The following is a 55,216-nucleotide window of genomic DNA, read 5'->3' as shown; positions in this document are numbered from 1 at the left end:
GTGACCACGTTGGCCAGGAGCTGCTTGTAGACGTCGTACCACACGTCGTCCTTACCGAGCCTGAACTCGGCGATGTTTCCCAGATACTTCTCGACCTGTGTCGCACGAGACATGCGTGCATCGTCTCCGCTCGCAGCCGCCTCACGCATCCAACCAGCCGTGATCGCTGCGGGAGCACCATCACGCAACTGGGTCTCGCCGATCTTCCACTGGTCGGTCGACCAACCACTGGACTTCTTTGGACCGTCGAACGGGGTCCGGTCTACCGCCACGTCTTCACGTACAGCGAGGATGTAGACGCGCTCCCGGCTCTGCGGGCCACCACCTTGCCAAGGCGCGATCGAGTGCGGCGAGAAGACCGTGGGCTCGTCGTTCACCACGTACTTGAGCCCCTTCAGGGAGTCGACGATGGTCTTGAACGTCGTCTCTCGGTGCTCGGGGCCGATCAGGTTCTTGACATTCTCCAGGAAGACGACCTTTGGTCGTCGCGCCGCGACGATCATGAGGATGTTGTAGAACAACGTACCGCGCATCGAGTCCAGGACGCCGAGCTGGCGCCCCGACTTGCTGAAGGCCTGGCACGGGAAGCCCGCCGCCAGGACGTCGAAATTCTCAGGGATATTCTTGAGCACGATCTCACCGGCTTCGGCCCGGCGGACGAGTTCGGAGATCGTGTGCGCCGCATCGACCGGAACATCCTCGTTGATGTCGTCGGTCACGTGAACGTCCTGATGCTCGCCCGTGAGCCACGCCTTCTTGTAGACGTCTTGCGCGAAGGAGTCCTTCTCGGCTACGTAGACGCATCTCCCACCCAAGCCTGCGAGCGCCGCATGGAAGCCGCCGATGCCAGCGAAAAGGTCGATGAAGGTGAACTGGTCGGACACGAGACTCCTGGGGGCGGACGAGCGAGCCTGTGTTCGCCGTCGTAGCTGGTTTGTAGCTTGGGCGAGGCTATCAGCTGGCGTTCGTTTCGAACAGCCATGCTAGCTCCCTCGTTGTGCCGTCAACGCCGAACCGTGGAACCGCACGATCGCTGCTCGGGCGCGGCCGGCCAGCGTCCGCGACCGAAGTCCGCTCCACCAGCTACTCGAACCAGTCGCTCTTCCGACGCCGGCCCGTCGGCAGGCGGGACAACGAAGCGGCACGCTCGCGTCCACAAGGTCTGCCGTCGACGCGGACGGCTCGTGCGCGCGCCACCGATGCGCACGCGTCGCACCTCCGGACGTGCGACGCGGTGAGGTCGCTGAGGGCGCCAGCCCTGACTTGTCAGGTCATCAGCTCTTCAAGCAGGCGCTGAGTCTCCGGGTCTACCGAGTGGAGGATGGTTCCCTTCATCCCCCGCGTGAGAAGGACCTTGTAGACGTTCCGCACGAGCGTGTCGAACTGATCGTCACTGACTTCCTTGCGTGACCGGAACGCCGGGTCTCTGTTCTCGTCGCGGCGGGCGACCCATCGGTCGGTCCGCCAGACGAGGTCGGGCCCGAGGATGACGCCGTTCCAGTCGTACTCGAAGCCCTGCGCCGTGTACACGCAACCCACCTGACCGAAGCCGCCTGGGCTGGTCGCCCACAGGTACGAGGGCGGCGCGTCGCCGACGGCACGCTCTCCCTTGACGTTCCACGGTCGGGACCATCCGCCGACTGTGACATCGGGGACGAGGGCGTCGTCGGCCAGCGGGTCGCTCCACCGCCATGCGTACCCGGCCGTCATCCGCGCACCGAAACCCTCGTGGAGGTAGTGCTCCAGGGCTACCTCAAGCTCGCGCGGCGACCCGGCGGTGCGTAGCTCGAAACGGTCGTCCCCCTGCCACGGCACCGGCCCACCCTCGGCAAGCCCGAGCAGGCGGAGCACCCACTCGATGTAGGCCTCACTCCCTCCCGCACGGAACTGGTCATGGAGGCTCACACGCCTGACCTGGATTCCTTGCGCTTCTGCGGCTGCGGTGATGGTCTCGACCGTGCCGCTCTCGCCCGGACGCACCACCTGGTGCTCGTCGAGCAGGAAGACGGGCACCCGGGCAGCGTCCAAGAGCTCGTCGACCTGCGGACGTGCACGCTCACGGATCGCCTTCGGCGTGTACCGGTTGACCGACTTCTCGCGGATGCGGTGCGCCTCGTCCAGGACGAGCACGTCGAGGTCGTTCTTCTCGGCGGACATGAAGCTGTTGAAGTACATGAAGAGCTTCTGCGTCGCCGAGGAGCCTTTGCCGGCAACCTTGCGCATGGTGCGCGTGAAGCTCTGTGACCCGGTGGCATGAAGGACGGTACGGCCTTCTCGGGCGAGCTCGCCGAGCAGCGACAACGCGATCACGCTCTTGCCCGACCCCGGACCACCAGAGACGACCACGGCGGTCTTCGTGTTCTCCTTGGACGCCTTCCGCACCGCGCTCTGCACCAGCTCGAACGCGATCCTCTGATTGTCAAGGAGCACGAACTGCTCGCGGTTCCGCACCTCCTCGGCGGCGACCGCGAGCAGCTGCTTGGACGGCCGGACCGCCGAGCGAAGGAGTCTGTCTGCCGATTCCGCCCCGCTCTCGGCGGCCAGGTTGGCGCGGAGGTAGTCGAGCCACCGCCCTCGGGAGCTCGACGTGAAGAGCGGGGCCGTCGCCGTCGCCGTCGCATCGACAAGGTCGGCGACGTCCGCGTGGTGCGCGTTGTGCAGGTACGCGACCCCACGGATCGTCTCCCGCTCGTCGTGCAGTGTGGCGGTGAAGTCGCGGATGAAGTCGACGTAGCCGGACACCTGGACGCTCGGGTGCAGGTGTTCCCGCCGTGGGGATCCGTCGACGTGGACGAGGTTCTCGGACTCGTCGTGTGTCCGCGCTCGCGACCACTGCTTGAGCTCGACGACGACAAACGAGTCGCCACCGCGCTTCGGGTGTACTCCAGCGAGTACGACGTCTGCGCGCCGAGAGGTGTACGGCAGGCGGTACTCGAGGAGAATCTCGACAGCTCCGAGGCCCGCGTCCATGAGATCCCTGGCGATCACCGGCAAGGAACGCGTCCACGAGCGCTTCTCGCTCGGTCCCGGCACTCCGAGCCCCTGGTTCACGAAGAACTCCTCCAGGTGCTTCTCCACCAACGAGATGTCCGACGAGGCCAACTCGGCGAGCGCGCGAGCGGAGTACCTGACCGTTCCTGACACGAATGCTCCTGGGCAGCACGAAGTTTCGTGCGGCGGGGAGCGTGTCCAGGAGCGGAAGCTCGTCGATACCGCTTGACGGACGGAATGCTACGGCCTGGGACGGGCAGGGTGCGGCAGTTCCTACTTGCGGTGCGCACGCGGCCACCCCACGGGCGATCGCCTGCGCTAGCTATCAAGGTTGCAGAGGGCATTCAGGAATTCACCCGTGTCCACCGGAACGACGTACCGCCAGGTCGTCGATGCTGAGGCCATGACGAATTCTGCCGCGCGGGACGGCCGGGCGATGTCGCCCACTCCCCCCATCGATGGCGCCCCTGCGGCACGCGGTCGTGGCCGGCTGTCAGCATCTGAAGGCCGTCGTCGTGCGGCCGGGCTGACAGCGGCTGGCGCAGCCGCCGCGCTGGTGCTGACGGGCCTCACAGCGATCGGCCCGGCGGCGGCAGCTCCCACGGCCGACTGTGTGGCACCGTTCCCGGTGGCCGACTTGGTGAGCGGCGCGCCGGTCAACGGGCTGACGGTGAGCAAGGGCACCACGCCGCAGGCGTTCACGGGCGAGGTGCTCGGTGTCCTGTCGGACGGCATCGCCCCCGGGCTGGACATGATCGTCGCCGAGCTCCATTCCCCCGCGATCGACGCGGCGGGCGGCATCTGGCAGGGCATGTCGGGCTCGCCCGTGTACGCGGAGGACGGGCGGCTGATCGGCGCGGTCGCGTACGGCCTCGCCTTCGGCAGCTCTCCCGTCGCCGGCATCACGCCGTACGAGGACATGCAGGGCTACCTCGGCGCCGCGACGGCGGCACCCGAGGTGGCGGTGGGCACCCGCATGGCGACGCGGATCGCGGCCGAGACGGACGTGACGCGGTCCGAGGCCTCCCAGGGCCTGCGGCAGCTGCCGATGCCGATGGGCGTCGGCGGCATCGACCTGGCCCGTGCCCGTTCGGCGGTCAAGACCGCCGGCGGCAGCGAGCTGGTGACGGCCGACTCCTACCGCATCGGCCGGTCGAGCGGCGTGGCGGCCGCCGGGATCGACACCGTCGTCGCCGGGGGCAACGTGGCGGCGGTGCTGTCGCACGGCGACATCACGTTCGCCGGCATCGGCACCGCGACGTCCGTGTGCGGCGACCGGGTGGTCGCCTTCGGGCACCCGATGTCGTTCACCGGCAAGACGCGTCTGGGGCTGGCGGCCGCCGACGCCGTCTACGTCCAGGAGGACCCGCTGGGCGTGCCGTTCAAGGTCGCGAACCTCGGCGACCTCGGCGGGACCATCACCGACGACCGCCTCGCCGGCATCGCCGGAACGTTCGGCGCGTCCCCCACGCCGGCGCCGGTCAGGTCGAAGGTGTCCTACGAGGGCAGGTCGCGCACCGGCACGACGCAGGTGCTGCACCCGTCCGCCTTCGCCGACGTCACCCTCCTCGCCGCCCTGGCGAACCACGACCGCGTGGTGGACGGGGTCATCGGCGGGTCGGAGACCCAGCGCTGGACGATCACCGGCGTCCGCGCCGGGACCCCCTTCACGCTGCGGTACGCCGACCGGTACCAGGCGTTCGACGACGTCGGCTCCACGGGCGCGTTCGACCTCGCGAACGTCGTGGCCACTCTCTCGTCCCTGTCGAACGTCCGGCTCACCGGTGTGACCGACGACGTCCAGGTCAGCGACAGCGGCCAGCGGCACCGCGTCGTAAAGATCCAGCAGCGCACGGGCGGTCGGTGGATCGACGTCACCGACAAGACCGCGAAGGTCCGCGCCGGCAAGACCCTGGTGCTGCGGACCCAGATCCTCGGCTCGGACGGGCACACCCGGACGGTGTTCCGCGAGGAGCTCACCATCCCGCAGCGCCTCAAGGGCCAGACCGGCATGGTCACCGTGGTCGGTGGCAACTACCTCCAGGACGAGTTCTACAGCCCGACCACGTTCGCCTCCATCCAGCGGCTCATGCAGAGCAACCCGCGCAACGACGAGATCCAGATGAGCCTCGTCATCGGCGGCGGCAAGACCGTCTTCGAGCGGACCCGGACCTCCGACGTCCTCACCCGCGTCGTCAACGGGCAGAAGCAGCTGCGAGTCCGCGTGACCTCCTGAGGACCGAAAGAGGCCCGGGGCCGCGGCGAACCGCGACTCCGGGCCTCTGACAGGCGATCTCGCCCGACCGACGTCCGCCGATCAAAAGTTGATCATGCAGGGAAAGGTCGCAGGACCGCTGAAGCTCCGCGGTTTCTGCCCTCGTCACGAGCGGCCGTGCAACTCGCGTGCCGCTCAGAACGGGGGCGCGGACACGCTCGTGACATGTCCCGTCGAGCGTACGACACAGCCCGTCACAGCATCCTTGCGGTACGCGACCGGCGAGTCCATGGCGGACCGGTCTTCGCGTCCGCGCTGGATGACGGCCAAGACCGACCGGGCGACGAACAGGCGGATCGTGTCGTTGCGGCTGCGTAAGCGTCTGGGCCCGGTCCAGCTGGCCGCGCTGACCAGGGTCGCGCCCTCGACTGCGCACCGCGTCCTGGTCCGGTGCCGAATCAACCGGCTCTCGCACGTCGACCGGGCCACCGGAGAGCCGGCGCGCCGCTATGAGCACGACCACCCCGGCGCGATGCTGCACGTGGACGTCAAGAGGCTCGCCAACATCCCCGACGGCGGCGGGTGGCGGTTCGTCGGCCGGGCCCAGGGCAGACGCCCCCGGGCGGCGACGCCCCGCAAGCCCAAGAATGCCTACAGCCATCCGAAGATGGGGCACACGTTCGTGCACACCGTGATCGACGACCACTCCCGGTTCACCTACGCCGAGGTCCATGACGACGAGACCGCCGCCACTGCGACCGGGCCGTGACCTGGTTCGCCGCACGCGGCATCACCACCCAACGAGTCTTGTCGGACAACGGCTCGCCCTACCGCTCACACCTGTGGCGCGAGACCTGCGCCGAACTCGAGATCACAACACACCCGGACCCGCCCCTACCGGCCCCAGACGAACGGCAAGATCGAACGCTTCCACCGCACCCTCGCCGACGGCTGGGCCTACGCCCGCCGCTACACCTCAGAGACCGAACGACGCACTGCCCTGGCAGCACGGATCCGAGTACAACCACCACCGCCCCCACACCGCCTGTGGGAACAAGCCACCGATCACCCGATTCACCAACCTGTCCGGTCAGTACAGCTAGAACCCACCTCAACAGCAGGGGGTCAAGGTTCGCTCGACGCTTGACACGCTGGGTGAAACCATTCGTCGGACGACCTTCCGTTCAAACCGTCGGCTACGGTGGGGAACCATGACTGAGCCCTCCGCCTACGACGCGCATGTCTGGGACGACTCGAAAACCGGGCCGTCGAGGCCCACGCGCAAGGACGCCGACGTCATGGAACGCGCCTCGGGCAACGCCGCCCGCAAGATCGCGAGCACGACCGGTGAGGCAGTAGCGCGTGTTCCGCGCCTGAAGAACAGTTTCAACGTCGTCGCGAAGGCGGGCGGACAGGTCATCGCAAAGGTTCCGGAAAGCAACACCAGACAGGGCGGCCTCTCGATGGGCGAGTCCGTCCGCGCTGTCGGTACTACGGCCGCCCGGCAAAATCGCGCTGACCTCTCCCCAGCCGCGATAGGGCTGTTCAATATAGCCCCAGGGATGAAGAGATCCGCAACCTTTGACGCACCCGCGCCCCGACTCTGGCGAGGTCGCAAATGACTACTCCATCGAGCGGAGGCACGCTGGCACGGCCAGGCGTCGAGTCCATCAGCATCGTCCCAGGGGTAAGCATCCTGGGTGTCCTCGGTCACCTCAACTACGAACCATGGTTCGCGCTGGCCGAGTACGTCGACAACGCAATCCAGAGCGCGGAGACGTCGCACCCGCAGATTGTGCAACTCGAGCCCGCGTACCGATTGAACGTGGACATCTCTTACGAGCGCCATGACGGCGGCCGGATCGTGATCGTCGACAACGCTGGCGGCATCGCCTACGAAGACTTCCCGCGGGCGTTCAAGGCGGCGGAGGTGCCGCCGGATCGCAGCGGCCTGTCCGAGTTCGGCATGGGCATGAAAAGTGCATCGATCTGGTTTGCCCGGAACTGGCGAGTTGTAACCACAAGCATCGGGGACCACACCGAGTACTCGATCGAGTTCGACATGGACACCGTACTGCGGGACCGGGTCGACAACTTGCAGGTGACCACCTCGGCGGTGGATGCGGACCTCCATTACACGCGAATCGAGTTGTGGAACCTCAACCAGTTCTTGCCTGGCCGGACCTTGGGCAAGGTACGGGATCATCTTCGGGAGATCTATCGTGGTTTTTTGAAGGACGACCGGGTCGTCCTGACCGTCGCGGGCCAGGCCATGGAGTACGAAGAGCCATCGATACTCAAAGCGTCGGACGTTCGATCGGAGTCCAACGAAGCGATCTCAAAGGAACCACAGGATTGGCGCAAGCAGGTCGACTTCGTGTTCGGCGACGACATCCGGGTAAAGGGGTGGGCGGCGATCCGAGCTGAGGGCCGAACAAGCGGCAATGGACTGTCACTCTTCCGTCGCGGCAGGGTCATCGTTGGGAGTGGCGAATCTCCCTACCGACCGGCGCGCATTTACGGCGCCGGGAACTCGTATCGATCCCAACGACTGTTTGGCGAACTCGAGATCACGGGCCTACCCGTTAGCCACACCAAGGACGGATTCCAATGGCATGGCCGAGAGGAGGACTTCGAGGAGAAACTCCGCGAGTCGCTCGACGCGGAACCCTTGCCGCTATTGAAGCAGGCCGAGCACTTCCGTGCACGGCAGGCCTCGAAGCAAGAGCAGAAGCGGATCCGAGATGCCACCAAAAACACCGCCGATGTGGTCGAGCGGGAGTTGCCGTCGGCGCTGCCCGACGTCATCGAGGGAGTCCCGCATGAGGCGCGACCAGACGGTCCTCTGGATTCGAGGAACCCTGTTCCCGACATCGAGCGAGAGTTCTCCTTCACCCATCAGAGTCGCATCTGGACACTGAAATTGGTGGCTTCATCAAGACCCGGTGAGACCCGCTGGCTCGTCAGGCACGTTGAAGTGGATGCGCCCACAGGGACCGTCACGGCCCAAATCGCTCTGAACACGGCTCATCCCTTCCTCAGGCAGTTCGCACTTGGAAGCACAGATGCAATCGAGGCCGTCTTCCGTATGGCCGTGGCGATGGTTGTCTCGGAGAGCATCCTCAATTCGGCAGGAGACGGCGAAGTCGCAGGTACCTTCATGCGACAAGTCGAGGCGCTACTGAGTGACGCGCTCTCAAAACGCCTAAGGAGCGACACATGAACGACGCAACTTTGTCACCGCAAGCGACACCGGTTAGGGAAAGCGCTCCCATCGTCGGTGACACGTTCACGGGCTTCGTAGAAGTAGTCGTGCGGCCTGAAGCTCGGGCGGCAGTCAGATCGAGTGCGGTCGACGTACTCCGTGGCGCGGTCTCCGCCGGGCCCGGGTCGACAGGCCTGGTCGTCGGCAGGGTGCAGTCCGGAAAGACACTATCCTACGAGAGCGTGATATCCCTTGCGAGGGACAACGACTTTGCGGTTGTTGTCGTGATCAGTGGCATTTCGAACCCCCTCCTCGCGCAAGGGCAGCGGCGTCTCACGAAGGATCTCACGGCAGCTTCCCCGGCAGGTTGGACGTTCTTGGCCCCGGCCGACAACCTCCAGGGTCCGGACCACGTCGAGCGCGAACTGACACGAGTTAAAGCGAACTGGCTCGATCCTGCTACTCCGCAGGCGTACAGGGAGACCGCTGTGGTCGTCGTGCTCAAGAACTACAACCGCATCCGCGATCTAGCTGACGCTATGGGCCGCGTCGACCTCGCTCGAGTGCGGGTGCTGGTCATCGACGACGAGGCCGATCAGGCGAGCCTGAACACCCTGGTGCGCCGAGGACGGGAGTCGTCTACCTACGCGAATCTGAAGGCACTCCGCTCGGCCTTGCCCAACCACTACTACCTCCAGTACACAGCGACCCCGCAGGCACCCCTGCTGATCGCGATCGACGACGCGCTCTCGCCCGACTATGTCCACGTGCTCGAGCCGGGCGACGGTTACACGGGCGGCGAGGTCTATTTCGATGAGAAGTCGGCGTCTCAATTGGTACAGGTCATCGACGCGGCGGATCTGCAAGCAGCGGCGAACCCGAGCGGCCCGCCGCCCGCCGGTCTGCGCAACGCACTCCAACTCTTTCTGATCGGCGCCGCCCATGTGGTTGCAGGAGGACACCCCGAGGCGCGCTCGATGCTCGTTCACCCATCGAGGGGTACGGCCGATCAAGGAACGTTCGCTACCTGGATCCGCGACATGAAGGCCACTTGGCACGACCGAATTCAGAATGCGGCGGAGGTCGATCCCATCAACCTACGCGACGAGTTTCGACTGGCATGGACGGAACTGAACTCGACTTTCCCCGGCCTCATTGACTTCGATAGGTGCTGGGGCGCTCTCGGCTTCGTCTTGAACAACGTCGATGTCACCGAAATCAACACTCGGGTAGGCCAGACGCCTGTCATCCACTGGATGCCGACGAAGTTCTACATTCTGATCGGAGGCCAGGCTATCGATCGCGGGTTCACCGTTGAAGGCCTTACGGTTACTTACATGCCTCGCGGCGTGGGCATGTCGATGGCAGACACCATCCAACAACGCGCCCGCTTCTTCGGCTACAAAGCCCAGTACCTTGGACTCTGTCGCGTCTTCCTTGAGCCTGATGTTCGCGATGCGTTTGTCAAATATGTTCACCACGAGCACGACATTATCAATTCGCTGCGCGCAATCCAAGATGGATCCGACACCTTGAAGCGGTGGCGCCGCAGGTTCTATCTCGATCCGAGCATGCGGCCGACCAGGGCTTCTGTGATCGATATTCCGATGGCTCGGGTGTCGTTGGGTGACAAGTGGATCACAGACCGGAACCCGGTTCGAGACGATGCATTGCCCCTCCGGGAGGCAATGGAGGAAGCCGACAGGATCCTGGCCGGTGTCAGTTGGACTGATGATCCGCATGGACATCGGCGTGGACACACCTCTCCGCGCGTCGCACTGGAACTTTTCGAATCCGTCACTGCCCCATCGCTCTTGGCGGAGGAGAACGCCCAGGCGCTCGCACTGGCGCTGGCGCGCCTCGCGGACGACCCTGCCAACGAGCACACCATCGCGGTCTACCGGATGCGACGGGATCAACGAGGCCGTCGTACTGAAACGTCCACCGGTGGAGTCCAGATCTTCCAGGGCCGTTCGGGCGGCTACCCGGGCGACCGCAACATCGGGGACGACCACCCTGGCATCACAGTGCAGTTGCACGCCGTGGAGGTGGAGTCTCGTGACCAGCAGTCGCTCGGCAAGTTCTTGGTGACGGCATGGCATGTACCAAGTACGGCTGCCGCTGGATGGATCATTCAGGTTGGTGGGTGATGACGGGTCACGTTGGAACTTCGGTCTTGGACGCGTTGCGCCGCGGTGCATCCCGAGCAAGTTCCGAGAACCTGCCTTCGCGAACATTGGCCGTGCTGCCAACCCATAGCGCCGTCGATGCGCTCGCTGGAGCCGATGCCGATGGCGTGTACACATTGGCCATCGTTGCCAGGGCAACGCAGCCGACTCCCGCTCCCATTCGGATGGCCGTTCTTAGTGTCGAATACGGAGCCATCTACCTGCTGGATGAGGGCGACGTAGGACGGGAGGTCCGTGTAACCGTCTTGCGGTGCAACTCGATGGATCACGAGATTCGAGAGCTCTTCGGTTCGTTCTGCGAGTCGGTTCTCGCGGTGCTGCCGGCTAGTCCGACCGAGAAGGATGTGGCAGTTGAGTTGAACAGATGGCTCGGCCTCTTCTGGCGGCTGCAAGCCCCGCCCCGCACGGATGTCGTCGGGCTCATCGGTGAGTTGACGTTTCTTCGTGTTGCACCAAAGCGCAGCCCATGGATCCATGGTTGGCATGGAGATCCGAGTAGCACCATCGATTTTGTTTTGACCAAGCCCCACGTAGAGGTGGAAGTCAAGGCCACGCAGTCCGCGACACGGAAGCACACTATTTCATACGGCCAGGCTTTCGGCGCAGGCAACCGCTTCTTCGCGTCTGTTATTGTTGACTTGCGCGACAGCGGTGGAACGATTGCTGACTTTGCCCGCGAGATCGCCGATCGACTTGCGCCGGAGAATGTCCAGCGGTTGTGGCACCTTGTCGCGTCCGGGTGCGGTTCGGCCTATGCAGGCATGATGAGCGAAAGGTTCGTCTGGAAGACCAGCATAGACAGCCTGCGCTTCTACCGCCAGGAAGAGATTCCTCGCCCCGAATTGACCCATCCACTGCCCATAGGCGTGTCTGGCTTGAGATTCACCTCGGACTTCACGAACTCACCCTCGATCTCAGTTGACGAGTTTTTCGAAATCTCAATCGCCCCGCACTAATGACTCGGTGGCCGACTGCGGCACCATCAGCACGCCGACGTGCTTTCCGGTCGCCAGGCCGATCAGCGTGCCGAACGTCGGCATCCCGAGCAGCAGGTCGGTGCGTCCACCAAGCATCTGGTAGCGGCCGCGAGGGCGCAGCGCCCGGTGCACCCGCCACGGCGTCCGGCTCGCGACGAGGTCCACGACGCCGTCGAAGCGGTCACGATGGGTGGCCCAGTCCTCGTCCACGTACGCGATCGTGCGGTCCGCGCCGGGCCGGCGCAGGTGCTCGGCCCTGTCCCCGCGGTCGACGGCGGTCACCTCGGCGCCCCGGTGCCGTGCGAGCCCGATCAGGAAGGCGCCACCGGCGCCCGCACGTGCCGTTGATGAGCACGCTGTCACCCGGGTGTATGCCGCTTGTGGCCCGCGGGGCGATGCAGCCGGACTGCGGGACAGCGGGCCGCCTCGGCGAACGACAGGGCCGGCGGCTTGCGGACAAGGTTCGCCGGCGACGTCGCCACGAGCTCGGCCAGGCCGCCCCGTACCCGGACAGTTCGCCGAAGACCTCGTCGTCGTCCGCAAAGCCGGTCACGTCGCTGCCGGTCGCCACGACGACGCCGGCGACGTCTGACCCGGGGATCGGATTCCTGGGCCGCCGCAGCCCCGCCACCCGGGAGTAGAACGGACGGCCCACCAGGTTCTCGCGGTCGGCGCCGTTCAGGGAGCAGGCGTGGATCTCGAGAAGCACCTGGTCGTCCGACGGCGTCGGGTCAGGCAGCTCCCCACTCGCACGACGTCGGGCGGCCCGTAGACGTCCTGGATCACCGCGAGCACAGGATCTCCGCTCCTCGCGCCACGTGGACGGACCGGCCTCGAGGTCGGCCGCCTGCGCGATCACGGGCATCAGCTCGGTGGTCGTCACACCGTAGGCCACGTCATCGCCGCTGACGGAGCTCCCCAAGGTCACTCCGACGACGTCACCGTCGGTGGACAGCACCGGCCCCCCGGAGTTGCCGGGGCGGATCGTCGCGGCCAGGGCGTAGATGTCCCGCTCGGCGCCACCGGGACCGTCGGCGGCGGGGATCTGCGCGGGACCCCAAGGGCACGCCATCTCAGGTGCTCGGAGACCGTGGGAACCTGGTGCCGCGCGGCAGGGCGATGTCGCTCGCGAGCGGGCTCTCGTCGCTCAGCTTGTGATGCGCCAGGGCGCTCGTGAAGACGGAGGTGCGGCCAGCTTGAGCGCGGTCGCGCCAGCCAACGATGCCACCACGGGGATCGAGCTCACCAGGCGTGATGTACATGCCCTGGCCGACACGCACCATTCCCCGACCGGGGCCATGCCCTGGACCACTCTGCGGGATGCACGTGCCGGCGCGCCGGTGAAGACTCGTTCGCGGCGGTCAGCGGAGGTTCTCGGCTATCCAGTCCTCGCTGAGGTCACCTGACTTCGTCACGTCAACGCTGACATCGGCTTTGAGGGAGTTCCCCTGAACTGAGCCGTGAGCAATGGTCGTCTTGCCTGCCGCATCGACACGGTCAATCACAGGCAGCAGGTCGCTGGAGGTGACGGGTGACAACGCTCCGCAGCGTTTCCCGTCGATACGGACCTCGACGACTCGTTGGCCCGTGCGCGACCCCGGCTTCTCGATCCCGTGCAGCGTGACCCACACGCCCGTACGGGCGCCCCGTACGTACGGTGCGACGACGTCGACGTGATGCTCCTTGCCAGTCACCTGGACCCTTCGCGAACCGGGCGGCAGCTCGACGATGTCGCCCTCGGGCCTCGCATTGGCGGGCACGATCTCCTCGGGATCGCCCAACGCGATCGTTACCCGAGCACGCCATGTCCCGTCGCGATTGGTCGCCCATACGCGTGCCGGCGTAACCGCTCCGAATCCCCTCGTCAACAAGCTGTCCAGGACGGGCCGGTAACGCAAGGCTTCCTCGCGGGGGAGATACCCGACTTGGATCTCATCGACGTCGACACGCACAGCGTTGGCATCATGCTTGTTGCCACGCTCAGGGACCAGCACCGCTTCGCAGAGGTACTCCTGCCCAGGCACTAGCGAGTTCTTCTTGTACAGCTTTCGAAACGAGTCCCGGCGGAACGCCTCGCCGACTACCTCGAAGCCCGGGGTACGTGTTCCCCAGAGCTCGAACGCTCTGAGGGTAAGCACCCCGTCGCCCGACGCGGGAGTCGGAGCCGCCGTCGGTGCATGCGGAGCGCCCGCAGGCGGACCTGAGGCCTGACTTTCTTGTTCTCGCCTACGGCGTGAGGACTTGCTAGCGAGCCAGAACAGGATCACCGCGAGAACAATCAGCACGATGACGAACTCCATGCTGCCCGAGGCTATCGCCACCGACACCCTGTCGCAGACTCTGCCCGGGTGATCTGTGCTGCGCGGGACAACCCAAGCGTCGACCGCCTCGGGTCACGTCTGCGAGGAGCCCAGTATCGGTACGAGCGTGTCCAGGAGTGCGCGCATCGGCGGGATCGAGCCCCGTCCAGCACCTCTTGCCACGACACGGCCGACAATCAGAACTGGCCGCGCCTCGATTCCACGACGGACCTGGCCCTGCTTCAGAGGTCGGCACCGAGAGACAGCAGTAGGGGCATCGCAATCGCCACGGCGCTAGCCAGGATCAAGATCACGACGATCGTGCCCAAGAACCACCAGATGCTCCGCCTTCGGGTCTGGGCCGTGGGAGTCATCGCCATGGCCGCAGCGTAGCGGTCAACGCATTCTGAAATCCCGACCTAGCCGAGCCAAGCATGCCTGCCCGTGCTAGGTCCGCACTGTCGGAATCGCGACCGCCAGCCGCTCGCGAAGCTCGTCGAGATCCACGCGGATGAGCCGCCCCACCCGATACCCGGTCACCGTGCCGTCGGCGTTGTGCCGGCGGACGGTCTTGACCGACACGCTGAGCTCGTCGGCCGCGACGGCGAGGGCGACGAGCCGCCTTCGCCCCGGTCGGCCGTTCCTGAACGTGTGCGGCTCCCGTGACCCCACTCCTCCCTCGGCGGCACTGTCGTGCCTCCGACACGACACAGGTGTGCCGCAGTCCCCAGCAGGTCAGGACCGCTACGGCGATGGGCGCGGCTCCTGGGTGGGCTCCATCGCCGCAAGACGACTGCGGTCCTCGCGGTCGCGTCGAACCGCTGAACGTGTCGCGCTGAATGCCGGCCATGCCCAAACCAGCGTCCAGGCGACGCATGTCCATACGACGCCCCACGGAGCGATGTCGCCCGAGGAGACCAGGGCGTCGATCTCGGTCATCATCGACATCTCGTCCTCGGGGTCGTACAGCACGGAGAACGGTTCGTCGTACGGGGCAGGGGCCGGGAACCACCGCCCCTCGGTGAGGCCGTTCCGATCGAAGTCGACGTCCACGATCTCAACCCTCCGAGGACCGCCCGGGAACTCGACCACCGCCACGAAGTCGTCGGCACAGCGCCCCCGGCACCGGTACACCTCAGCGCTGCTGGCCAGAGCCCGCTCGCCCTCGGCGACAAGGCGCGCCGCACGCTCGGCACGATCAGCCACCCACGTGACGAAGGAGACCGAGACAATGCTCAGAACAACCCCCAGGAGGGCGGCAACCAGTGCGAGATACCCCCGACCGGTGTATCCGTCGATCGTGCGACGCGGCTCCCCCATGGGCCCTCCTCATCGACGTGCGGTGCGTAGCGCGCAAACACTACTGCCGCGGTGACTCGAACCCCTACAGCGCGGTGGCGCTTATCCGCGCGGCGAGGTCGATGCCCCGCGCCATGGTCGCCCTCTGCTGGCGCAGCACGACGTTGCCCACTCCCCGCGCACAATCGCCGTGTGCGTCTGGTTGAGGAACCCGCGCGCGTCGGTCTTCGTGAGGAACGTCAGCGGCTGCCCGCCCTCCGTGCGCGCCGAGTTCACCTTGCCGTCGGGGTCCGTGTAGCGGGCCCGCCACCGCTTCGACGGCAGCTGGCGCAGCCGGCCCCATGCTTCGCGACGCTGTGCCGTCACCCTCTTCTCAGCCATCTCGACCTCCCTGGTTTCGTGCCCGCTGCGTGCCACTCCGAGTGGCACGCAGGGGGCACGCCTGTCCATAGGTGTGCGCGGACCTCCAGACAGAAAGAGGCCCGGAGCCGCGGCGAACCGCGACTCCGGGCCTCTGACAGGCGATCTCGCCCGACCGACGTCCGCCGATCAGAAGTTGATCATGTGCCCCACGATGCCGTGGATGGCCTCCTGCACGGACTCGGACAGCGTGGGGTGCGTGTGCACGTTCCGCGCGACCTCGTCGGCGGTGAGGTCCCACTTCTGCGCGAGGGTGAGCTCGGGCAGCATCTCGGAGACGTCGGGGCCGATCATGTGGGCGCCCAGCAGCTCGTTGTACTTGGCGTCGGCGACGATCTTGACGAACCCGGTCGGATCGCCGAGGCCGTGGGCCTTGCCGTTCGCCATGAACGGGAAGGAGGCGACCTTGACGTCGTAGCCCTCGTCCTTGGCCTGCTGCTCGGTGAGGCCGAACGACGCGACCTGCGGGGAGCAGAACGTGGCGCGCGGCATCATGCGGTAGTCGCCGAGGGTCTGGGTCTCGGCGCCCGCGATGGTCTCGGCGGCGACGACGCCCTGCGCCTCGGCGACGTGCGCCAGCATGAGCTTGGCGGTGACGTCACCGATGGCGAAGATGTGCGGCACGTTGGTGCGCATGTGGTCGTCGATGGCGATGGCGCCGCGCTCGGTGAGCTGCACGCCGGTGTTCTCGAGGCCGAAGTTCTCGACGTTCGGCGCGAAGCCGACGGCGGACAGGACCTTGTCGACGACGAGCTCGCCCGGCTTGTCGTCCTTGACGCCCTTGTAGGAGACGGTGACGGACGAGCCGTCGTCCTTGATCGTCTGCACGGCGGTGGACGTCAGGATCTTGACGCCCATCTTCTTGTACTGCTTGGCGATCTCCTTGGAGACGTCCGCGTCCTCGTTCGGCAGCGCACGGTCGAGGAACTCGATGATCGTGACGTCCACGCCGTAGTTCTTGAGGACGTAGCCGAACTCCATGCCGATGGCGCCGGCGCCGACGATGGCGATCGACTTCGGCAGCTCGCGGGTCATGATCTGCTTCTCGTAGGTCACGACGTTCTCGCTGAGCTCGACACCCGGCAGCAGGCGCACGCGCGAGCCGGTGGCGATGATGGCGTTGTCGAACGTCACCGTCTCGGTGCCGCCCTTGTTCAGCGTCACCTCGATCGTGTTCGCGTCGCGGAACGTGCCGCGGCCGTCGTACTCGGTGACCTTGTTCTTCTTCATGAGGAAGTGGACGCCCTTGACCCGGCCGTCCGCCACCTCGCGGGACCGGTCGAACGCCTTGCCGAAGTCGAACGTCACGTCACCCGACATGCCGAAGAAGTCGGCCTGGTGCGTGAAGATGTGCGACAGCTCCGCGTTGCGCAGGAGGGCCTTGGAGGGGATGCAGCCCACGTTGAGGCACACACCACCCCAGTACTTCTCCTCGATGATCGCGACGGACTTGCCGAGCTGGGCCGCACGGATCGCGGCGACATAGCCGCCGGGGCCAGCCCCGAGGAGGACGACGTCGTAGTGGGAAGCCATGGGCCCAGCCTATTAGGGCGCGGGCACCCCTGCGGCGTGACGTCCGTCGCACCTCCTGCGGGGCCGCCCTCACGCGACGAGCAGCACGAGCCCGACGACGACCATGACGGCCGCCGTCGCCGCGTGCACGCCGTAGGCCGTCACCCGCGGTCCCCCGGCCCGCACCACGGTGACCGCGTCGGCGGCCGCCATGCCCGCTGCGGCGATCATGACCGCCCCGAGCAGCGACGGCGTGCCCCCGACGAGGACGACGAGCAGCAGGAGCCCGGCGCCGACGTCGCGGTTGCCCTTGACCCGCGACCACGCCTGGACGGCGCGGTCCTGCACCGGCAGGCCGGGGATGCCGAAGCCGACGGCCCTGGCGGGCGCCCAGAGGAAGCTCGCGCCCATGACGACGACGGCGAGCGCGATCAGCCCGGCGAGCACGGTCGCGACGGTGGTGATCACGGGAGGACCACCACCCGGCCGCGCACGCCGCCCTTGGCCAGCAGCCGGTAGGCGTCGACGACCTCGGTGAGCGGCATGGCCGCGTGGATCCGGGCGGGCAGGGTGCCTGCGGCGACACGGGCGAGCAGCCGCGCGAGCAACGGCCCGTCCGGGCGGCTGCCGGCCGAGCCGACCTCGACGCCACGCTCGGCGCGCGGCTCGCGTCCGGGCTGCGTGCCGACGAGCCGCCCGCCGTCGCGGACGAGGGAGAGCGCCTCGCCCTCCATGGCCGCGGTGTCGACGACGACGTCCCAGCCCGGCGTCGTCGCCGTGGCGTGGTCGACGCCGAGCCCGCGCACGAAGGCCTCGTCTCTGGCCCGCGCCAGCCCGGTCACCTGCCAGCCCTGTTCCCGGGCGAGCACCGCGACGGCAGCCCCCACGACGCCGGCGGCCCCGGTCACCAGCAGCCGCCGCCCCTCCTCGGGAGCGGCCCCGACGATCTCCGCCACCTGGGCGGCGGTGGTCAGGCCCAGAGGCGCGCTCGCCGCCACGTTGGCGCACAGGCCGTCGGGCAGGACAGCGACGTCGGACGCGTCGACGACCAGCCGGTCGGCGTGCGAGCCACGCTCGGGGTCGGCCCCATCCACGAAGCCGGCCACGCGGGTGCCGACGGCCAGCGCGACGTCGTCGCCGGTGGCCTCGACGATGCCCGAGAAGTCCCGGCCGAGGGCGACGTGCACGCCCGGCCGGACGGGCGCGGGGAGCCGGCCGCTCGCGACGTCGAGGTCCAGGGGGTTGATCGCCGCGGCGGCCACGGCGATCCGCACCTGGCCGGGTCCGGGCTCGGCGACGGGCACGTCGACGAGCTCGAGGGACTCCGGCCCTCCCGGCACGCGGACGACGACCTGGCGGGACGTCTGGTGGTTCATGGTGGGTGCTCCTTCAGCGTCGGATCTAGCGTCGGATCTTGCGGTGGCGGTGGAACACCCCCACCATCGACGAAGGACTCCCCATCAGGAAGAAGGCATCTGAAAGTGCGTAACCCACCCCGGAGGGACGAGGGCCGATGCCGACCATGACCGCGGCGCAGCAGCGCGACGAGGCGCGGAGGGAGTACGACGCGTTCCTCGCCGCCTGCCCGAGCCGCCAGCTCCTCGCCCGGATCTCCGACAAGTGGGTCGCCCTCGTGGTCGCCGCCCTCAGCGGCGAGGGTCCCGGCGCCGACCCCGGGTCCGGGCCGCGCCCGATGCGCTACTCCGAGCTCGCGCGGCGGATCTCCGGCGTGAGCCAGAAGATGCTCACCCAGACCCTGCGCTCGCTCGAGCGCGACGGGCTGCTGACCAGGACCGTGACCGCCACGGTTCCCGCGACGGTGACCTACGAGCTGACCGACCTCGGGCTCTCGCTGCAGTGCATGATGCGGGACATCAAGGCGTGGCCAGAGGGGCACATGGACGCGGTCCTCGCCCGTCGCGAGGAGCACGACCGGCGGCAGGCGAGCGAGGCTCCCTGAGGTACCGGACCGACGCTACCGGCCGAAGTTACCGGGCCGAAGTTACCGGACCGCGTCGACGCCGAGGTTCGCGAGCGCGTCGGCGCGCTCGTTGCCGGGGTCCCCGGCGTGCCCCTTGACCCACACCCAGCGCACGTCGTGCTTGGTGACCTCGGCGTCGAGCGCCTGCCACAGGTCGACGTTCTTCACGGGCTTCTTGGCGGCCGTGGTCCAGGCGTTGCGCTTCCAGCCCTTGATCCAGGTCTGCATGCCGTTCATCACGTACGACGAGTCGACGTGGATGACGACGGTGCTCGGCCGCTTGAGGGCACGCAGCCCCTCGACGACGGCGGTGAGCTCCATGCGGTTGTTCGTGGTGAGCGGGTCCCCGCCGTAGAGCTCCTTGGTGTGCTCGCCCGAGCGCATCAACGCGCCCCAGCCGCCGAGGCCGGGGTTGCCCTTGCAGGCACCGTCGGTCCACATCTCGACCAGGGGCTTGTCGTTCTCGTCAGGCACTCGCACACCCTACGTTCCGTGGCGGTGTCGGAGGCCGCGCGTAGCGTCGCTCCGACATCTCACCACCGCGAGACCACGGCGAAGGAGACGCGCATGAGGTTCGGGTTCGTCGGGAGCTTCGGCACCCCGCAGCAGATGGTCGACCTCGCGCGCGAAGGCGAGGAGCACGGCTGGGACGGCTTCTTCTCCTGGGACGGGATGAGCATGGGCGACTGGGGCGGTGACGCGCTCACCACCTGGGACCCGTTCGCGATCCTCGCCGGGGCGGCGGCCGTGACGGAGCGGATCACGCTCGGTGCGATGGTGTTCGCGGTCCCCCGGCACCGGGCGTGGGAGCTCGCGCAGCGCGCGCTCACGGTGGACCACCTCTCCGGCGGCCGCCTCGTGCTGCCGGCAGGCGTCGGCGTGCTGGACGACCGGGGCTTCACCTCGGTGCCCGGTCAGGTGACGGACCTGCGGGGACGAGCACGCGCGCTCGACGAGACGCTCGACTGGCTGCGGACGTCGTGGTCGGGCGAGACGTTCGAGGCCGACGGCGAGCACGTGCGCACCGGCCCGTTCCGGTTCGCCGCTCCCCCGGTGCGCGGCCACATCCCCGTGTGGCCCGTGGGCGTGTGGGACGCGCAGCGCCCGCCGCTGAAGAACCTGCGCCGCACGCTGGCCTGGGACGGGATCGTCGTGCAGGTGCGCGGCACCACCCCGGAGGAGGCCGAGGCCGGCCCGGACGCGGTCCGCGAGCTCACCGCCTGGATCGCCGAGCAGCGCGGGCCCGACGCCGGCGCGTTCGACGTCGTCGCCTCCGGCCTGCTCCCGTCCGACCCCGCCGAGGCACGCGACCTGGCCCGCGCCTTCGCGGACGCCGGTGCGACCTGGTTCATCGACTCGTGGTGGGACCCGGAGCATGCGACCCCGGAGCGGCTGCTCGACCGCGTCCGGCAGGGCCCGCCCGCCGTCTGACCGCCGGTCGCGACCCGGGCGGCGCGGCCCGGGCAGACAGGGGTCGGACACGGCTCAGAACGCGTCGGCGTACGCCTCGTCCTCGTGCCGGGCGCGGGCGGCCTCGATGTCCGGCACATGCTCCTCGGCCCAGGCACGGACCGCAAGCAAGGGCACCAGGAGCGATCGCCCTAGCGGCGTCAGGTCGTACTCGACGCGCGGCGGGTTCTCACCGTGGTCGAGCCTGCTGATCAGCCCGTCGGCCTCGAGGGAGCGCAGGGTCTCGGTCAGGACCTTCGGGGTGATGCCCTGGATGTGTGCCTTCAGCTCGGTGAACCGGCGCGGCCCGTCGGCGAGCGCGTTGACGACGAACACGGTCCAGCGGGCGCCGATGCGGTGCAGCACGGTCCGGCTCGGACACGTCGCCGCCATGACGTTGTACGCCTTGCCCACGGGTGCTCCCAGTTCCGTTGAAGATACCGGTATCAAATCCATACCGTCGTTCCTGATCCTACGAGAGGGAGTGACGACGATGGAACGGATCCTGGTCATCGGTGGCGCACGGGCGCTGGGGGCGGCGGTCGCACGGCGTGCGGCGAAGGAGGGGTACGACGTGTTGGTCGGAGCGCGCGACCTGGCCGTCGCCGAGGTGGTGGCTGCCGAGGTCGGCGGGACGGCGGTGCGCATCGACCTGGCGGACGAGACGACACTGCCGACGCGGCCGGCCGGTTCACGGACGGCATCGACCACATCGTGACGACCGGCTCGGCGCCCCACGACGTGCGCGCCGTCGAGCTGGACCACGACCGGCTGGTCACGGCGTTCACGGCGAAGGTCATCGGGCCGATGCTGGTCGCCAAGCACTTCGCGCCGGTGCTCCGGCCGGGCGGCTCGATCGTGCTGTTCTCCGGGGTGATCGGCTGGCGGCCCGGTCCCGGCTCGCTCGTCAAGGGGACGACCAACGGCGCGGTCGAGTTCCTGGCCCGGCACCTCGCGGCCGACCTCGCGCCGGTGCGGGTCAACGCCATCTCCCCCGGCGTCGTGGACTCGGGGGCCTGGGACCGGCTGGGCGCCGGCAAGGCCGCGCTGCTGAGCAAGAGCGCGGCGGGCACCCTGGTCGGCCGCCACGGCGAGCCCGACGACGTCGTCGACGCGGTGCTGTGGCTGCTGCGTGCCGGCTTCGTCTCCGGCGAGACGATCCACCTCGAGGGCGGCGCCCGCCACCGGGCGAGCTGACCGCAACGACATCGTGCGTGCTGACTTGATTCTCAAACGGCCTGTTTGAGGATCAAGTCAGCACGCACGTTGCAGTCAGCAGGGTCAGCCCACCGGGCGCGCGGGCTCGATCGGCACGTTCGGGAGGTGCTTGGCGGGCAGCGTCCTGGGGCGCCAGGACGCGCGCTCCGCCTCGAACGCGGCGATCTCGTCCGCGTGCTGCAGCGTGAGGCCGATGTCGTCCAGGCCCTCCATGAGGCGCCAGCGGGTGTAGTCGTCGATCTGGAACGGCACCGTGACGTCGTCGGCGTGCGCGGTGCGCGCCTCGAGGTCCACGGTCACCTCGGTGCCGGGCTTGGTCTCGAGGATCTTCCAGAGGATCTCGATGTCCTCGGGCGAGACCACGCCGGCCACGAGGCCCTGCTTGCCCGAGTTGCCGCGGAAGATGTCTGCGAACCGGGGGGCGAGGACGACGCGGAAGCCGTAGTCCTTGAGTGCCCACACCGCGTGCTCCCGGGACGAGCCGGTGCCGAAGTCGGGGCCCGCGACCAGCACGGAGCCGGCCTTGTAGGCGTCCTGGTTGAGCACGAACGACGGGTCGCCGCGCCACGCCGCGAACAGCGCGTCCTCGAAGCCCGTGCGGGTCACGCGCTTGAGGTAGACGGCGGGGATGATCTGGTCGGTGTCGACGTTGCTGCGGCGCAGCGGCACCCCGACGCCCGTGTGGGTGGTGAACTTCTCCATGACGAACTCCTGGACGATCTTCTGCGACGGGGTGGGGGTCAGACGAAGGACGGGGCGGACAGCGGCGCCAGCGGGCTGCCGTCGAACGTCGTGAGGTCGACGTCGCCGTCGAGCTCGAGGTCCGACACCGAGGACAGCGTGCCGCGGATGGCCGTGGCGGCCGCGACGAGCGGCGACACGAGGTGGGTGCGGCCGCCCTTGCCCTGGCGACCCTCGAAGTTGCGGTTCGAGGTCGACGCCGCGCGCTCGCCCGGCGCGAGCTGGTCGGGGTTCATGCCCAGGCACATGGAGCACCCGGCGTTGCGCCACTCGGCGCCGAACTCCTTGAAGATGACGTCCAGGCCCTCGGCCTCGGCCTGCAGGCGCACGCGGGCCGACGCGGGTACCACGAGCACGCGCACGTCGTCGGCCTTCTGGCGGCCCTGGAGCACCTTCGCCACCGAGCGGAGGTCCTCGATGCGGCCGTTGGTGCACGAGCCGATGAAGACGGTGTCGACCTTCACGTCCCGCAGCGCGGTACCCGCCACGAGGCCCATGTACTCCAGGGCCCGCTCGGCGGCGACGCGCTCGTTGGCGTCCGCGATCTCCTCCGGCACCGGCACGGACGCCGACAGCGGGAGGCCCTGGCCCGGGTTCGTGCCCCAGGTGACGAACGGCTCGAGGTCGGCCGCCTCGAGCACGACCTCGGCGTCGAACTCGGCGTCGTCGTCGCTGCGCAGCGTCGACCAGTACTCGACGGCGGCGTCCCAGTCCTCGCCCTCGGGCGCGTGCGGGCGGCCCTTGAGGTACTCGAACGTGGTCTCGTCCGGCGCGATCATGCCGGCGCGGGCGCCGGCCTCGATGGACATGTTGCAGATGGTCATCCGCGCCTCCATCGAGAGCGTGCGGATGGCCTCGCCGCGGTACTCGAGCACGTAGCCCTGGCCGCCGCCGGTGCCGATCTTGGCGATGATCGCCAGGATGATGTCCTTGCTGGTGGCGCCCGGGGGCAGCTCGCCGTTCACCGTGATCGCCATCGTCTTGAACGGCGCCAGGGGCAGCGTCTGCGTGGCGAGCACGTGCTCGACCTCGGAGGTGCCGATGCCGAAGGCCAGCGCGCCGAACGCACCGTGCGTGGACGTGTGCGAGTCGCCGCAGACCACGGTCAGGCCGGGCATCGTCAGGCCGAGCTGCGGGCCGACCTGGTGCACGATCCCCTGGTCGGCGTCGCCGAGCGAGTGGATGCGGACGCCGAACTCGCGCGCGTTGTTGCGCAGCGTGTCGATCTGCGTGCGGCTGGTGAGGTCCGCGATCGGCAGGTCGATGTCGAGCGTCGGGGTGTTGTGGTCCTCGGTCGCGATGGTGAGGTCGGGGCGCCGGACCGGGCGCCCGGCGAGGCGCAGACCCTCGAAGGCCTGCGGGCTCGTCACCTCGTGGACGAGGTGCAGGTCGATGTAGAGGAGGTCGGGTGCCCCGTCGCTGCCACGGCGCACCAGGTGCGCCTCCCAGACCTTCTCCGCCAGCGTGCCGGCCATCATGTGCTCCTCGTCCGCCGCGTCGTCCGCGGCCTCCATACGTGTGCGTGTCTCGGTCGATACCGCCGGTCGGAACCAGCGAGGCTCGGTCCGCGAGACGGTCCCGTCCAGTGAGATGCGGTCCTCGACTTGCAATCTCAGTGGGCGAGACGCCAATATCGTCCTATGGACGATACTAGCGGAGTCGGCGTACTGGACAAGGCCGCGTCCGTGCTGGGTGCACTGGAGGCGGGTCCCGCCACCCTGGCGCAGCTGGTCTCCTCGACCGGACTGGCCCGCCCCACGGCGCACCGACTGGCCGTCGCGCTCGAGCACCACCGGCTCGTGGGCCGCGACATGCAGGGCCGGTTCGTGCTCGGACCGCGCCTCAACGAGCTCGCGACGGCGGCCGGCGAGGACCGGCTCCTCGCCGCGGCCAACCCCGTGCTCACGGCGCTGCGCGACCACACGGGCGAGAGCGCGCAGCTCTACCGCCGCCAGGGCGACCATCGCGTGTGCGTGGCCGCCGCGGAGCGGCCGGTCGGCCTGCGCGACTCGATCCCCGTCGGCGCCACGCTCACGATGCACGCGGGCTCCGCGGCGCAGATCCTGCTCGCCTGGGAGGAGCCGGACCGCCTGCACCGCGGCCTGCGCGAGGCCGTCTTCACCGCCACCATCCTGTCCGGCGTGCGCCGCCGCGGGTGGGCGCAGTCGGTGTCCGAGCGCGAGCTCGGCGTCGCCTCCGTGTCCGCCCCGGTGCGCGGCCCGTCCGGCCGCGTCGTGGCCTCCGTGTCCGTCTCCGGCCCGGTCGAGCGGCTCACCCGCCAGCCGGGGCGCCTGCACTCGGCCGCGGTGGTCTCCGCCGCCAACCGCCTCACCGAGGTGCTCCGCCGCGCCGGCGAGTGACCGCCCGCCCCACCTGACCACCGTCCGTACCACCTCGGGCCCGGCCCGCCGCCAGCCGACGCGGCGCGCCGGGCCCGGTGCTGTCCGGCGTCGAGCCAGGTCAGTACGCTCCTGGCTGGTGGGGCAACCCTGCCCCGAGACCCCGAGAGGCGCGAGGACCTGATGCCCGCCAAGGCCAAGACCCTGCTGATCTGGATCGTCGTGATCTTCCTGATCTTCGCGATCGTGAACGACCCCAACCGGGCCGGGAACATCGTCACGTCGATCTGGGACTTCATCGCCAACACGATCTCCAGCTTCGTCGAGTTCTTCTCGACCATCGCGTCCTAGCCGTCCCGTGGTGACCGACGAGCCCCGCCAGCGCGCCACCGTCCGCGCGCACGGGAACCTGCGGCGCTACGTCCTCCCCCACGAGCACGTCATCGTCGCGACCCGACGCCACTGGGCCAGCCTGCTCGGGCCGATCGCCACGACCGTGGGCGCGTTCCTGCTGATCGGCACGATCGTCATGTCCACGCCGGTCGAGGTGCGCGGCGTCGCGCAGTGGTTGTGGCTCGTCTGGCTCCTGGCCGCCGCGCGCCTGGCGTGGCGGTGCCTCGAGTGGCGCTACGAGTGGTTCGTGGCCACGGACAAGCGGCTCCTGCTGCTGTACGGGCTCGTGGTGCACAAGGTGGCGATGATGCCGCTCAAGAAGGTCACGGACATGGGGTACTCCCGCAGCCCCCTGGGGCAGGTGCTCGGGTACGGGCGCTTCGACATGGAGTCCGCCGGCCAGGACCAGGCGCTGCGCACCATCAAGCACGTGCCGCACCCGGACGCCACGTACCGCACGCTCTGCGACACCCTGTTCACCCCGGGCCACAAGAACGACGACGACGATGACGTCCTCCCCGGCGGCGGATCGTCGGCCGGACCGTTGCCGGCGGGCCCGGCGGGGCCCACGTCGGGCGGCCCGACGATCGTGCCGGGCCGCAGCACGCCGGAGGGGCCGCGCCCGACGACGCAGCCGATCGCGGTGCAGCCCGCCGCCCCGGCCCCGCGGCCGCCGGAGGCGCAGCCGAGCCCTGGAGCGCACCCCGCCAACTGGGCCCCCACGGGCGTCCGGATCGACCACCCGCGGACCGACGGCGGCACCGTGCCCGAGCCGTACCTCTGACCCGCACGACGACGGGCCGCACCGACAGGCGGGACCGACGGGCAGGGCGGACAGCAGGGAGCGATGGCAGGAACGACGAAGGCCCGGTCCGTGTGGACCGGGCCTCGCACTGTGTACCCCCAGCGGGATTTGAACCCGCGTTACCGCCGTGAGAGGGCGGCGTCCTAGGCCGCTAGACGATGGGGGCCTTGGAGCTGGGCCGCGCCGTGAGGCGAAGACCCAAGGTCGACCGCGAACGGACGACCTGCGTACCCCCAGCGGGATTTGAACCCGCGTTACCGCCGTGAGAGGGCGGCGTCCTAGGCCGCTAGACGATGGGGGCCTATGACTCGGCGACCTCGAAGGGTCTCCGTGCCGTGCAAGCTCTGCGCGCCGCCAAGAGCGGGAGAAGAGCGCTGCGCTGGGGTACCAGGACTCGAACCTAGACTAAGAGAATCAGAATCTCTCGTGCTGCCAATTACACCATACCCCAATGGATCGGACCCTCCAGGCAAACCCGACATCGTCGAGCGCCCTTGCCAGGCCCAACGTCGGAAAACATTACCGGACGTCGGGCCGTCGGCCAAAACGCCACGGGGGTGCCGTGCGTCACGCTCGGAGCGGGCCGTGGGAGGCTCGCGCCCATGACCTCCCCCACGCCCGCGCGGCACCCGTCCGAACCCGCCGGTGACGAGCGATCCCGCGCCGCCGACCCGCACTCCCACGCCGACCGCGCGGCATCGTTCGAGCAAGGTGCCGACACGTACGCGCAGGTCAGGCCGTCCTACCCGGCCGAAGCGCTGCGGTGGCTCCTGACCGGTCGTCCGCGCCGGGTCCTCGACCTCGGCGCAGGGACGGGCAAGCTCACGGAGGCCGCGCTCGACGTCCTGGACGACGCGCCGGAGGTCGTCGCCGTCGACCCGTCGTCCGCGATGCTCGACGAGCTCGCCGCACGCCTGCCGGGGGTCCAGACCCTCCGGGGCACGGCCGAGGACCTCCCGCTCGCGGACGCCTCGGTCGACGCGGTGCTCGTGGGACAGGCGTGGCACTGGTTCGAGCCCGAGCGGGCCGCGGCGGAGATCGCACGCGTCCTGCGGCCCGGCGGCACGCTCGGGGTCGTGTGGAACCAGCGCGACACGGGCGTCGACTGGGTGGCGCGCTTCGGCGAGATCCTGCACCGCGGCGACCGCCTGACCCCCGACGCGACGCACCACCGCCCGCCGGGGCTCGGCGGGGAGCACGCCGACACGTTCACCGAGACCGAGGCCCGCGAGTTCCCCTGGTCCGACCGGCTCCCCGTGTCCGCGCTGCGCACCCTCGCCGGCACCCGCAGCTACCTGCTGACCCTCGCCGCGGACGAGCGCGCGGCACTGCTGGCCGACGTCGACAACCTCACCGCCACGCACCGGCAGCTCGCCGGCCGCGCGACGATCGACCTGCCGTACGTCACGCACGCCTACCGCACGTCCCGGCGCTGACCGGGCCCCGCCAGGCCGGTCTAAGGCCGGTGAGACGCCGGTCAGCGCGCTCCTGCCACGGCCGCGAGCCGCCGCGCGGGCGCGGAGAGGGACGCGCCGTCCCGCCACACCACGCGCAGCCGACGCGAGAGGTCGAGCTGCGCGATCGGCACCGTCACCAGGTGCCCGGCGGCGACGTCGTCGGCCACGGTCAGCGCGGACAGGACCGTGACGCCCTCCCCGTGCCGCACGGCGGCCTTCACCGCCGCCGTCGAGCCCAGCGCGGTGACCTGGGCGGGCAGCCGCACCCCCGCCTGCCCCAGCGCCTCCTCCAGCACGTCGCGGGTGCCGGAGCCTTCCTCCCGCAGCACGAGGCGACCCGTGACCAGCAGCTCCGGGCCGACCGACCGTCGTCGCGCCCACGGGTGGGCCGGCGCGACGACGGCCACCAGCTCGTCGTGGGCCACCACACGGGACAGCAGCCCGCGCCGCACGGTGGGGCTCTCCACGAAGCCGAGCTCCGCGGCGCCCTCGAGCACCAGCTCCATGACCTCGCGGGAGTTGCGCACGACGAGCTCGACGTCGGCGGCCGCTGCGCCCCGCGCGCGCTCGTCCCGCCCGAAGGCGGCCAGCCACCGCGGCGCGAGGTACTCGGCGATCGTCAGGCTCGCGGCCACTCGCAGGCCGGCGGACGGTGCCGAGCGCAGCGTCGCGGCCGTGGCCTCGAACTGGTCGACGGCATCGACGACGCCGCGGGCCGCGTCCGCGACCCGGCGCCCCGCCACGGTGAGCGCCGTCCCGCGCGGGCCGCGGGCCAGCAGCTCGAGTCCCAGACGCCGCTCCAGCCGGTGCAGACCGGCCGACGCCGTGGGCTGCGACACCCCGGCCGCGCGGGCGGCCGCGCTGATGGACCCGTGGGTGTCGAGCGCGACCAGCAGCTCGAGGGCGGCCAGCGGAGGACGGTCTGCCATAGCGTGAGTCTATGGATGGATCGGCACCTGGCGCTTCCGGACCAGCCGCCGCGTCGCGAGCCTGGTGACGTGCCCACCACCCTCTCCGCACCGCCCCGCCCCCGGACGGATGCCGCGCGCGGCCTCGCACCCGGCCTCGCGCTCGCCGCGGTCGCCACCGTGGTCCTGCTCGGCGCGAGCCGGCTGCTGGCTCCCGTGACCGGCGGCGCGGTCTCCCCGCTCGTGCTCGCCCTCCTCGCGGGCGCGGTGGTGGGGTCGGTGCTCGGACGGGTCGCGCCCCGCAGCGACCGGGCGGCCCGTGTCGTCGGCCGCGTCCGGCCGGGCACGGACTGGACCGCGCGGACGGTGCTGCGCGCCGGCGTGGTGCTGCTCGGACTCCAGCTCTCGATCCCGGACGTGCTCGCGCTCGGCTGGCGCGGCATCGGCGTCGTCGTCGTCACCGTGACCTGCACGTTCGCCGCGATCCTCGGCCTCGGCCGCCTGCTGCGGGTGCCGCGCGCCACCGCGCTGCTCGTCGCCACCGGGTTCTCGATCTGCGGCGCGGCCGCCGTCTCGGCGATGACGAGCGTGCTGGAGCGCGACCCGCGCGGCGGCTCCCGGCTGCGCGACGACGTCGCCGCCGCGCTCGCCCTCGTCACCGTCTACGGCACGATCGCGATCTTCGCCATGCCCCCGCTCGCGGGCGCGCTGGGCCTCACCGACCACCAGACCGGGCTGTGGATCGGCGCCAGCGTCCAGGAGGTGGCCCAGGTGGTCGCCGCCGCGGGCACCGTCTCGGCGGCCGCGCTGGCCACCGCCACCGTCACCAAGCTCGCCCGGGTGGTGCTGCTGGCGCCCCTCGTCGCGGGGACGGGCGCGCTGCTCGCGCGGCGCTCGGCCCTCGCCGCCCCGACGATGTCCACCGACACGACGCCGACCGAGACGGACGCCGCCGCACCGCGCGGGCGGCGCGCGCCGCTCGTGCCCGGCTTCGTGCTGGGCTTCCTCGCGGCGGTCCTGGTCCGCAGCACCGGCCTGCTGCCCGACGCCGTCCTCGACGTCGCGCAGCAGCTCACGACGATCCTGTTCGTCGCCGCGATGTTCGCGCTCGGCACCGGCGTCGACGTCCCGCGCCTCGCCCGGACCGCCCGCCGGCCACTGCTGCTCGGCGCGGCGGGCGCCGTCGTCGTCAGCGGGGTCGGGCTCGGCGCCGTCCTGCTGCTCGCCCCCTGAGACCTGTCAGAACCACGCGCGCGTATACCCGCACGTGGTTCTGACAACGCGCGGCACCGTGCACCTGTCAGAACCAGGTCAGGGCATACCCGTCCCTGGTTCTGACAACTTTTCGGTCAGAGGCCGAGGGCGTCGGGCAGGCCCTTCAGGTCCGGCAGGACGACGATCCCCTCGGCGCGCAGCGCGTCGGCGTCCACGTGGTGCTCGTCGTCGCGGCGCGCGCCCGGGCGGTCGAGCCACACGCCCCTCAGCCCGGCGGCACGAGCCGCCAGCGCGTCCGTCGTCGGCTCGTCACCGACGTACGCGGTGCGCGCGACGTCGGTGCCCAGCCGGCGCGCTCCCTCGACGAAGACGTCGGGGTGCGGCTTGCCGTAGCCCAGCGTGTCGACGCCCACCAGCACGGGCACCCCCTCGAGGCCGGCGGCACGCAGCTTGCGCTCCTGCAGCTCGGTGGCCGCGTTCGTCACGACGCCCACCGCGACGCCGGCCGTGCGCAGCACGTCCAGGGCGGCCGCGGCGTCGTCGAACGCCGTCCACGACCGCTCGAAGGTGCCCCAGAACAGCGCGTCCCAGTCGGCGAACGACGCCTCGGTGACCGGCTCGCCCCCGAACGTGCGGTGCAGCAGGTCCGCGCGCAGCCGGCGCTGCGTGAGCGCGTCCGTCTCGCCTCGCGTGTACCGCTTGTAGTGGCCGCCCGGGTCGGACCGCCAGTGCGCCAGGAGCTGCGGGTACAGCTCCGCGGGGACGTGCGGCAGGTGCTCGACGGCGACGGCCGTCAGCGCCTGCGCGAACGCGCCCTTGGTGTCGACCAGCGTGTCGTCGACGTCGAGCAGGACGCCGTCGACACGAGCGCCGCCGCTCACAGCTTCGCGAGCGCGGCGTCGAGGCGCGCGAGGGTGCGCTCGCGGCCGAGCACCTCGAGGGACTCGAAGAGCGGCAGCCCGATGGTGCGGCCGGTGACGGCCACCCGCACCGGCGCCTGCGCCTTGCCCAGCTTGAGGCCGTGCTTCTCCCCCACCGTGGTGACGAGCTCCTTGAGCGGCTCGGCCTCCCACGGCTCCAGGTCCGCGAGCGCGGCGCGCGCGTCCGCGAGCAGCTCGGCCGCGCCCTCCTTCATGGCCTTGGACCACGAGCGCTCGTCCTCGACCGGCTCGTCGAGGAACAGGAAGTCGACGTTGTCGGTGATGTCGGCGAGCAGCGCGACGCGCGACTGGGCGAGCGGCGCGACCTTCGCGAACGCGGCGGCGTCGAACTGCTCCTCCGCCCAGGGGGCGCGGGGCGCGTGCAGCCACGGGTCGACGGCCTGGACGAAGTCCGGGACGGACATCGCGCGGATGTACTCGCCGTTGAACGCCGTGAGCTTCTTGACGTCGAAGAACGCGGAGGCGCTGTTGACGTCTTCGATGCGGAAGCGCTCGACGAGCTCGTCGAACGGGAGGATCTCCTCGTCGTTGCCCGGCGCCCAGCCGAGCAGCATGAGGTAGTTGACCATCGCGTCGGCCAGGTAGCCCTCGGCGAGGTAGTCCTCGAGCGCCACCTTGTCGCGGCGCTTGGACAGCTTCTGGCGCTTCTCGTTGACGATGACGGGCAGGTGCGCCCACGTGGGCGGCTGCGCGCCGAGCGCCTCCCACAGCAGCTGCTGCTTGGGCGTGTTCGGCAGGTGCTCCTCGCCGCGGATGACGTGCGTGATGCCCTCGTCGAGGTCGTCCACGACGTTCGCGAGCAGGAAGACGGGCGAGCCGTCCCCGCGCGCGACGACGAAGTCCTCCATCGCGGAGTTCGGGAACGTGGGGTTGCCGCGGATGAGGTCCACGACCGGCGTCTCGCCCTCGTCGGGCGTGCGGAAGCGCAGCGCGCGGCCGGGCTCGTAGGTCAGGCCGCGGTCGCGGCAGTGGCCGTCGTAGCCCGAGTGGGGGTTGCCGGTCCGGGCGGCGACGTCGTCGCGGGTGCAGTCGCAGTAGTACGCGCGGCCGGCCTCGTACAGGCGGGCGGACGCGTCGCGGTGCTTCTCGACGTTCTGCGACTGGAAGTACGGGCCCTCGAACGTCGGGTCCTCGGCGTGCATGCCGAGCGCCGCGAGGGCGTTGAGGATGCCGTCCACCCACTCCGGCTTGTTCCGCGCCGCGTCGGTGTCCTCGACGCGCAGCACGAAGATGCCGCCCTGTCGCTTGGCGACCGCCCAGTTGAACAGCGCGGAGCGCGCGCCGCCCACGTGGAACATGCCCGTCGGCGACGGGGCGAAGCGGACACGGACGTCGGAGGAGCCTGCAGCGGGGATCACGGGGACCAGCGTAGTTGGCCGCGCGCCCGGCGGGCGTCGGCGAGGACCGCTACCGCGAGCCGCGCACGCGCGCGACGGCGAGCGCGACCATCGCGGCGAGGTCCGGGTTCGGCAGGTCGTCCACGGGCCACCACCGCACGTCGAGGGACTCGTCGCTCACCGCGTGCCGGGCGCCGTCGGGCGCGACGGCCACGAACCGGACGTCGAGGTGGTGGGCGTCCCCGCCGGGGCCGCAGAACGGTACGGCGTGCTCGTCGAGGTGCACGGGCGCGGGGTCCAGCACGACGTCGAGCCCCGACTCCTCGACGGCCTCGCGCCGCGCCGCGGCGACCAGCGTGGCGTCACCGGGCTCGGCGTGCCCGCCGAGCTGGAACCACCGGCCGGCCTTGGCGTGCAGGGTCAGCAGCACGCGCGAGGCGTCCGCCGAGAGCACCACCGTGGAGGCGGTGACGTGGTCCGGCCGGCACGTGCGCAGCACGCCGTCGGGATGCTCGTCGAGGTGGGCGACGAACCGGTCGCGCAGCGCGGCCTGGCCCGCTCCGGCCGGCGTCATCCGCCGCAGCACGGAGCGGGCGTCGTCCCGCAGCGGCATCTCAGTCGCGCCGGAACACGGGGTTGGCGAGGACGCCGATCCCCTCGACCTCGCACTCGACGCGGTCCCCGTGGTCGATGCGCCCGACGCCGGCGGGCGTGCCCGTGAGGATCACGTCGCCCGGCAGCAGGGTCATCGCCTTGCTGATGTACGACACGAGGAACGGCACGTCGAAGACCATGTCCGCCGTGCGACCGTCCTGCTTGAGCTCGCCGTTGACGCGCGAGCGCACGGCGACGTCCTCGGGGTTCAGGTCGGTGTCGATCCACGGGCCCAGCGGGCACGAGGTGTCGAAGCCCTTGGCGCGCGCCCACTGGCCGTCGGTGCGCTGCGCGTCGCGCGCCGTGACGTCGTTGGCCACGGTGTAGCCGAGCACGTACGAGCGCACGTGCTCCGGCTCCACGTCCTTGCACACCTTGGAGATGACGACGGCGAGCTCGGCCTCGTAGCTCACCTCGCGGGTGAACTCGGGCAGCACGACCGGGTCGTCGGGGCCGACGACGGCGGTGTTCGGCTTGAAGAACAGCAGCGGGGACGCGGGGACCTCGCCACCCATCTCCTTGGCGTGGTCGGCGTAGTTCTTGCCGACCGCGACCACCTTGGACCGCGGGATCACCGGGGCGAGCAGCCGGACGCCGTCGCCCAGCTCGATCCGCTCCCCCGTCGGCATCGCCGGCATGTAGAGCGGGTCGCCGCCCAGGACGGCGAGGTAGGTGCGGTCGCCCTCCTGCTGGACGAGGGCGAAGCGGGGGTCGTCTCCGGTGGTGAATCTCGCGATGCGCACGCGCCCAGGTTACGCGGGCCGTGCGCCCGCCACCGTCAGGCGCGGGCGAGGACCTCGCCGTGCAGGATGGCGAACCAGCCGTCGGGCGCCTGCGCCCACGCCTGCCAGTCCTGGGCGATCTGCTCGAGCGCGACGTCGTCGGCGAGGCCGGACTCCTTGGCCTGGACGGCGAAGTTCGACTCGACGCAGCGCTCCGCCCACAGCTCGCCCCACCACTGCCGGTCGGTCGGGGTGGCGTAGCACCACGACGACGCGGACGGGACGATGCCGTCCATGCCGGCGTCCTGCACCCACGACATGAGGCGGCGGCCGGCGTCGGGCTCGAAGCCGTACGCGTGCGTCACCTCGTGGTAGAGCTCGTTCCACTCGGTGAGGCCCGGCGTCTCGGGGTACCAGGCCATGCCCGCGTAGTCGGCGTCGCGCACCGCCACGAGCCCGCCGGGCTTCGCGACGCGCTTCATCTCGCGCAGCGCGGCGACCGGGTCCGACAGGTGCTGCAGCAGCTGGTGCGCGTACACGACGTCGAACGAGTCGTCCGCGAACGGCAGCTCGTAGGCGTTCGCCTGCTCGAAGCGCACGTTGCCGTACCCGAGCGCCTCGGCGTGCTCCCGCGCCGCCTCGAGCACGTGGGGGCTCGCGTCGACGCCGACGACCTCCCCGCCGGCGAGGATGCGGCCGAGGTCCGCGGTCACCGTGCCCGGGCCGCAGCCGACGTCGAGCAGGGACATGTCGTCCCGCAGGTGCGGCAGCAGGAAGCCGGCCGAGTTCTGGGCGGTGCGGCTGCGGTGGGAGCGCAGCACGGACTCGTGGTGCCCGTGCGTGTACGACTCCGACTCCTTGCTGGGCACGGTGTGGTGGGTGCTCGGCGCCTCGATCGCGTCGTTGAGGTCGGCACCGGCCGGTTCGGGGGTGCCCTGGGGTGCGGGCTCCGCGCTCAGGTCGCTCATGGTCCCTACCGTAGTGACCGCGCCTCCGCGCGGCTCCAGGGTTCTCACGCTGCGGGACGACGCGCGTCGTGTCCGGTGGCATCATCGCGCCATGACCGCGGTCACGGGCGTGCCGACCTCCCGCCTCCGCGCGGGCCTGGGCCGCCTCTCCGGCGGCCCGGGGCGGGTGCCGGGCATCGACGTCGCGCGCGGGGTCGCCGTGCTCGGGATGTTCACCGCCCACGTCGGCGTGACCACCCCGGACGCCGGCCCGGCCTGGTGGCTGCTCGACCTGTCGCACGGCCGCTCGTCCATCCTGTTCGCGCTGGTCGCCGGGATCTCCGTCGCGATCGTCTCGGGCGGGCCACGCCCTCTGGACGGGGACCCGCTGCGCCGGGCCCGCACCCGCCTGCTGGTGCGGGCCGTGCTGCTGCTCGCCCTGGTCGCGCTGCTCGACCTCCTCGGCACGCGGGTGCTGCTCATCCTCGGCTTCTACGCCTGCTACTTCGTGCTCGCCCTGCCGTTCCTGCGCTGGCCGCCGCGGCGGCTCGTGGTCCTGGCCGTGGTGGTCGCGCTCGTCGGGCCGGTGCTGGCGTACTGGGGTCCGGAGGCGCTCGCGCGGGCGGGGCTGCGCCTGCCGCGCGACGGCTCCGGCGCCGCGACCGACTTCGTCCTGACCGGGGCGTACCCGGCGGTCGTGTGGATGGCGTACGTGCTCGCGGGGATGGCGATCGGCCGCTGCGACCTGCGCTCGGCCCGCCTGCGGACCGGGCTGCTGCTCGGCGGGCTCGCGGCCTGGTCGGTGTTCACCCTGCTGTCCGGGTGGTTCGTGGCGGCCGCGGGCGGGCAGGCGGCGGTCGAGGCCCAGCGCGACGCGACGTCCTCGGTCGACGGGGCGACGTTCGCGTGGCACGACCCGTGGCCCGGGCCGGCCGGCCTGCTCCTCGCCGGCCCGCACGACGACACGACGTTCGAGGCGCTCGCGTCGGGCGGGTTCGCCGTCGCGGTCGTGGGGCTGTGCCTGCACGTGGGCCGCGTCGGGCGGTGGGTGCTCGCGCCGCTGGCCGCGGTGGGGTCGATGGCGCTGACGGTCTACGCGCTGCAGATCGTGGCGATCTGGCGCTGGGAGCTGCTGGGCGCCACGACCAACGGCCCGCTCCTGGTGCTGGTGCTGGTCACGCTCGGTGCGGCGACGCTGTGGCGGTTCCTGGTCGGCCGGGGGCCGGTGGAGCGGCTGGTGGGCCGGGTGGCGGAGCGGGCGGCGGGAACACCACCTGCCGCTGCACCGTCCAGCTCGCCACGAACAGCGCCGCGTCCGTGAGCACCTTCGCCGCCAGCAGCGGCACGCCCAGCGTGCCGTGCAGGGCGTCGAGCAGGCCGTAGCTCGCGGCCAGCAGCAGCAGGGCCAGCGCGGCGTACCGCGCCGCGGACCCGCGCACCGGCGCCGCCGCGCCCCTCGACGTCCGCCCCGCACGCCCGAACACGAACGCACGGTTCACCCCGTAGTTCACGCCGGCGCTCAGCACGCGAGCGCCGAGCACCGCGAGCGCCAGGCTGCCGGTGGTCGCCTGGAGGGCGAGCAGCGCCGCCGCGTCGACGCCGAGGGCGAGCAGCCCCGAGGCGGCGAACGCGAGCAGGGGCGTCATGACGACGACGGAGTCGCGCACGGGCCGGAAGTGGGAGGAGGCGTTGTGGTCGAGGTACACGGTGGCCACCGGCACACCGGCGACGACGGCCCCGCGGGCGGAGGCCTCGAGCAGGACGCGCAGCTCGTACTCGTAGCGGTCGCCGGGGACGTCGAGCAGCCACGGCAGCGCCGTGGCACGGAACCCGCGCAGCCCGGTCTGGCTGTCGTGGACGGGCAGTCCGGTCGCGGTGCGGACGGCGGCGCCGCTGACCGCGTTGCCCACGCGGCTGCGCAGCGGGACGCCGGAGGAGGCGAGGTCGCGCTCCCCCACGACGACGTCGGTCCCGCCGGCGGCGAGCCGGTCCGCGACGGCGCGCACGCTGGCGGGGGTGTGCTGGCCGTCGGCGTCCGCGGTGACGACGTCGCGGCCCGGGTGGTGCTCGACGGCGTGCGCGAACGCCGTCCGCAGGGCGGCGCCCTTGCCCTGGTTGCGGTCGTGCCGCAGCACCTCGGCGCCGAGCGTCGTCACGGCGTCGAACACGGGGGCGGAGGCGGGCCCGGAGCCGTCGTCGACGACCAGCACGTCGGGCAGGCCGAGGGTGGCGAGCTCGCGCACGAGGGCCGGCAGGGCGTGGTCGGGACGGTAGGCGGGGACGACGACCAGGGGCGTCGGGCTGCTCGTCGGGCTGCTCATCGGGCCACGTACAGGATGTCGGAGGTGCCGCGCTCGCCGCCGTTCGACGGCCGGTTGACGACCTCGCCGTCGAAGTACAGCGTCGAGGAACCACCGCCGTCGAGGTTGTACGCGGTGACGGCGCCCTGGTCGATCATGAGCTGTGCGAGCTCGGTCATCGTGACGCCTCGGCTGTAGCCGGGGTCGCGGCCGTCCACGACGACGATGACGAGGTTGCCGTCGGAGTCCACCCCGATCGCGGTGCGCGGCTGCTCGCCCTGGATGGAGTGGTTGCCCACGTTGGTGTCGACCTCGACGTCCTCGATGCCGTCGACGGGCTGCCCGTCCTCGACGACGGCCGGGCCGAACGACAGCGTGTTCCACACGCCGTCGGCGACGAGCTCGTCGGCGGTCGTCGTCGTCTCGTCGTACACCTCGACGCGGCCGTCGGCGTAGAAGGCGAGCCCTTCGCGGGCGCCCTCGTCGCGGTAGACCACGCCGTTGCGGATGACGATGCCGGTGTCGCGGAAGCCGTAGTAGTCGCCGTTGACGGCGAGGATCGCGTCGTGGTCGGCGGCGATGTCGCTGGTGTTCTCGGTGATGTTGGTGCCGAACTTGTCCTGCGCGAACGCGGAGCGCAGCTGCGTCGCGTCGTCGAGCGCCACGTGCGCCACGTAGAACGTGACGGTGTCGTCGCCGCTGCCCTGCGTGACCGTGTCGAGCGAGATCGACGTGTCGTCCGAGGTGTACCCGTCCGCGGTGACCGTGCCGCCGTCGGCCGAGGACGACGAGGATGCGGACGAGGAGGAGGACGACGCGGACGACGCGGACGACGCGGACTGTGCCGCCTCGTACGCGGAGACGTCGTCGATCTGCACGTGCTCCACGAGGTAGCGGTTCGCCGCCCACGCGGTAACGCCGCCGACGGGCAGCAGCACGGACAGGGCGGTGACGAGGACGACGAAGCGCCGGGAGCGCCGCGGACGGTCAGGACGGTCAGGACGGTCAGGACGGTCAGGATCGGTGGGCGGGTTCATGCCTGTCATGGAAGACGGCCGACCTGCGACGACGGTCGGGGCGTCCTGCGGACCACCGGGGAATGCTGACGGTCTCCTGAACGCCGCGTGGACGACCCGGCCCCGGCGTCGACGGGATCGACGGACGGGATCGACGGCCGCCCGGGCACCCGGGATGATCGGGACGTGAGGACCCAGGACGTGGTGCGAGCCGCCGCGCGGAACAACGCCGCCTGGTGCGCGACGGTGTGCGAGACCCACGCGATCCACGGCCGCACCGACCGACACGCGTGGGCGAGCCCCGTGCGGACGCCGGCGCTGTACCCGGACGCGGTGACGCTGGCTCCGGGCGCGGACGCCGCGGCGCTCCTGGCCCGGATCGACACCCGGTCGCCGGGCGCCTCCGTCAAGGACAGCTTCGCCGACCTCGACCTCAGCGGCCCGCGCCCCGGCGCCGGGGCCGGGGCCGGGGGCAGCAACGGGGACAGGGTCGGCGACAGGCACGGGGACGCGTTCCAGGTGCTGTTCGAGGCGAGCTGGATCCACCGGCCGTCAGCGCCGGCCCGGAGCTTCTCTGCCCCGGGTGTGTCGACCCAGGTAGTAGCGACCCAGCAAGTCGACTGGGCGCCCGTCCACGACGCGGCGACGCTCCGCGCGTGGGCGGACGCGTGGGACGGCGGTGCCGGGCACGCGGAGGTGTTCCGCCCCGAGCTGCTGACCGACCCGGCCACGACGGTCCTCGCAGGCCGCGCGGGGACTGGCGAGGTCGTGGGCGGGGCGGTCGCGACCCGCTCCGACGGCGTGGTCGGGCTCTCGAACGTCTTCGCGGGCCCGGGCGGTGCCGGGTCGGCGTGGCCTGGCGTGCTGGACGTCGTGGCGCGCCTGTTCCCGGGCGTCCCGGCGGTCGGCTACGAGAGCGGCGACGATCTCGCGACCGCGCTGCGGCACGGCTTCGAGGTGGTGGGGCCGTTGCGCGTGTGGGTCGCCGCCGCGGCTACAGCGTGACGGTGCCCGCGATCGTGGTGACCGCCGCTCCCGCGACCCACACCCCGCCGTCGGCGTCGCGGGTGACGTGGACGCGGCCCCGGCGGCCGAGCGCCGTCCCCTGCGAGGCGACGTAGGCCGACGGCAGGTGCTCCCCCGCGAGCCACTGCCCGAGCCCGGCGTTGAGGCTCCCGGTGACCGGGTCCTCGACGAGGCTGCCGTTCACCTCGAACAGCGCGCGCACCTCGACGGCGGCGTCCGACTCCCCCGGCCCGTACGGTCCGACGACGCCGATCTTGAGGTCGCCGAAGGCGGCGAGGTCCGGTTCGACGGCGAGCACGGCCGCGGCGTCGCGCAGGCGGGCCGCCACCCAGCCCGGGCCGTTGTCGACCCAGGCGGCGTCCTCGACGTCCGCCACCGCCACGCGGAGGGCCCGCGCGATCTGTGCGAGGTCCTCGGGCCCGACCGGACCGGACCGCCGCAGGGGCGGGGCGACGAACGCGAGCCGGTCGCCGTCGCCACCACCGCCTTCACCGTCCCGCCGGACCGTCACGAGCCCGACGCCGCACTCCTGGACCAGCCGGTCCGCCGATCGCGGCGTCCCCCCGGCCTCGAGCCAGGCGTGCGCGGAGCCGAGGGTCGGGTGGCCGGCGAACGGCAGCTCGCCGCCCGGCGTCCAGATCCGGACCCGGTAGTCGGCGGCGGGGCCGTCGTCGCGGACGGTGGGGCGCAGCAGGAACGTCGTCTCGGACAGGTTGGTCCAGCGCGCGAACGCCGCCATCTGGTCGTCGGTGAGGTCGTCGGCGTCGTGCACGACGGCGAGCGGGTTGCCCGTGAGGGGGCCCGTGGCGAAGACGTCGACCTGGCGGAATCCGAGGGTGTGCGGCACGTGTCACACGCTAGTCCGGCGTGGGGCGCGCCCGCTGCGCTCGTACCCTGGTGGGGTGCGCGCGGCGACCCTCGACCTCCCGGCGGCCGACCCGGCCGCGACCGTCGTCGCGCCCGCGGACCGGGACGCGCACGCCGCTGCGCACGCCGCCCGGGCCGACCACCTGACCGCGGTGTGGCGCGGCGCCCACGACCGGGGCGAGCCGCACGCGATCGAGGACTTCCTGTTCACCTACTACCCGACCCGCGTGAACCACCTGCGCCGCTGGCACCCCGGACCGGGCGTGGTGCTCGCGGGCACGTCCGAGCACGCCGGCTGGCGCTGGTACCACGAGGTGGCGCTCCCGGACGGCACGGGACAGACGAACACGGGCGTCACGCTCGACACCGCCGCCTTCGTCGCCGACCGCGGCGACACGGTCCGGTACGTGCGCGCCCTCGTGTCCGCGACGGCGGGGCGCCCCGGCACGTTCGGCTGCTTCGGGCTGCACGAGTGGGCGATGGTGTACCGCGACCGGGCCGCGGGTCGCGACCACCGCCACCCGCTGCCCCTGCGGCTGGGGCACGACGGCACGGACGCCGTCGTCGAGTCGCACCGCATCGGCTGCTCCCACTTCGACGCCTACCGGTTCTTCACGCCGGAGGCCACCGACCGCAACCAGCTGCGGCCCAGCCGCGAGCGCCAGCCCGCGATGGAGCAGCCGGGCTGCCTGCACGCCGGGATGGACCTGTACAAGTGGGCGCTCAAGCTGGGACCCGCGGCGCCCGGCGACCTGCTGCTCGACGCCTTCGAGCTCGCCCGCGACATCCGCTACACCGACATGGCCGCCGCCCCCTACGACGTCTCGTCGTACGGCGTCGAGGCCGTCGCGATCGAGACGCCCGAGGGCAAGGCGGAGTACGTGCGCCGCCAGCGCGGGTTCGCCGTGCGCGGGCAGGAGCTGCGGGCGCGGCTGGTCGACGTCTGCGACGCGCTCCTGGGGAGCGCGCCGGACGCCTGACGCGCCAGCCCCGGCGTTCAGTCGCAGACCGTCCCGCTCGCCATCCCGCTCACCATCCCGCTCACCATGGCGCGCCAGGTGAGCGGGCCGACGACACCGTCCACGAGGACGCCGAACGTGGACAGCGCCAGCTGGAGCTCGCGGACCGCCGCCTCGGTCCGCGCCCCGAAGACGCCGTCGACGACGACCGACCCGGTGCGGGCGGCGAGCTCGACCTGCGCGCCGCGCACGGCGTGGCCGCGGTGGCCGTTCGTGACGGTGACGACGAGGGCGTCCCAGGTCCGCGGCCCGACGACACCGTCGACGACCAGCCCGAGGTCGCGCTGCGACGTGCGCACGGCCGCCTCGCTCAGCGGCCCGCACGACGCATCGACGTCGAGGTCGTGGCCGTGCTCGTTCAGCAGGTGCTGCAGCGTGCCGACGGGGCGGGACCGGTCGCCGGGGCGCACGGCGGGCCAGGGGTCGAGGGCTCGGACGGTCGTGACGGGCATCGCCACCTCCTTCGTGGGGCCGGGCCGGGCGGTCGTCGCCCTGGGTGACCCCGGCATCCTCGCGGGGAGGGAGCAGGTGCGCTGCGTGCCGATACGTCAGCGGGCGCGACGTGCGCGCAGCGCGGCCTGCGCGTTGCGGTTGGTGCACGCGGTGGAGCAGTAGCGCCGGGAACGGTTGCGCGACAGGTCGAGTACGAGTCCCTGGCAGTCGGCGTCGGCGCACACGGCCAGCCGCGAGTGCTCGTCGTCGCGGACGACGTCGATCATCGCCATCGCGGTCTCGACGCCGACCCGCGTGGCGAACGGGGCGTCGTCCGCGGTCGCGTGCACGTGCCAGTCCTCGCCCCCGTGCCGCACGAGACGGGGGTGCACCGGCACTCCCGCCAGGAGGTCGTTGACCAGCGCGGCGGCCGTGTCGCGGTCGGCGAGCAGGAGGCGGCGCAGGCGGGGGCGCAGCGCGCGCACCTGGGCGAGCTCCTGCTCCGTGCGGTCGTGCCGGCCGGTGTAGTCGTGCTCCCGGAAGAAGGCGTCGAGGTCGGCGACGGTCTCGAGCGTCTCCGGGGGCTCGGCGGAGTTCACGAGCGCGACGGCGGCCCGGAGCTCAGCCACGGTGTCATGAGCGAACGGCATGTTGACACATTACCCGTCCCACCCCTAGCGTCATGAGTCATGGCAGCAATGGCGCATGACGCGCCCCCCTCGCGGCACACCGGGCTCAGCGCGGGCCTGACGCTCGCCGTCGTCTCCGCGATCACGTTCAGCCTCTCCGGCCCGCTCGCGGCCGGACTGTTCGCGAACGGCTGGAGCCCCGGCGCGGTGGTGCTCGTGCGGGTCGCGACCGGCGCCCTCGTCGTCCTGCCCTTCGGGATCGTCGCCCTGCGCGGCGACTGGTCCCCCGTGCGCCGCAACCTCCGGCTGCTGCTCGCCTACGGCGCGCTCGGCGTCGCCGCCACCCAGTTCTGCTACTTCGCCGCGGTGCAGCACATGCAGGTAGGCCCCGCGCTCCTGATCGAGTACTCCTCGCCCGCAGCGGTCGTCGCCTGGCTCTGGCTGCGGCACGGGCAGCGGCCCGGCCGCGCCACGCTCGCCGGCATCGCCCTGGCCGCCGCCGGCCTCGTGCTCGTCCTCGACCTCACGGGCGCACGGCTCGACCCCGTGGGGGTCGCGTGGGCGCTCGGCGCGATGGTCGGCGTCTCGGCCTACTTCCTGCTCAACGCCCGCACCGACACCGGCCTGCCGCCCCTGAGCCTCGCCGCCGGCGGGCTCACCGTCGGCGCCGTGCTCCTCGGTCTGCTCGCCCTCGTCGGCGTCCTGCCGGTGACCACCTCCGCCGCCCCCGTACGGCTCGCCGACGCCGTCGTCCCCGCCTGGGCCGCGCTCGCGGCGCTGGGCGTCGTGACCGCCGGCGTCGCCTACGTCACCGGCGTCGCGGCCGGCCGCCGCCTGGGCGCGCGACCCGCGTCGTTCGTCGGACTGGTCGAGGTGGTCAGCGCCGTGTTCTTCGCCTGGGTCCTCCTGGACGAGCTGCCGCGCCCCGTCCAGCTCGTCGGCGGGCTGCTCGTCCTCGCCGGGGTCGTGGTCGTGCAGCAGGGCGAGGCGGCCACGCGCCGCGTCGCACCGACGGTCGAACCGGTCGAACCGCTCGCCAAGCCGTAGGCCCCCACGACGCCCGGTGCGAGGATCGCCCCATGTCCCGCGCCCTCTCCGCCGTCCCGTCCACGCCCGTCACCGTCCCCGACCGGGTCCGGGCGCTCGCGGGCGGCGACGACGTCGCGCCCGTGTGGCGCAACGAGCTCGGCGGCCTCACCTTCCGGCTCTCGACCCCCGGGCGTCCCGCCTCCGTCGGGCTCGCCGAGGACGACCGCTACGTCAAGTGGGTCCCGGCGGGCGTCGACGGGCTCGACCTCGACGCCGAGGCCGAACGGCTCGCCTGGGCGGGCCGGTGGACCCCGGTCCCCCGCGTGCTCGACCGCGGGCAGGACGCCGAGGGCCGCTGGCTGCTGACGGCCGGCATCCCCGGGCGCTCCGCCGTCGACCCGCGCTGGCTGGCCCGTCCCGAGACCGCGGCACGCGCGATCGGCGCCGGGCTGCGCGCCCTGCACGACACGCTCCCGGTCGACGACTGCCCGTTCACGTGGAGCGTCGCCGACCGCGTCGGCCGCCTGAGCCCGGCCGCCCGCGCGCAGGTCGGCGACGTGCCCGACGTCGACCGGCTCGTCGTGTGCCACGGCGACCCGTGCGCGCCCAACACCCTGCTCGACGACGGCGGCCGCTGGACCGCGCACGTCGACCTCGACGCGCTCGGCGTCGCCGACCGGTGGGCCGACCTCGCGGTGGCGAGCTACAGCCTGGAGTGGAACTACGGCGACGGGTACGAGCCCGCGTTCTTCGACGCCTACGGCATCGCGCCCGACCCGCGGCGCATCACCTTCTACCGGCGGCTGTGGGACCTCGGCTGAGGACGCAGTCCCCGTACCGAGCGCCGGGTGCCGGTACGGCCTGGAAGAATGGCCCGCGATGACCTCCCCGACCTCGGCCGACGCCGCCCCCCGCCCCGCCGGCACGCTGCTGCCGTACCTGCCCGCACCCACCGGAGGGGCCCCGGACCCCGACGTGCTGTTCGAGGGCTTCGGCGAGTGGGCTACCGGCACGGGGCGCCCGCTGTACCCGCACCAGGAGGAGGCGCTCCTCGAGGTAATGACGGGATCGCACGTGGTGCTGGCGACGCCCACCGGCTCGGGCAAGTCGATGGTCGCGATGGGCGCGCAGTTCGCCGCCCTGGCGAACCGCCGCTCGGGCCGCGGCGGGCGCACCTTCTACACCGCGCCCCTCAAGGCGCTGGTGAGCGAGAAGTTCTTCGACCTGGTCGCCGCGTTCGGGTCGCGCAACGTCGGCATGATGACGGGCGACTCCGCGGTCAACGCGGACGCCCCGATCATCTGCTGCACCGCGGAGATCCTCGCCAACCTGGCGCTGCGCCGCGGGGACGACGACGGCGGCGACGCCGACGACGCGATCGCCCAGGTCGTCATGGACGAGTTCCACTTCTACGGCGACCGGCAGCGCGGCTGGGCGTGGCAGGTGCCGCTGCTCGAGCTGCCGCGCACGCAGTTCGTGCTCATGTCGGCCACGCTCGGCGACACCACCCGGCTGCGCGAGGACCTCACCGAGCGCAGCGGCCGACCCGTCGCGGAGGTCGCGGGCGCCGAGCGCCCGGTGCCGCTGACGTTCTCCTACGTCGTCGAGCCGCTCACCGACGTCATCGCCGAGCTCGTCACGACGCACCGCGCGCCGGTCTACGTCGTGCACTTCACGCAGAAGGACGCCGTCGAGCGCGCCCAGGCGCTGCTGTCCACGCCCCTCGCCTCCAAGGACGAGAAGGCCGCCATCGCCGCCGAGATCGGCGCGTTCCGGTTCGGCACCGGCTTCGGCAAGACGCTCAGCAAGTTCCTGCGCGCCGGCATCGGCGTGCACCACGCGGGCATGCTGCCCAAGTACCGGCGCCTCGTGGAGCGGCTCACCCAGCGCGGGCTGCTCAAGGTGGTGTGCGGCACGGACACCCTCGGCGTCGGGATCAACGTGCCCATCCGCACGGTGCTCATGACGTCCCTGGTGAAGTACGACGGCGAGCGCATGCGCCACCTCACGGCGCGCGAGTTCCACCAGATCTCGGGCCGGGCCGGGCGTGCGGGCTTCGACACGGTGGGCGAGGTGCTCGTCATGGCGCCCGAGCACGTCATCGAGAACCGCAAGCTGCTCGCCAAGGCGGGCGACGACCCCAAGAAGCTCAAGAAGGTGGTGCGCAAGAAGGCGCCCACCGGGTCCGTGAACTGGACGGACTCCACGTTCGAGCGGCTGCGCGACGCCGACCCCGAGCCCCTCACGAGCCAGTTCCACGTCAACCACGCCATGGTGCTCAACGTGCTGGCCCGCACCCGCGACGAGCGGGCCGGCGGCCGCGAGGGCGCCGACCCCGTGGAGGCGATGCGGCACCTGCTCGCCGCGAACCACGACACCGAGGCGCAGCAGGCCAAGCACGTGCGCCAGACGTTCCGCATCTACCGGTCCCTGCGCATCGCGGGCGTCGTGGAGAAGGTGCGCGTGCCGGACCCGTCCCGCCCGGCCGGGTACCGGCCCAGCGTCCGGCTCGTCGTCGACCTGCCGCGGGACTTCGCGCTGAACGCCCCGCTGTCGCCGTTCGCGCTCGCCGCGATGGACCTGCTCGACGTGGAGAGCCCCACCCACGCGCTCGACGTCGTCTCCGTCATCGAGGCGACCCTCGACGACCCCCGCCAGATCCTCTACGCCCAGCAGAGCAAGGCGAAGGGCGAGGCCGTCGCGGCGATGAAGGCCGAGGGCATGGAGTACGAGGAGCGCATGGAGGCGCTCGAGGACGTCTCGTGGCCGCGGCCGCTCGCCGACCTGCTCGAGCCCGCGTTCGCCACGTACAAGCGGGCCAACCCGTGGGTGGCCGACGCCGAGCTCGCGCCCAAGTCCGTGGTGCGCGACATGCTCGAGCAGGCGATGACGTTCGCCGAGCTGGTCAGCGTGTACGGGCTGGAGCGCACCGAGGGCGTGGTGCTGCGCTACCTCGCCGACGCCTACCGTGCGCTGCGCCAGGTCGTGCCCGAGGAGCACCGCTCCGAGGAGGTGCACGAGGTCGTCGAGTGGCTCGGCGAGCTCGTGCGCGGCGTCGACTCGTCCCTGCTCGACGAGTGGGAGCGCCTGCAGAACCCGGTCGACGACGACGCGGACACCGTCGTCGAGGGCGAGCTCGCCGAGGCCGGCGCGGAGGCGCCCGCCCGGCCCGTCACGGGCAACCCGCGCGCCTTCCGGCGCCTCGTGCGCAACGCCATGTTCCGCCGCGTCGAGCTCGCCGCCCGCGAGCACTACGACGCGCTCGGGACGCTCGACGGTGCGCACGGCTGGGACGGCGACGCCTGGGCCGCGGCCCTCGACCCGCTGTTCGAGGCACAGGGCGACGACGCCGTCGGCATCGGCCCGGCCGCCCGCTCCGCCGGGCTTCTGACTGTCCTCGAGCCGGGCGCCGACCTGCCGGGCGGTGCCACGACGGTCACGCCGGACGGCACCGAGCACGGTCAGGTGCCCACCGGCACCTGGTGGGTGCGCCAGGTGCTGGACGACGCCGACGGCGACCACGACTGGGCGATCACCGCCCTGGTGGACCTCGCCGCCAGCGACGAGGCGGGCGCCGTCGTGCTCACCGTGGTGGACGTCGGCCGGTCCTGACGCCGCGGCGCCGGTTGCAAGCAACGCCGACCCGCCCTGTGATCGTCACAGGGCGCCGACCCCGGCGCCCCTGACGTCAGGAGTCCGTGATGGACACCACGACCATCGTCTGGATCGTCGTCGCCGTCGTCGTCGTGCTGCTGCTGGTGCTGCTCGCCGTGATGCTCGCACGCCGGTCGCGGGCCGCCCAGGAGCGCCGGCAGGCGGAGCGGCGCGACGAGGCGGCCGAGCTGCGCCAGAAGGCGGAGCACGACCGGATCGCCGTGCAGGAGCGCGAGGCCGCCGCCGCGAAGCTCGACGCGCAGGCCCGGATGTCGCAGGCGGAGGCCGACCAGAAGGCTGCGGAGGCGGCGCGCCTGCAGGAGGAGGCCCGGAGCCGGGACGCGAGCCTCGGCGAGCGCCGGGCCCAGGTGGACGAGCACCTGCGCCGCGCCGACGAGCTGGACCCGGACCGGCCGGACACGTCGACGGCGGGTCCGACGGACCGACCGGCGGACGGGCCGCGGCACCGCGAGCCGGACGACCGGCAGGCCTGACGGGGCCCTGGCACGGGCGCGTCGGGCGCCCGCTCATCCCAGGTGGAGCACGCCCTGCACGAGGGTGGCGACGCCGCCGGCGTACGCGAGCACCACGAGCCCGCGGCGGACGGCGACGGCCGACACGTGGGGCGCCAGCCGGTCCCCGACGACCAGCCCGGCGACGACAGCACCGAGCACCACGGCCCACTGCCACACGGCGAAGGGCGGGAACGACGCGTCCGTGAGCAGCAGCTTCGCCGCGAGCGCAGCGAGCGCGTTGGTGGCGAAGAACGGCTGCGCGGTCGCGGCGAAGGCGCGGGGCTCCCACCCGCTCAGGACGGAGTAGATGGCCAGGGGCGGCCCGCCGACGCCCGCGGCCACGCTGCCCACGCCGCTCGCCATGCCCGTGACGACCAGCGGGGCCCGGGACCCGGCCCGCAGCGGATGGCGCCCGCCGCGGCGCAGGCGGGTGGTGACGACGGCGAGCGTCATGGCGGCGATCACGAGCGCGCCGATGGTGATCTCCAGGGCCGCCGTGCTGGCGTCGCGCAGCAACAGGGCGGACGGCACCATGACCAGCACCGACGTGGTCGCGAGCCACGCGTAGCGCCGCCAGTCGACGTCGCGCACGACGCGGCCGAGGATCAGGGCGGACGCGATCGAGCCGGCGAGGTTGACGAACAGCACGCCCTCGAGCGGGCCGACGACGAGCACGATGAACGGGCCCGCGACGAGGCCGAACCCCATGCCTGTGACCCGCTGGAGCGCCCCGCCCACGAGGATCGCGAGGACGAGGAGCAGCAGCACCGGACCACCGTACCCGGCCGCAACGTGCGTGCTGACCTGCTCCTCAAACCGCCGGAATGAGGATCAGGTCAGCACGCTCGTTGCGCGACGGGCAGAGCGCGACCGGCAGCGCGCGACCGGGCAGAATCACCCCGTGGCGAAGAAGAGCGGGCAGCGCTCGCACGGGACACAGGCCGTCGTCGCGCTCGACCGGGCGGGGGTGCCGTACGAGCTGCACCCCTACGAGCACGACCCGGCGTCGACGCTGAGCTACGGGCTGGAGGCGGCTGCCGCCCTGGGCGCCGACCCGGCGCAGGTGTTCAAGACGCTGCTGGCGGACGTCGACGGACGGCTCGTGGTCGGGATCGTGCCCGTGGCCGGGTCCCTGGACCTCAAGGCTCTCGCGCGCGCCGTCGGCGGCAGGCGCGCGGTGATGGCCGACCCTGCTGCGGCGCAGCGCGCCACCGGGTACGTGGTCGGCGGGATCTCCCCGCTCGGTCAGAAGCAGCGTCACACCACCGTGCTGGACGAGTCGGCGGCCGCGCTCGACGTCGTCTACGTGTCCGCCGGACGCCGAGGGCTGGACGTCTCGCTCTCCCCCGACGCGCTGCTGCGGCTCACCGACGGCCGGCTGGCCCCGATCGCCCGCGCCTGACGGCGGTCAGTGCCGGTTCAGTGCCGGTTCAGTGCTGGTACGACGGGTACCGCGCGTCGCTGGGCACGATGTCCTTGCCGAGCGGCAGCAGCGAGATCGGGATCATCTTGAGGTTCGCGATCGCGAGCGGGATGCCGATGATCGTGATCGCCTGCGCGATCGCCGTCGTGATGTGCCCGATGGTGAGCCAGATGCCGGCGAACACGATCCAGATGATGTTGCCGAGCACCGACCACCCCCCGGCCTCCGGCTTGTCGACCACGGTGCGGCCGAACGGCCACAGCGCGTACCCCGCGATCCGGAAGGACGCGATGCCCCACGGGATGGCGACGATCGTGACGCAGCACAGGATCCCGGCGGCGGCGTAGCCGAGCGCCAGCCAGAAGCCGCCGAAGACGAGCCAGATGATGTTGAGCAGGGCCTTCACTCCCCCATCCTCGCCCGCCCGCGGCGCGCACCACCACCCGGGATCCCCCTGACCCGACCCTGGTCCGGGCGGCGTGCGCGCGTTCGTAGACTGGCGCCATGCCCACCGACCGTCCCGGGATCCCCGCACGCCTCGCCGCCGTCCACGACCGCGTCGCCGCGGCCGCCCGCGCCGCGGGCCGCGACCCCCGCGACGTCCGGGTGCTGCTGGCCACCAAGACCCAGGACGCCACGACCGTGCTCGACGGGGTGCGCGCCGCCCTCGACCTCGCCGACGCGGCCGGCGACGACCGTCCCGTCCTGGTGGGCGAGAACCGCGTGCAGGAGCTCGTCGCGAAGGCCCCGGCGCTCGCCGCCCTCGTCGCCGCCGGACGGGTCGAGGCCCACCTCATCGGGCACCTGCAGAAGAACAAGGTGAACGCCGTCCTCGTCGCCGCGACGGGCGTCGACTCGGTCGACTCCCTCGACCTCGCCCGGGCGCTGTCCACCCGCTGCGCGCGCGACGGCCGCACCCTCGACGTCCTCGTGCAGGTCAACGTGTCCGGCGAGGACAGCAAGTCCGGCGTCGCGCCCGACGACGCCGCGGCGCTCGCACGCGACGTCGCCGCGCTGCCCGGCCTGCGTCTCACCGGCTTCATGACCATCGGCGCCCGCTCGGACGACGACGCGCTCGTGCGCGCCGGATTCGCCCGCCTGCGCGCCGTGCGCGACGACGTCCTGGCGAGCGGCGCGCCCGGGACGTCCGACGCCCGCGAGCTCTCCATGGGCATGACCGGCGACCTCGAGCTCGCCGTCGCCGAGGGGGCCACCGTCGTCCGCGTCGGCACCGCCGTCTTCGGCGCGCGCCCCACCCCGCCCCCGTCGAGGTAGCCGGGGCACTACCTCGGCACGGCCCGCACTACCTCGGCAGTACTCGTACTACCTCGACAGGACCCGCACTACCTCGGCACTGCTCGTGCTACCTCGGCACTGCTCGTGCTAGCTCGGCAGGGCTTGTGCTACCTCGGCAGGACCCGTACTACCTCGGCAGGACCCGTGCTACCTCGGCAGGGCTCGTGCTACCTCGACGGGGCGGCACCCAGACGTGCGAGGGCGCCGCGGACGCCGTCCCCGCCGGCGAGGGCGTCGCGGGCGGACGCGACGTCCACCCCGGCGAGCAGCATGACGAGGGCGACCTGCACCTCTCCGTCCGCGTCGGCGAGGACGGGCGCGCACACCTCGGGCGTCAGGCCGGTCGCCTGGCTGAGCAGCCGCACGAGCCGTGCGCGGAGCTTCGCGTTGGTGGCGCGCACGTCCACCATGAGGTTCGAGTACGTCTTGCCCAGGCGGATCATCGTGGCGGTGGAGAACGTGTTGAGCACGATCTTCTGCGCGGTGGCGGCCTTCATCCGCGTGGAGCCGGTGACGGCCTCGGGGCCCGTGTCGACGAGGATCGCGACGTCCACCCGCCCGGCCAGCGGCGCCGCCGGGTTGGCACTGACGAGCGCGGTGCGCGCGCCGCGCTCACGGGCCAGGTCGAGCGCGCCGCCGACGTACGGGGTGCGGCCGCTCGCCGCGAGCCCGACGACGAGGTCGTGCGGGCCGACGTGGTCGAGGTCCCGGCGGCCCGCCTCGGCGTCGTCCTCCGCGCCCTCGACCGCGAGCGTCATCGCGTCCGGCCCGCCGGCGAGGTGGGCGTCGAACCACTCCGTCCCGACGTCGTACGTCGGCGAGAGCTCGACGGCGTCCAGCACGCCGAGGCGCCCGGACGTCCCCGCGCCCACGTAGTGCACGCGACCGCCCGCGCGGATCGCCTCGACGGCGAGCTCCACGGCCTGCGTGACGCGGGACTGCTCGGCCCGCACCACGTCCGCGACGCCGGCGTCCTCGTCGAGGATGAGCCGGACCACGTCCGCCGCGGGCAGCAGGTCGATGTCGGTGGTGCGCGGGTTGCGCTCCTCCGTCGGCGAGACGAGCCGCGCGACCTCGAGCAGGTCGTCGGGCGTGTCGACGGGGGTTCCGGTGGGGTCGGTGGCGTTCGCTCCGCTCATCGGTGGCTTCCTCTCGGGGTCGTCAGGAGGCTCGCGCTCGTCAGAGTGCCCGGGGGCGAGGTGGTGAGGACGAGGCGCCGTACGGCGCCTCGCACGGGGGTGACGGGCAGGGGGGTCGGCGGGGTGAGCGACCCCAGGACGACGGGGCGGCGGGCGCCCGTGGCCTGCCGCCGCTGCGGGCCGGGGGCGGTGCCCGGCACGCCGTGCACGCCGAGGAAGCCGAGCAGGGCGAAGAGGTATGCCTCCTTGCCGTCCCCGGGCAGCCCGAGCTCGTCGGCCGTGACGAGCTCGGTCGTGGTGGGCAGGTGCGCCCGCAGACGGTCGACGAGCACGGGGTTGCGCGCGCCGCCGCCGGAGATCACGACGCGCCCGACGCCTCCCGCCGGGCCGTGCTCGGCGAGCGAGCGGGCCACGGTGGTCGCCGTGAGCTCGGTGAGCGTGGCCACGAGGTCGGGGATGCTCAGCCGGTCCGCGCTCAGTCCTGCGGCGGCGAGCTGGGTCGCGACGTACTCGCCGTCGTACAGCTCGCGGCCCGTGGAGCGCGGGACCGGGAGGTCGTAGTACGGCTCGGCGAGCAGCGCGTCGAGGGCATCCGGGTCGACCGTCCCCTGCGCGGCGAGCGCCCCGTCGCGGTCGAACGGCTGGCCGGTGAGGCGCTGCACGACGTGGTCGACGAGGCAGTTCCCCGGTCCGGTGTCCCAGCCGAGGACGGGCGTGTCGCGTGCGCCGACGATCGTCAGGTTGGCGATCCCGCCGACGTTCAGCGCCGCCGTGTCGCGGGCGCCCTCCTCGCCGTCGTGCCCGAGCCACAGCGAGTCGAGGACGCTCACCAGGGGCGCACCCTGCCCGCCGGCCGCGACGTCGGCCACGCGGAAGTCGCTCACCACGGGCCGGCGGGAGCGCTCCGCGACCCAGGCGGGGTTGCCGAGCTGCAGGGTGCCGCGCGTGCGCCCCGCGACCACCCAGTGGTGCAGCGTCTGGCCGTGCGAGGCCACGAGGTCGGCGTCGCCCCCGGCGAGGTCGTCCACGGCGCGCCGGGCGGCGGCGCCGAGCTCCTGCCCGACGAGCGTGTCGAGCTGGCACACCTCGCCCATGTCGACGGGCGCTGGTGGCAGGGCCGCGAGGATCCGCCGCCTCAGGTGGTCGGGCCAGGGGTACTCGGTGTGCCCGAGCGGGCGCAGGTGCAGGGAGCCGTCCGCGCGCAGGTCGAGGTCGGCGGCTGCGGCATCGATCGCGTCGACGCTCGTGCCGGACGAGATGCCGATGACGATCATCGCCCCACCCCCGCACGCGAGGTCGCGGGGGCGAGCAGAGCCACCGCGGCCTCGGCGTTGGCGCGTCCGGTGCCGCAGGCGAGCACGGTCGGGGGCAGCCCGCCCGGCAGCGCGGCGAGCCACCGCTCCCCCGCCTCCGGGACGCCGGTGTGGACGACGACGAGGTCCGGCCGCACGCGCTGCAGCGCGGCCAGCCGGTCGTGCTCGGCGCCGCCCGGCACCGGTTCGCGGGTCACGACGACCAGCGGGGCGGCACCCGGCCCTGCGGACCGGGCGAGGAGCTGCCCGCGCAGCTGGTCGAAGCCGGCGTCGTCGAGCCGGGCACCCGGCCCCGGGTGCAGGCCCGCGCCGGGCCAGCGTTCCTGGACGGCACGCTGCACGTGCGTCGCCGTGCGGCCGGCGGCGTGGTCGAGGCGCAGACGCAGGTCGACGACGTCGGGTGCGTCGGCGAGCGCCGGGACCGCGGGGCCCACCGTGCGGACGGCGCGGCGTGCGATCTCGGCGCCGACGACGGCGAGCGCCTCCTGCGCCCGGAGCGCGGCGTCCCGTCCGGTGTCCACGAACCCACGCCGCGCGCGCAGCCGTGCCGCGAGCGCGTCGGTGCGCCGGCGGGACGCGGCGAGCCGTTCCAGCGTGAGGCGACCGGTGCGGACCGCGTCGGAGAGCGCCTCGACGGCGGAGCGGAACAGCGCCTCGTCCTCGCGCCCCGCCGTGGTGCCGAGGCACAGCAGGTCCGCACCGCCCTCGACGGCGCGGACCGCGACCTCCCCCACGTCCGCCCCGTCCGAGACGGCGCGCATGTCGAGGGCGTCGGTGATCACGGGGCCGGCGTGGCCGAGCTCGCGGGCCAGGGCGGCCACGGCAGGTTCGAGCGACGCCGGCGCGGGGCCGAGCGCCGGCACGACGACGTGCGCCGTCATGAGGGCGTCGGCCGCGGGGGCGTCATCGGTGCCGACGCCGTCCGTCGCGAGGGCGGTGGCGAACGGCACGAGGTCCCGTCGGTGCAGCGTGTCGAGGTCGGCGTCGACGACGGGCAGCTCGAGGTGGGAGTCGGTGGTGGTCGAGCCGTGCCCGGGGAAGTGCTTCGCGCACGTCCCCGCGCCCCCGCGCTGCAGCCCGCGCGCGAAGGCGGCGCCGTGCCGTGCGACGAGGTCCGGGTCGGTGCCGAACGCGCGCACCCCGATCACCGGGTTGCCCGGCGCGTCCACGTCGAGCACGGGGGCGAGGTCGAGGTCGACGCCGACGGCCACGAGCAGCCGGCCGAGCGCCTCCCCGGCGTCGCGGGTCAGCCCGGCGTCGTCGACCGCGCCCAGCGCCGCGGCGCCGGGCAGGGACGACCCGGCCGAGGCCTCGAGCCGCGACACGTCGCCGCCTTCCTCGTCGGTCGCGACGAGGAGGTCGGGGGCGGCCTCGTGCAGGCGGGCGGTGAGCGCCGCCGTGGTCGCGAGGTCCGGCGTGTTGTGCGCGAACAGGACGACGCCGGCGAGGCCGTCGCGCGCGGCGGCGAGCAGCCAGCCGGGTGGCGTGCTGCCCGAGAACCCCGGGAGCAGCACCCCGAGCACGGCGCGCCGGACGACGTCGGCGCCGGGCGCGCTCATCCCTTCACCGCCCCGGCGGTCAGGCCGGAGGCGAGCCGCCGCTGGACCAGGATGAAGAAGATCATCACGGGCACGGTGATGATGGTCGAGGCCGCCATGATCGAGCCCCAGTCGTTGGAGTGCTGCCCGAAGAACGACCGCAGACCGATGGCCACCGTGTAGTTCTGGGTCTCGCCGCCGAGCAGCGTCATCGCGAAGACGAACTCGTTCCACGCCGTGATGAAGCTGAAGATGCTGGTGGCCACGAGCCCGGGCGCCACGAGCGGGAGCAGGATGGAGCGGAACATCCGGCCCCAGGTGGCGCCGTCCAGGTAGGCGGCCTCCTCCAGCTCGACCGGCACGGCCGCGACGAAGCCGCGCAGCATCCAGATGCCGAACGGCAGGGCGAGCGCGACGTACACGACGACGAGGCCGGTGAGCGTGCCGAGCAGCTCCAGGTTGCGCACCTGCACGAACAGCGGGATGACGAGCGCCTCGAGGGGCACCATCTGCACGACGAGCACGAGCATGAGCACCTGGGTGCGCAGCTTGAAGCGGAACCGCGCCACCGCGACGGAGGCCAGCAGGGCGAGCAGGGACGACGCGAGCACCGTCAGCAGCGCCACCAGCAGCGAGTTGCGCAGGAAGACGTCGAAGCCGCCGTCGGTGAGCACGAACTCGAAGTGCTCCAGGGTGGGCTCGGCGGGCACGAACGACGACCCGCGGCCGGCCTTGCCGTCGAAGGCGCTCACGAGCATCCAGTACGCCGGGAACAGCGTGAAGACGAGCAGCAGCGTGACGGCCACGCCCTTGCCCACCTGGACCGTGGTCGAGGGGCGGCTCACAGCTCCTCCTCCTTCAGGATGGTGCGCACGTAGGCGACGGTGATGCCGAGCAGCAACAGGGTGAGCAGGACGGCGATGGCGGCGCCGAAGCCGTACCGGTTCTGCCCGAACGACTCCGTGTACGACCACACCCCGAGGTTGAGCACGTCACGGTTGCTGCCCGCGCCGCCCGGCATGAGGTAGACCTGCGCGAACACCTTGAAGTCCCAGATGGTCGACAGGATGATCACGACCGCGAAGATCTGCCGCAGCTGCGGCACGATCACCGAGAAGAACCGGCGCCACGGTCCGGCGCCGTCGATCTGGGCGGCCTCCAGGAGCTCCTTCGGCACGCCGAGCAGGCCGGCGAGCACGGTGATGGCGACGAACGGGAAGCCGTGGTGCACCACGTTGAGGAGCACGATGGCGTAGAACGACCAGCGGTCGGTGAACCAGTTCACGGGCGCGTCCTGCAGCCCGAAGGACTGCAGGACGTGGTTGAACACGCCGCGGTCGGCGTCGAAGATCCAGATCCACACGTACGTGCCGGTGACGGCGGGCATCGCCCAGGCCGCCATGATGGCGCTCGACACGACGGTGCGCCAGAAGCGCCCGAGCGAGGCGAGCAGCACCGCCACGGCGGTGCCGAACACGACCGTGCAGGAGACGGACAGCACAGCGAACACCACGGTGTTCGGCAGCACCACCGCCCAGAGCTGCTCGGAGGTGAAGATCTCGGTGAAGTTGTCGAGGCCGATCCAGTTCGGCTCGCCGGAGACGATCTCCTTCAGGCCGTAGTCCTGCAGGGAGAACAGCACCACCCGCACGAGCGGCCACAGGAGCAGCACGGCGAGGACGAGCAGGGCGGGCGCCAGCAGCATCCACGGGCGCGTGCGCGCGAGCAGGGACCGACCGGGCGGGCGGCGCCCGCCGGGCCCGGGCTGCTGCCCGGGCCCGGGCGAATAAAAACAACAAACCCAG

General features: G+C 71.8%; 54 protein-coding genes, 3 tRNA genes and 3 pseudogenes (1 of these 60 cut by a window edge). 24 read left to right on the top strand and 36 right to left on the bottom strand.

Going from position 1 to position 55,216, the window contains the following annotated elements; all coding sequences use genetic code 11:
* Window positions 1-884, bottom strand: partial view of a DNA (cytosine-5-)-methyltransferase gene (gene dcm, locus ACWGKI_RS01025; protein ID WP_452183951.1) — the 5' portion only. It extends 796 nt beyond the left edge of the window; only the first 884 of its 1,680 coding nucleotides appear in the window; its start codon is at window positions 882-884; the stop codon falls past the left edge of the window.
* A 382-nt stretch (window positions 885-1,266) separates the two neighbouring features.
* Complete coding sequence (locus ACWGKI_RS01020; protein ID WP_452183949.1) at window positions 1,267-3,144, bottom strand: DNA/RNA helicase domain-containing protein; 1,878 nt, start codon at window positions 3,142-3,144, stop codon at window positions 1,267-1,269.
* A gap of 517 nt (window positions 3,145-3,661) precedes the next feature.
* Here ACWGKI_RS01020 and ACWGKI_RS01015 point away from each other — a divergent pair.
* The 6 genes and pseudogenes from ACWGKI_RS01015 (at window position 3,662) to ACWGKI_RS00990 (ending at window position 11,556) form a co-directional block, all read left to right on the top strand.
* A complete protein-coding gene (locus ACWGKI_RS01015) occupies window positions 3,662-5,227 on the top strand; it encodes a SpoIVB peptidase S55 domain-containing protein (protein ID WP_452183947.1) in 1,566 nt (521 codons plus the stop codon).
* 247 nt (window positions 5,228-5,474) lie between these two features.
* Window positions 5,475-6,309 (top strand): annotated as a pseudogene (locus tag ACWGKI_RS01010) (IS481 family transposase); the annotation flags it as partial.
* 108 nt (window positions 6,310-6,417) lie between these two features.
* A complete protein-coding gene (locus tag ACWGKI_RS01005; protein ID WP_452183945.1) occupies window positions 6,418-6,828 on the top strand; it encodes a hypothetical protein in 411 nt (136 codons plus the stop codon).
* On the top strand, window positions 6,825-8,429 hold the full coding sequence (locus tag ACWGKI_RS01000) for an ATP-binding protein (RefSeq protein ID WP_452183943.1): 1,605 nt from the start codon (window positions 6,825-6,827) through the stop codon (window positions 8,427-8,429). Before ACWGKI_RS01005 ends, ACWGKI_RS01000 begins: the two co-directional genes overlap by 4 nt.
* 224 nt (window positions 8,430-8,653) lie before the next feature.
* Complete coding sequence (locus ACWGKI_RS00995) at window positions 8,654-10,561, top strand: Z1 domain-containing protein (RefSeq protein WP_452183941.1); 1,908 nt, start codon at window positions 8,654-8,656, stop codon at window positions 10,559-10,561.
* Complete coding sequence (locus ACWGKI_RS00990; RefSeq protein WP_452183939.1) at window positions 10,561-11,556, top strand: PD-(D/E)XK motif protein; 996 nt, start codon at window positions 10,561-10,563, stop codon at window positions 11,554-11,556. Before ACWGKI_RS00995 ends, ACWGKI_RS00990 begins: the two co-directional genes overlap by 1 nt.
* Here the strand turns inward: ACWGKI_RS00990 and ACWGKI_RS00985 are convergent.
* The 9 genes and pseudogenes from ACWGKI_RS00985 to ACWGKI_RS00945 form a co-directional block, all read right to left on the bottom strand.
* The gene (locus ACWGKI_RS00985; protein ID WP_452183937.1) at window positions 11,539-11,940 is read right to left on the bottom strand and encodes a zinc-binding dehydrogenase; all 402 of its coding nucleotides are present in this window, start codon (window positions 11,938-11,940) and stop codon (window positions 11,539-11,541) included. The two genes, ACWGKI_RS00990 and ACWGKI_RS00985, sit on opposite strands and share 18 nt — an antisense overlap.
* 166 nt (window positions 11,941-12,106) lie before the next feature.
* Window positions 12,107-12,442, bottom strand: a pseudogene (locus tag ACWGKI_RS00980) (alcohol dehydrogenase catalytic domain-containing protein); the annotation flags it as partial.
* 496 nt (window positions 12,443-12,938) lie between these two features.
* The gene (locus ACWGKI_RS00975; RefSeq protein WP_452183935.1) at window positions 12,939-13,877 is read right to left on the bottom strand and encodes an HIRAN domain-containing protein; all 939 of its coding nucleotides are present in this window, start codon (window positions 13,875-13,877) and stop codon (window positions 12,939-12,941) included.
* Window positions 13,878-14,324: 447 nt separating this feature from the next.
* Entirely contained in the window at window positions 14,325-14,459 is a 135-nt protein-coding gene (locus ACWGKI_RS00970; RefSeq protein ID WP_452183933.1) for a helix-turn-helix domain-containing protein, read from the bottom strand.
* Between the two features lie 162 nt (window positions 14,460-14,621).
* Window positions 14,622-15,197 (bottom strand): hypothetical protein, encoded by a 576-nt coding sequence (locus ACWGKI_RS00965; RefSeq protein WP_452183931.1) that lies wholly within the window; start codon window positions 15,195-15,197, stop codon window positions 14,622-14,624.
* Between the two features lie 81 nt (window positions 15,198-15,278).
* A complete protein-coding gene (locus tag ACWGKI_RS00960; protein ID WP_452183929.1) occupies window positions 15,279-15,557 on the bottom strand; it encodes a hypothetical protein in 279 nt (92 codons plus the stop codon).
* 168 nt (window positions 15,558-15,725) lie between these two features.
* Window positions 15,726-17,129 (bottom strand): dihydrolipoyl dehydrogenase, encoded by a 1,404-nt coding sequence (lpdA, locus tag ACWGKI_RS00955; protein ID WP_380240351.1) that lies wholly within the window; start codon window positions 17,127-17,129, stop codon window positions 15,726-15,728.
* 69 nt (window positions 17,130-17,198) lie between these two features.
* Window positions 17,199-17,576 (bottom strand): DUF4267 domain-containing protein, encoded by a 378-nt coding sequence (locus ACWGKI_RS00950; protein ID WP_452183926.1) that lies wholly within the window; start codon window positions 17,574-17,576, stop codon window positions 17,199-17,201.
* Window positions 17,573-18,484 carry an alcohol dehydrogenase catalytic domain-containing protein gene (locus ACWGKI_RS00945; protein WP_452183924.1) on the bottom strand — a complete coding sequence of 304 codons (912 nt, stop codon included), beginning with the start codon at window positions 18,482-18,484 and terminating at the stop codon, window positions 17,573-17,575. The genes ACWGKI_RS00950 and ACWGKI_RS00945 overlap by 4 nt, the downstream gene beginning before the upstream one ends.
* A 137-nt stretch (window positions 18,485-18,621) precedes the next feature.
* On the opposite strand from ACWGKI_RS00945, the gene ACWGKI_RS00940 reads away from it, so the two are divergent.
* Window positions 18,622-19,068 (top strand): winged helix-turn-helix transcriptional regulator, encoded by a 447-nt coding sequence (locus ACWGKI_RS00940; RefSeq protein WP_452183922.1) that lies wholly within the window; start codon window positions 18,622-18,624, stop codon window positions 19,066-19,068.
* Window positions 19,069-19,110: 42 nt separating this feature from the next.
* Here ACWGKI_RS00940 and rnhA read toward each other — a convergent pair whose 3' ends face one another.
* On the bottom strand, window positions 19,111-19,563 hold the full coding sequence (rnhA, locus tag ACWGKI_RS00935; protein ID WP_452183920.1) for a ribonuclease HI: 453 nt from the start codon (window positions 19,561-19,563) through the stop codon (window positions 19,111-19,113).
* Between the two features lie 93 nt (window positions 19,564-19,656).
* Between rnhA and ACWGKI_RS00930 the strand changes: the two genes are divergently transcribed.
* On the top strand, window positions 19,657-20,520 hold the full coding sequence (locus ACWGKI_RS00930; RefSeq protein ID WP_452183918.1) for an LLM class flavin-dependent oxidoreductase: 864 nt from the start codon (window positions 19,657-19,659) through the stop codon (window positions 20,518-20,520).
* A gap of 54 nt (window positions 20,521-20,574) precedes the next feature.
* Here ACWGKI_RS00930 and ACWGKI_RS00925 read toward each other — a convergent pair whose 3' ends face one another.
* Window positions 20,575-20,931, bottom strand: a complete 357-nt coding sequence (locus ACWGKI_RS00925; protein ID WP_452183916.1) for a winged helix-turn-helix transcriptional regulator — start codon at window positions 20,929-20,931, stop codon at window positions 20,575-20,577.
* Between ACWGKI_RS00925 and ACWGKI_RS00920 the strand changes: the two genes are divergently transcribed.
* Together ACWGKI_RS00920 and ACWGKI_RS00915 are read left to right on the top strand one after the other, a co-directional pair.
* The gene (locus ACWGKI_RS00920; protein ID WP_452183914.1) at window positions 20,930-21,256 is read left to right on the top strand and encodes a hypothetical protein; all 327 of its coding nucleotides are present in this window, start codon (window positions 20,930-20,932) and stop codon (window positions 21,254-21,256) included. The two genes, ACWGKI_RS00925 and ACWGKI_RS00920, sit on opposite strands and share 2 nt — an antisense overlap.
* Window positions 21,253-21,735, top strand: coding sequence for an SDR family oxidoreductase (locus ACWGKI_RS00915; RefSeq protein ID WP_452183912.1), 483 nt, complete (start codon window positions 21,253-21,255; stop codon window positions 21,733-21,735). Before ACWGKI_RS00920 ends, ACWGKI_RS00915 begins: the two co-directional genes overlap by 4 nt.
* An 84-nt stretch (window positions 21,736-21,819) precedes the next feature.
* On the opposite strand, the gene leuD is transcribed toward ACWGKI_RS00915, so the two are convergent.
* The gene (gene leuD, locus ACWGKI_RS00910; protein ID WP_380243310.1) at window positions 21,820-22,458 is read right to left on the bottom strand and encodes a 3-isopropylmalate dehydratase small subunit; all 639 of its coding nucleotides are present in this window, start codon (window positions 22,456-22,458) and stop codon (window positions 21,820-21,822) included.
* Window positions 22,459-22,496: 38 nt separating this feature from the next.
* Window positions 22,497-23,972: a 3-isopropylmalate dehydratase large subunit gene (gene leuC, locus ACWGKI_RS00905; protein ID WP_452184080.1), complete on the bottom strand. Its 1,476-nt coding sequence runs from the start codon at window positions 23,970-23,972 to the stop codon at window positions 22,497-22,499.
* 165 nt (window positions 23,973-24,137) lie between these two features.
* On the opposite strand from leuC, the gene ACWGKI_RS00900 reads away from it, so the two are divergent.
* From ACWGKI_RS00900 to ACWGKI_RS00890, 3 genes are all read left to right on the top strand, one after another.
* A complete protein-coding gene (locus ACWGKI_RS00900; protein ID WP_079574616.1) occupies window positions 24,138-24,857 on the top strand; it encodes an IclR family transcriptional regulator in 720 nt (239 codons plus the stop codon).
* Between the two features lie 162 nt (window positions 24,858-25,019).
* Window positions 25,020-25,187, top strand: a complete 168-nt coding sequence (locus tag ACWGKI_RS00895) for a hypothetical protein (protein WP_380243311.1) — start codon at window positions 25,020-25,022, stop codon at window positions 25,185-25,187.
* A gap of 10 nt (window positions 25,188-25,197) precedes the next feature.
* Window positions 25,198-26,013 (top strand): PH domain-containing protein, encoded by an 816-nt coding sequence (locus ACWGKI_RS00890; protein WP_452183909.1) that lies wholly within the window; start codon window positions 25,198-25,200, stop codon window positions 26,011-26,013.
* Window positions 26,014-26,127: 114 nt separating this feature from the next.
* On the opposite strand, the gene ACWGKI_RS00885 is transcribed toward ACWGKI_RS00890, so the two are convergent.
* From ACWGKI_RS00885 to ACWGKI_RS00875, 3 genes are all read right to left on the bottom strand, one after another.
* Window positions 26,128-26,200: transfer RNA gene (locus tag ACWGKI_RS00885), tRNA-Glu, on the bottom strand.
* Window positions 26,201-26,262: 62 nt separating this feature from the next.
* Window positions 26,263-26,335: transfer RNA gene (locus ACWGKI_RS00880), tRNA-Glu, on the bottom strand.
* 78 nt (window positions 26,336-26,413) lie between these two features.
* Window positions 26,414-26,485: transfer RNA gene (locus tag ACWGKI_RS00875), tRNA-Gln, on the bottom strand.
* Between the two features lie 151 nt (window positions 26,486-26,636).
* Here ACWGKI_RS00875 and ACWGKI_RS00870 point away from each other — a divergent pair.
* Complete coding sequence (locus tag ACWGKI_RS00870; protein ID WP_452183907.1) at window positions 26,637-27,470, top strand: class I SAM-dependent methyltransferase; 834 nt, start codon at window positions 26,637-26,639, stop codon at window positions 27,468-27,470.
* 41 nt (window positions 27,471-27,511) lie between these two features.
* On the opposite strand, the gene ACWGKI_RS00865 is transcribed toward ACWGKI_RS00870, so the two are convergent.
* A complete protein-coding gene (locus ACWGKI_RS00865; protein WP_452183905.1) occupies window positions 27,512-28,420 on the bottom strand; it encodes a LysR substrate-binding domain-containing protein in 909 nt (302 codons plus the stop codon).
* 69 nt (window positions 28,421-28,489) lie between these two features.
* Between ACWGKI_RS00865 and ACWGKI_RS00860 the strand changes: the two genes are divergently transcribed.
* Window positions 28,490-29,632 carry a YeiH family protein gene (locus ACWGKI_RS00860; protein ID WP_452183903.1) on the top strand — a complete coding sequence of 381 codons (1,143 nt, stop codon included), beginning with the start codon at window positions 28,490-28,492 and terminating at the stop codon, window positions 29,630-29,632.
* Window positions 29,633-29,748: 116 nt separating this feature from the next.
* Here the strand turns inward: ACWGKI_RS00860 and ACWGKI_RS00855 are convergent, their stop codons facing one another.
* From ACWGKI_RS00855 to ACWGKI_RS00835, 5 genes are read right to left on the bottom strand one after another with little or no spacing between them, the layout of a single operon-like run.
* A complete protein-coding gene (locus ACWGKI_RS00855) occupies window positions 29,749-30,495 on the bottom strand; it encodes an HAD family hydrolase (RefSeq protein ID WP_452183901.1) in 747 nt (248 codons plus the stop codon).
* Entirely contained in the window at window positions 30,492-31,913 is a 1,422-nt protein-coding gene (gene gltX / locus ACWGKI_RS00850) for a glutamate--tRNA ligase (protein ID WP_452183899.1), read from the bottom strand. Before gltX ends, ACWGKI_RS00855 begins: the two co-directional genes overlap by 4 nt.
* 49 nt (window positions 31,914-31,962) lie before the next feature.
* A complete protein-coding gene (locus ACWGKI_RS00845; RefSeq protein WP_452183897.1) occupies window positions 31,963-32,505 on the bottom strand; it encodes an NUDIX hydrolase in 543 nt (180 codons plus the stop codon).
* 1 nt (window position 32,506) lies between these two features.
* Entirely contained in the window at window positions 32,507-33,289 is a 783-nt protein-coding gene (locus tag ACWGKI_RS00840; protein ID WP_380243319.1) for a fumarylacetoacetate hydrolase family protein, read from the bottom strand.
* A gap of 35 nt (window positions 33,290-33,324) precedes the next feature.
* Window positions 33,325-34,236 (bottom strand): class I SAM-dependent methyltransferase, encoded by a 912-nt coding sequence (locus tag ACWGKI_RS00835; RefSeq protein ID WP_380243320.1) that lies wholly within the window; start codon window positions 34,234-34,236, stop codon window positions 33,325-33,327.
* Window positions 34,237-34,327: 91 nt separating this feature from the next.
* Here ACWGKI_RS00835 and ACWGKI_RS00830 point away from each other — a divergent pair, with 91 nt between their 5' ends.
* Entirely contained in the window at window positions 34,328-35,536 is a 1,209-nt protein-coding gene (locus ACWGKI_RS00830) for a heparan-alpha-glucosaminide N-acetyltransferase domain-containing protein (protein WP_452183894.1), read from the top strand.
* Window positions 35,537-35,540: 4 nt separating this feature from the next.
* On the opposite strand, the pseudogene ACWGKI_RS00825 reads toward ACWGKI_RS00830, so the two are convergent.
* A pseudogene (locus tag ACWGKI_RS00825) lies at window positions 35,541-36,536 on the bottom strand (glycosyltransferase family 2 protein); the annotation flags it as partial.
* Window positions 36,533-37,561, bottom strand: a complete 1,029-nt coding sequence (locus tag ACWGKI_RS00820; protein WP_452183892.1) for a phosphodiester glycosidase family protein — start codon at window positions 37,559-37,561, stop codon at window positions 36,533-36,535. The pseudogene ACWGKI_RS00825 and the gene ACWGKI_RS00820, both read right to left, overlap by 4 nt.
* Before the next feature lie 156 nt (window positions 37,562-37,717).
* On the opposite strand from ACWGKI_RS00820, the gene ACWGKI_RS00815 reads away from it, so the two are divergent.
* Complete coding sequence (locus ACWGKI_RS00815) at window positions 37,718-38,536, top strand: hypothetical protein (protein ID WP_452183890.1); 819 nt, start codon at window positions 37,718-37,720, stop codon at window positions 38,534-38,536.
* Here ACWGKI_RS00815 and ACWGKI_RS00810 read toward each other — a convergent pair.
* Entirely contained in the window at window positions 38,526-39,404 is an 879-nt protein-coding gene (locus ACWGKI_RS00810; protein WP_452183888.1) for a PhzF family phenazine biosynthesis protein, read from the bottom strand. The two genes, ACWGKI_RS00815 and ACWGKI_RS00810, sit on opposite strands and share 11 nt — an antisense overlap.
* Before the next feature lie 55 nt (window positions 39,405-39,459).
* Here ACWGKI_RS00810 and ACWGKI_RS00805 point away from each other — a divergent pair, with 55 nt between their 5' ends.
* The gene (locus ACWGKI_RS00805) at window positions 39,460-40,404 is read left to right on the top strand and encodes a 3-methyladenine DNA glycosylase (protein ID WP_452183886.1); all 945 of its coding nucleotides are present in this window, start codon (window positions 39,460-39,462) and stop codon (window positions 40,402-40,404) included.
* A gap of 17 nt (window positions 40,405-40,421) precedes the next feature.
* Here the strand turns inward: ACWGKI_RS00805 and ACWGKI_RS00800 are convergent, their stop codons facing one another.
* Both ACWGKI_RS00800 and ACWGKI_RS00795 read right to left on the bottom strand, forming a co-directional pair.
* Window positions 40,422-40,895, bottom strand: a complete 474-nt coding sequence (locus ACWGKI_RS00800) for a peptidoglycan-binding domain-containing protein (protein ID WP_452183884.1) — start codon at window positions 40,893-40,895, stop codon at window positions 40,422-40,424.
* A gap of 96 nt (window positions 40,896-40,991) precedes the next feature.
* Window positions 40,992-41,525: a CGNR zinc finger domain-containing protein gene (locus tag ACWGKI_RS00795; RefSeq protein WP_452183882.1), complete on the bottom strand. Its 534-nt coding sequence runs from the start codon at window positions 41,523-41,525 to the stop codon at window positions 40,992-40,994.
* A 39-nt stretch (window positions 41,526-41,564) separates the two neighbouring features.
* On the opposite strand from ACWGKI_RS00795, the gene ACWGKI_RS00790 reads away from it, so the two are divergent.
* The 4 genes from ACWGKI_RS00790 (at window position 41,565) to ACWGKI_RS00775 (ending at window position 46,681) form a co-directional block, all read left to right on the top strand.
* A complete protein-coding gene (locus ACWGKI_RS00790) occupies window positions 41,565-42,551 on the top strand; it encodes an EamA family transporter (RefSeq protein ID WP_452183880.1) in 987 nt (328 codons plus the stop codon).
* Window positions 42,552-42,583: 32 nt separating this feature from the next.
* Entirely contained in the window at window positions 42,584-43,354 is a 771-nt protein-coding gene (locus tag ACWGKI_RS00785; RefSeq protein ID WP_452183878.1) for a phosphotransferase, read from the top strand.
* Between the two features lie 58 nt (window positions 43,355-43,412).
* Window positions 43,413-46,145 carry a DEAD/DEAH box helicase gene (locus ACWGKI_RS00780; protein WP_452183876.1) on the top strand — a complete coding sequence of 911 codons (2,733 nt, stop codon included), beginning with the start codon at window positions 43,413-43,415 and terminating at the stop codon, window positions 46,143-46,145.
* 89 nt (window positions 46,146-46,234) lie between these two features.
* Window positions 46,235-46,681 carry a hypothetical protein gene (locus ACWGKI_RS00775; RefSeq protein ID WP_380244935.1) on the top strand — a complete coding sequence of 149 codons (447 nt, stop codon included), beginning with the start codon at window positions 46,235-46,237 and terminating at the stop codon, window positions 46,679-46,681.
* A 33-nt stretch (window positions 46,682-46,714) separates the two neighbouring features.
* Here the strand turns inward: ACWGKI_RS00775 and ACWGKI_RS00770 are convergent, their stop codons facing one another.
* On the bottom strand, window positions 46,715-47,470 hold the full coding sequence (locus tag ACWGKI_RS00770; protein ID WP_452183873.1) for a TSUP family transporter: 756 nt from the start codon (window positions 47,468-47,470) through the stop codon (window positions 46,715-46,717).
* A gap of 133 nt (window positions 47,471-47,603) precedes the next feature.
* Here ACWGKI_RS00770 and ybaK point away from each other — a divergent pair, with 133 nt between their 5' ends.
* Window positions 47,604-48,104 (top strand): Cys-tRNA(Pro) deacylase, encoded by a 501-nt coding sequence (ybaK, locus tag ACWGKI_RS00765; protein WP_452183871.1) that lies wholly within the window; start codon window positions 47,604-47,606, stop codon window positions 48,102-48,104.
* 28 nt (window positions 48,105-48,132) lie between these two features.
* Here the strand turns inward: ybaK and ACWGKI_RS00760 are convergent, their stop codons facing one another.
* Window positions 48,133-48,531, bottom strand: coding sequence for a YccF domain-containing protein (locus ACWGKI_RS00760; RefSeq protein WP_452183869.1), 399 nt, complete (start codon window positions 48,529-48,531; stop codon window positions 48,133-48,135).
* Between the two features lie 98 nt (window positions 48,532-48,629).
* Between ACWGKI_RS00760 and ACWGKI_RS00755 the strand changes: the two genes are divergently transcribed.
* Entirely contained in the window at window positions 48,630-49,400 is a 771-nt protein-coding gene (locus ACWGKI_RS00755; protein WP_380244939.1) for a YggS family pyridoxal phosphate-dependent enzyme, read from the top strand.
* A gap of 188 nt (window positions 49,401-49,588) precedes the next feature.
* On the opposite strand, the gene ACWGKI_RS00750 is transcribed toward ACWGKI_RS00755, so the two are convergent.
* Genes ACWGKI_RS00750 through ACWGKI_RS00730 form a run of 5 tightly spaced genes read right to left on the bottom strand, consistent with a single transcriptional unit; the run spans window position 49,589 to window position 55,116 of the window.
* Window positions 49,589-50,560 carry an N-acetylmuramic acid 6-phosphate etherase gene (locus tag ACWGKI_RS00750; RefSeq protein WP_452183867.1) on the bottom strand — a complete coding sequence of 324 codons (972 nt, stop codon included), beginning with the start codon at window positions 50,558-50,560 and terminating at the stop codon, window positions 49,589-49,591.
* Complete coding sequence (locus ACWGKI_RS00745) at window positions 50,557-51,834, bottom strand: anhydro-N-acetylmuramic acid kinase (protein WP_452183865.1); 1,278 nt, start codon at window positions 51,832-51,834, stop codon at window positions 50,557-50,559. Before ACWGKI_RS00745 ends, ACWGKI_RS00750 begins: the two co-directional genes overlap by 4 nt.
* Window positions 51,831-53,432, bottom strand: coding sequence for a glycoside hydrolase family 3 N-terminal domain-containing protein (locus ACWGKI_RS00740; protein WP_452183863.1), 1,602 nt, complete (start codon window positions 53,430-53,432; stop codon window positions 51,831-51,833). Before ACWGKI_RS00740 ends, ACWGKI_RS00745 begins: the two co-directional genes overlap by 4 nt.
* Entirely contained in the window at window positions 53,429-54,256 is an 828-nt protein-coding gene (locus tag ACWGKI_RS00735) for a carbohydrate ABC transporter permease (protein ID WP_380244943.1), read from the bottom strand. The genes ACWGKI_RS00740 and ACWGKI_RS00735 overlap by 4 nt, the downstream gene beginning before the upstream one ends.
* Entirely contained in the window at window positions 54,253-55,116 is an 864-nt protein-coding gene (locus ACWGKI_RS00730; protein WP_380244944.1) for a carbohydrate ABC transporter permease, read from the bottom strand. Before ACWGKI_RS00730 ends, ACWGKI_RS00735 begins: the two co-directional genes overlap by 4 nt.
* Window positions 55,117-55,216 lie beyond the last annotated feature (100 nt).

The sequence above is a fragment of the Isoptericola sp. NPDC055881 genome, assembly GCF_053615895.1.
Note: the sequence above shows the minus strand (reverse complement) of the source record. Positions and strands in the feature narration are given on the sequence as shown.

What these genes read in the sequence shown, in the direction of transcription:
- ACWGKI_RS01005 (WP_452183945.1), top strand. Translation starts at nt 6,418, where the DNA reads ATGACTGAGCCCTCCGCCTACGACGCGCATGTCTGGGACGACTCGAAA.
- ACWGKI_RS00835 (WP_380243320.1), bottom strand. Translation starts at nt 34,236, where the DNA reads ATGAGCGACCTGAGCGCGGAGCCCGCACCCCAGGGCACCCCCGAACCG.
- leuC (WP_452184080.1), bottom strand. Translation starts at nt 23,972, where the DNA reads ATGGCCGGCACGCTGGCGGAGAAGGTCTGGGAGGCGCACCTGGTGCGC.
- lpdA (WP_380240351.1), bottom strand. Translation starts at nt 17,129, where the DNA reads ATGGCTTCCCACTACGACGTCGTCCTCCTCGGGGCTGGCCCCGGCGGC.
- ACWGKI_RS00975 (WP_452183935.1), bottom strand. Translation starts at nt 13,877, where the DNA reads ATGGAGTTCGTCATCGTGCTGATTGTTCTCGCGGTGATCCTGTTCTGG.
- ACWGKI_RS00940 (WP_452183922.1), top strand. Translation starts at nt 18,622, where the DNA reads ATGCCGACCATGACCGCGGCGCAGCAGCGCGACGAGGCGCGGAGGGAG.
- ACWGKI_RS00895 (WP_380243311.1), top strand. Translation starts at nt 25,020, where the DNA reads ATGCCCGCCAAGGCCAAGACCCTGCTGATCTGGATCGTCGTGATCTTC.
- ACWGKI_RS00780 (WP_452183876.1), top strand. Translation starts at nt 43,413, where the DNA reads ATGACCTCCCCGACCTCGGCCGACGCCGCCCCCCGCCCCGCCGGCACG.
- ACWGKI_RS00750 (WP_452183867.1), bottom strand. Translation starts at nt 50,560, where the DNA reads ATGAGCGGAGCGAACGCCACCGACCCCACCGGAACCCCCGTCGACACG.
- ACWGKI_RS01000 (WP_452183943.1), top strand. Translation starts at nt 6,825, where the DNA reads ATGACTACTCCATCGAGCGGAGGCACGCTGGCACGGCCAGGCGTCGAG.
- ACWGKI_RS00755 (WP_380244939.1), top strand. Translation starts at nt 48,630, where the DNA reads ATGCCCACCGACCGTCCCGGGATCCCCGCACGCCTCGCCGCCGTCCAC.
- ACWGKI_RS00790 (WP_452183880.1), top strand. Translation starts at nt 41,565, where the DNA reads ATGGCAGCAATGGCGCATGACGCGCCCCCCTCGCGGCACACCGGGCTC.
- ACWGKI_RS00730 (WP_380244944.1), bottom strand. Translation starts at nt 55,116, where the DNA reads ATGCTGCTGGCGCCCGCCCTGCTCGTCCTCGCCGTGCTGCTCCTGTGG.
- ACWGKI_RS00800 (WP_452183884.1), bottom strand. Translation starts at nt 40,895, where the DNA reads ATGCCCGTCACGACCGTCCGAGCCCTCGACCCCTGGCCCGCCGTGCGC.
- ACWGKI_RS00870 (WP_452183907.1), top strand. Translation starts at nt 26,637, where the DNA reads ATGACCTCCCCCACGCCCGCGCGGCACCCGTCCGAACCCGCCGGTGAC.
- ACWGKI_RS00775 (WP_380244935.1), top strand. Translation starts at nt 46,235, where the DNA reads ATGGACACCACGACCATCGTCTGGATCGTCGTCGCCGTCGTCGTCGTG.
- ACWGKI_RS00785 (WP_452183878.1), top strand. Translation starts at nt 42,584, where the DNA reads ATGTCCCGCGCCCTCTCCGCCGTCCCGTCCACGCCCGTCACCGTCCCC.
- ACWGKI_RS00900 (WP_079574616.1), top strand. Translation starts at nt 24,138, where the DNA reads ATGGACGATACTAGCGGAGTCGGCGTACTGGACAAGGCCGCGTCCGTG.
- ACWGKI_RS00930 (WP_452183918.1), top strand. Translation starts at nt 19,657, where the DNA reads ATGAGGTTCGGGTTCGTCGGGAGCTTCGGCACCCCGCAGCAGATGGTC.
- ACWGKI_RS00820 (WP_452183892.1), bottom strand. Translation starts at nt 37,561, where the DNA reads ATGACAGGCATGAACCCGCCCACCGATCCTGACCGTCCTGACCGTCCT.
- ACWGKI_RS00865 (WP_452183905.1), bottom strand. Translation starts at nt 28,420, where the DNA reads ATGGCAGACCGTCCTCCGCTGGCCGCCCTCGAGCTGCTGGTCGCGCTC.
- ACWGKI_RS00960 (WP_452183929.1), bottom strand. Translation starts at nt 15,557, where the DNA reads ATGGCTGAGAAGAGGGTGACGGCACAGCGTCGCGAAGCATGGGGCCGG.
- ACWGKI_RS00845 (WP_452183897.1), bottom strand. Translation starts at nt 32,505, where the DNA reads ATGCCGCTGCGGGACGACGCCCGCTCCGTGCTGCGGCGGATGACGCCG.
- ACWGKI_RS00795 (WP_452183882.1), bottom strand. Translation starts at nt 41,525, where the DNA reads ATGCCGTTCGCTCATGACACCGTGGCTGAGCTCCGGGCCGCCGTCGCG.
- ACWGKI_RS00945 (WP_452183924.1), bottom strand. Translation starts at nt 18,484, where the DNA reads ATGAACCACCAGACGTCCCGCCAGGTCGTCGTCCGCGTGCCGGGAGGG.
- ACWGKI_RS00745 (WP_452183865.1), bottom strand. Translation starts at nt 51,834, where the DNA reads ATGATCGTCATCGGCATCTCGTCCGGCACGAGCGTCGACGCGATCGAT.
- ACWGKI_RS00925 (WP_452183916.1), bottom strand. Translation starts at nt 20,931, where the DNA reads ATGGCGGCGACGTGTCCGAGCCGGACCGTGCTGCACCGCATCGGCGCC.
- ACWGKI_RS00965 (WP_452183931.1), bottom strand. Translation starts at nt 15,197, where the DNA reads ATGGGGGAGCCGCGTCGCACGATCGACGGATACACCGGTCGGGGGTAT.
- leuD (WP_380243310.1), bottom strand. Translation starts at nt 22,458, where the DNA reads ATGGAGAAGTTCACCACCCACACGGGCGTCGGGGTGCCGCTGCGCCGC.
- ACWGKI_RS00990 (WP_452183939.1), top strand. Translation starts at nt 10,561, where the DNA reads ATGACGGGTCACGTTGGAACTTCGGTCTTGGACGCGTTGCGCCGCGGT.
- ACWGKI_RS00740 (WP_452183863.1), bottom strand. Translation starts at nt 53,432, where the DNA reads ATGAGCGCGCCCGGCGCCGACGTCGTCCGGCGCGCCGTGCTCGGGGTG.
- ACWGKI_RS00920 (WP_452183914.1), top strand. Translation starts at nt 20,930, where the DNA reads ATGACGTTGTACGCCTTGCCCACGGGTGCTCCCAGTTCCGTTGAAGAT.
- ACWGKI_RS00830 (WP_452183894.1), top strand. Translation starts at nt 34,328, where the DNA reads ATGACCGCGGTCACGGGCGTGCCGACCTCCCGCCTCCGCGCGGGCCTG.